Below are 55,168 nucleotides of genomic sequence, written 5' to 3'. Positions count from 1 at the left end.
TGGCCGACATGTCCTGCCCGATCGGCGGTTCATCGACGGAATGGCCCGCGATCAGCTGGTAGGCGCGCCAGGCGTTGTTGGCGCGGCGGTCTCCGGAGAAGGGCGTGCCCATGGTGACGACCAGCCGCACGGCTTCGGGGTGGGCCTTGGCCACTTCGCGCGCGAAGATGCCGCCGAGGCTCCAGCCGACCAGCACCAGCGGCTCGCCCTCCTTACGCGCCATAGTGACGACACGCTCGCACAGGCGCTCGAAGCGTTCCTCGGTCGGCCCGAAGTTGAAGCCCAGGCCCCAGTCGCTGACGCGGTGGCCTGCCGCTTCGAGCGCCAACCGCAACGGCTTCATCCGTACGGGGTGCGTGCCGAAGCCGGGGAGAAACATGACCGGGCGCGACTGGACGGCGGGTTCGTCTGAAACCTGTGCTTGGCGCGAGGCCTGCCAATGCTCGACCGGGGTGCGCAATTCGCCCAGCAGCGCCTGCCACTTCGGCCCGCGCACGTCTGCCGGACGCGGCTGGAATGCCAGCGCTCTGCGCCGCGCGATTGCCTCGCGCACTAGCGCGAATCGGCCGACTGCCTGCCCGAATGCGCCTTCAGACTGAGGTTGGTTGAGGATCATTGCCATTGCCTGCGCTCTATCGGCCTAACCCTGGATGAACGCCAGCATTTGGCAATTGTTTCAAATTCGCGTCAAGAAAGTGACTTGGAAGGCCCAATGTAACTTCGTCGCCCCGGACTTGATCTGGGGCCCCACTGCCTTCTTCTGCGCGGCGTCAGAAAAAGCGGAATCCCGGGTCGAGCCCGGGAGGACGAGGTGGGTGATGCGTGGGGGTATCTTTCACCCCTGCTCATCCCCCTTGCATTCACCCTTGTGCTGCGAGACCAGCCCCATCTGCATGACCATCGCCTTGCCGTTGGGGGCGGTGCCGACCATGTCCATGGTCATGTCGTAAGTATCCGGGCTGTAAGTGCCAGCCAGCGTCATCTTCGCCGAATTGCCCGCATCCTCACCCGTGCCCTTGCAGGTCATAGTCGCATCGATCTTGCCATTGCCCATGGTGAAGGTGTCGTACTTGCAGTCCTCGCCCTGCTGGCCGAAGAACTTGCCGTCCGGCTTTTCGGCCTCTTCCTTGGTCAGGCACGAGGCGAACGTGCGGCTTTGGCCGAGCATCTTTGCCATCGAGGCCTTGGCCTCGGGCGGCATGCCTTCGACGTCGAACTTCTTGAAGTTCATGGTCAATTCCCACCTGCCGGGATTGAGCTTCATGCCAGCATCGGCCACCGACTTGGCGACCTCTGCCGTGCTGGCGTTCTTCTTCTCGACCGTGCTGCCATCGTTGCAGGCAGCCAGCAGGGCCAGCGGGATAAGGGCAATTGCAGCGCGCATGGGCGTCTTCCTCTCTCGTTCCGCGCAGGAGGCTAACACCTCGGCCCAAAAGCGCCAGTGCGCCCCATCACTCAGGTTGCGCGGACGCGGTTTGTTCCCCATATCCGCGCCATGGCCGAACTCGTTATCCGCAGGGGACTCGAAGAGCCCGACACCTCCGGCACTTTCGTGCCCCACCGCCCCGCGCGCCCGGACAAGATCGAGGGCGGCAGGCCGTTCAAGGTCGTCTCGGAATACCAGCCCGCGGGCGATCAGCCGACCGCGATTGCCGATCTGGTGGCCGCCGCGCGCGAGGGCGAACAGACGCAGGTGCTGCTGGGCGTGACCGGTTCGGGCAAGACCTTCACCATGGCCAAGGTGATCGAGGAACTGCAGCGACCCGCGCTGATCCTTGCCCCCAACAAGATCCTTGCGGCACAGCTCTATGGCGAGATGAAGAGCTTCTTCCCCGAGAACGCGGTGGAGTACTTCGTTTCGTACTACGACTACTACCAGCCCGAAGCCTACGTGCCCCGGTCTGACACTTATATCGAGAAGGAGTCCTCGACCAACGAGGCGATCGACCGGATGCGCCACTCGGCCACGCGTTCATTGCTGGAGCGCGATGACGTGATCATCGTCGCCTCGGTATCGTGCATCTACGGCATCGGCTCGGTCGAGACCTATTCGGCGATGATCTTCGACCTCAAGGTCGGGCAGAGCGTGGACAGCGGTGAGATCATCCGCAAGCTGGTGGCGCTGCAGTACAAGCGCAACGATGCGGGCTTCGGACGCGGCAACTTCCGCGTGCGGGGCGATAATCTCGAAATTTTCCCCTCGCACTATGACGATACCGCATGGCGGATCAGCTTCTTCGGTGACGAGGTCGAGGAGATCGTCGAGTTCGATCCACTGACCGGCAAGAGCGGGACCAAGCTTTCCAACGTGCGCGTCTATGCCAACTCGCACTACGTCACGCCGGGGCCGACGATGCAGCAGGCGGCGCAGGCGATCCGCTTCGAGCTGACCGAACGGCTCAAGGAGCTGGTCGAGGAAGGCAAGCTGCTGGAGGCGCAGCGGCTGGAACAGCGCACCAACTTCGATCTGGAAATGATCGCCGCCACCGGATCTTGCGCGGGGATCGAGAACTACAGCCGCTTTCTTACGGGTCGCCTGCCGGGCGAGCCGCCGCCGACGCTGTTCGAGTACCTGCCCGACAACTGCCTGCTGTTCCTCGACGAAAGCCACCAGACCGTGCCGCAGATCGGCGCGATGGCGCGCGGAGACCATCGCCGCAAGATGACGCTGGCCGAATACGGCTTCCGCCTGCCCTCGTGCATCGACAACCGCCCCTTGCGCTTCAACGAATGGGACGCGATGCGCCCGCAGACCATCGCGGTTTCGGCAACGCCCGCCTCATGGGAAATGGAGCAGGCGGGCGGCGTATTCGCCGAACAGGTCATCCGCCCGACCGGCCTGATCGACCCGCCGGTGTTCATCCGCCCGGTCGAGGATCAGGTGCAGGACTGCATCAACGAGTGCAAGCTGACCGCCGCCAACGGTTATCGCACGCTCGTCACCACGCTGACCAAGCGCATGGCCGAGGACCTGACCGAGTTCATGCACGAGGCGGGGCTGCGCGTGCGCTACATGCACTCCGACGTCGAGACGCTGGAGCGCATCGAACTGATCCGCGACTTGCGGCTGGGCGTCTATGACGTGCTGGTGGGGATCAACCTGCTGCGCGAAGGCCTCGACATTCCCGAATGCGGGCTGGTGTGCATTCTGGACGCGGACAAGGAAGGCTTCCTACGCAGCGAGACCTCGCTGATCCAGACCATCGGCCGCGCCGCGCGCAACGTGGACGGCCGCGTGATCCTCTATGCCGATCGCATGACCGGAAGCATGGAGCGCGCCATCGCCGAAACCGACCGCCGCCGCGCCAAGCAGGAGGAATACAACGCCCTCCACGGCATTACCCCGCAGACGATCAAGCGCAACATCCACGACATCGTGGCCGACACCGCCAGCCGCGACGGCGTGCTGGTCGACATCGACGCGGATGGTGCCAACAACCTCGTCGGCCACAACCTGCGCGCTTACATCGAAGACCTCGAAAAGAAGATGCGCGCGGCGGCGGCGGACCTGGAGTTCGAGGAAGCGGGCCGGTTGCGCGACGAGATCCGGAAGCTTGAGGCGACCGAATTGGGCTTGCCGGACGGGGATCGCAAGGCGCCGATTGTCGGGCGGAGCAATGAGGGCAAGCCGGGGACAAGGAAGACGCGGTACGGGAAGAGCCAGAAGACGAAGTGGGGGAAGTGATGCAACGCCCCCTCAATGAACCCAAACTGGCAGCGCCTGCGCTGTATTGGCGGCATCCTCAGGCCTATTGAACTCTCCTGATGGAGAGGCTTCGTGGTCGATATTGACTCTGACAAGAATGTCCCTTATAAAGGACAAGTTCAGATCGTTCAAACTGCCCGCTTCCGTGACTGGATTGACGGTTTGCGTGATCGGCGGGCGCGGTTGCGGATCGATGATCGCCTTCTGCGTCTGGCCGAAGGAAATGCTGGGGACACGAAATCGGTTGGGGATGGCGTTCAGGAACTTCGCCTGCACTTCGGCCCCGGCTATCGGATCTACTACATCTGGCAAGGCGACGTTCTCGTCATCTTGCTGAACGGGGGCGACAAGGACACGCAATCGCGTGACATTGCATTGGCCCGGACACTGGCCAAGGAAGCTGACAATGGCATTGAAGGTTTACCCGTTTGATCCGGCCAGACATCTTGAGACAGAGGAGGACATCCTCTTTTACCTTGAGGCGGCGATGGAAGGGAATGATCCCAAGCATATTGCAGGGGCGCTCGGCGATATCGCACGTTCCAAGGGCATGAGTGAGATTGCGCGGAAGACGGGTCTGGGACGTCAGGCCCTCTACAAGTCACTGTCTGAAGACGGTAACCCCACGCTTGAAACGCTGGTCGCGGTCCTGTCGGTCCTCGGCCTTGAATTGACCGTCCAGAAGCGGGCTGCCTGATCCTGTCGTGAAACATCCATTAGTAGCCCTTTTGGCCCTCACCCTCGCCGCGTGCTCCAACTCCCCGGCCATGCCCACGCGCGAAGGGGCGCCGGACAATGCCGTGCGGCTGGCCATGCCTGAGGGCGAGGCGCTACCGGGGGTGCAGGATGGCAAGTCCCAGGCCTCGTGGGCATCCGGGGCCGATGGGCTTTCGGCGCGATACGGCTATCCGGGCGAGGCACCGTTGGTCTCCGTTGCCTGCCGCGAAGGCGTGCTCACTATCACCCGCCATGCTGCCGCTCCGGTGGGTGCGCAGGCGCTGTTTGCGCTGGTAGGGAGCGAAGGGATCATGCGCCTGCCGGTGGATGCCACACAGGTGCCGGGGCAGCGCGGCTATATCTGGCAGGGGACGATGTCAGCCGATGACAGCCGCACGAAGGTGCTCGGCGGCTCCTACACCGGCACACTGCCGGGCGCAGGCATGATCAAGGTTTCGGGCGGCGGCGCGGTGCGCGATGTGGTGGCGCGGTGCCGCCGATCAGCGCCGACGGCTGCGCCCGAGCCCATGGCCCCGGCAGCAAGCCCCGAATAACGCTCAGACTTTTCCGAACTTCGCTTCGTAGGCGGCGGTGTCGCCGGTGGCGAGGAGCTTGGCCTGCTCGACCCAGTTGTCGCGCTTGGCGCGGCCCGCAAAGGTGCCGAGCTGCGCGTCGATCTTCGCGATGTCCTCGTCGGTCCAGGCGGCGATCTGGGCGTAGCTGGTCACGCCCAGCGATGTGAGCAAGGCCTTCAGCTTCGGCCCCACGCCCTTGATCCGGCCAAGATCATCGCCTGCCGCGGCAGGCGCAGGTGCCGCCTCAAGCACTTCCTCGGCTGCTGCCGCTGCCACCACTTCGCCAACGCCCGCCATCGTGCCTACGCCCGGTGGCGGCGTTACCAGCGCGGCCGCGCTCGGCGCGTCGATCAGTGCAGTGTTGCGCGCAGCCTTCTCCGCACCTTCCGAGAGAACGTCGGTATATTCGCGCTTCTTGGGTGCAGGCTTGGGGCGGCCCCACACCCACCAGACCACGAACGCGACGAGAAGAACGATGCCAGCCAGCAGAATCTGATTGGCTTCGAACATTTCCAGCATCTGCAAACCCCTTCTGGCAGATCAGGCCGGTTGCTGCTTGCGGAACAGCACACGGTCCTCGGGCCCGAACGCGCGGACCCACAACATGTAGCAATAGATACCCAGGATCGCCGGGATGCCAATGGCAAGCTCGGCCCATTCGGGCAGCCAGGTCATCGCCGTGCCGATGGCAATCGCCGGAATGATCGCCCAGGCAAGGCCCCAGCGCCAGTTACTGATCGAATGGCCGAGAATACGCGTCAGCACCCGCGACTTGACCGCCGACGAGAGGCCCAGCGAAATCGCCAGAGCCAGTGCGGCGGCCGCCGCAACGTACATCGGCCCCATCTCCAGCCGCTTGGCAACCAGGATCAGCGCGAAAGTCAGCACCGCCTGCAAGGCGATCGTCGCAAGGCTGATCCACAGGTTGCGCATGCGGGCGAGGTAGACCAGCGCGGCCTCGCTCACCACCGCCTTCGATGCCACGACTTCTGCCACCAGCAGGAACACCAGCGCCGCCGTGCCCGCCACGAATGCCGGGCCGCCAAGACCCATCAAGCCCTCGCCCGGAATGCCGAGCGCCAGTGCGATGCCGATTTGCGCCGCGCCGATCCAGAAGCCGACCTGGCAGACCTGCTTGGCAATCGCGGCGTAGTCCTTGTCCTTGACGCTGCGGGTGATCACCGGGCCGAGCACCGGCTCGAAGCTGGTCTTGAGCTTCTGCGGCAGCGAGGCAATCTGCTGCGCGAAGTAGTAGATGCCGACTGGCGCCTCGCCCACGAAGAAGCGCAGGATGAACACGTCGAGCTTGCGCGTGCCCCACTCGACGGCGTCGGCGCCTGCCAGCGGGATGTTGCGCCGGGCGATCTGCCACAGTGGGCCGGGGCGAGGCTTCCACGCGTGTGGCAGGCCATACGTGCGCAGCAGCACGAAGACCGCAACGCCCGTCGCCGCCCAGACTGAGGCGAGATAGGCAAGGCTGAGGCCCGAACTCGGCCAGATGAAGTAGAACGCACCTGCCGCAATCGAGATCGTCCAGGGCTCGACCACCGAGCGAGCGCGCACCGTCGTCGCCACATCGAAGCGATAGGCGAGCGCGGCAAGCGCCAGATCGCCCAGCGCGATGCCGGGAATTGCCAGCACCAGCAGCGTATCGGCCCAGGTGAAGTTGCCGCTGGGGTACATCGATTCCGGGAAGAGCCAGATCAGCGCGCCCATGCCGAGCGCCAGCGACATGGCGAGCAGCACGGCATCGCCCACGACATTTGCCGGCGGTGCATCGTTCTCGGCCAGTCGCTGCGCAAGCCCGCGCTTCTGCCCGAGCGTTGCCAGCATTCCGGCGAACTCGACCATGACCAAGGCCGAGGCAAAGCGGCCCATCGCAGGCGCGCCATAGAGGCGGCTGGCGATGAACAGGAAAGGGATGCGCGCCAGCAGCCGGAGCAGGAAGCCGAGGAAATTGGTCCGCCCGCCCTTGGCGAGGGCAGCAATGTCCTGCTGCGGAGGCTTGGCTTCAGACAATGACGGCTTCCGCCTTCAATGGCCGCGACAACAGCCCGGCCACGACATCGCGCGCTGGAGCGCCGCCTTCGAGCAGGGTCACCACCGCCTCGACAATCGGCATAGAGATACCCCGGTTTCGCGCGATCTCCGCCAGAACCGGCGCGGTGAATGCGCCTTCTGCCACGGAATTCTTCGCTCCCAACGCGTCAGACGCACTCATCCCTTCGCCGAGCGCCTTGCCCAGCGAGAAATTGCGGCTGGAGGTGGACGAACAGGTCAGCACGAGGTCTCCCAGGCCCGAAAGCCCGGACAAGGTTTCCGGCCGCGCGCCCAGCGCGAAGCCAAAGCGCTGCATTTCGGCAAAGCCCCGGCTGATCAGCGCGGCGCGGGCATTCTGGCCAAGGCCCAGCCCCTCGACCACACCGCAGGCGATGGCGAGCACGTTCTTTACCGCGCCGCCGATTTCCGCGCCGGTCACGTCGTCGGAATAGTAAGGCCGGAAGGTGGGCCGCGCGATGGCTTGCGACAGACGCTGCCACTGCGCCTCGCCGCCTGCACAGGCCAGTGTCACCGCCGTAGGAAGGCCTGCTGCCACTTCATGTGCGAAAGTGGGCCCCGACAGCACCGCGATGCTTGCCCCCGGAACTGCAGCGCTGGCCACGTCGGCCATCAGCCGCCCGGTGCCAGCCTCGATGCCCTTGGAGCACAGCACAACATCGCCGCCATCGCGCCCGATGCCGGAAAGCACGCTCGCCAGAAACTGCGCGGGCGTGACCATCAAAAGCGCCGGAATGCGCGCCATCTCGGCAAGGTCGGTCGTCGCCCGGATCGAAGGGGAAAGCTTGGCCGAGGGCAGGAACAGGCTGTTGGTGCGCGCGGTATTGATCTCGTCGACCAGCTCGGCCTCGCGCGCCCAGAGCACGATCTCGCGTCCGTCGCTTGCCAGCATCTGGGCGAGCGCCGTTCCCCATGCGCCTGCGCCAACGACACCTACCCCAGCGGTCATGCCTTCACCCCTGCACCGCGCACCGGCGCGGCATTGTCATCGAGCGGCCAGCGCGGGCGCGCGGCCACATCGAGCGGGTCGGTATATCCCAAAGTGAAGCGCTCCGCGCCAGCCCAGCCGATCATCGCCGCGTTGTCTGTGCACAGTTTCGGCGGCGGCGCGACCAGTGGCAGGCCGTGATCTGCCGCCAGCGCTTCCAGAGCGCCACGCAACGCGGCGTTGGCGGCAACCCCGCCCGCCACGACCAGCGCGGTTATCCCCGGCTCTGCCACACCGAGCGCAATCCGCGTCCGATCCACCACGCAATCAAGCGCAGCCTGCTGGAATGAGGCGGCGATATCGGCATCTGCATGGACGCCCGCATCCTTCGCGCGCATCACCGCGCTCTTCAGCCCTGCGAACGAGAAATGCGGCTCCCCGCTCCCTACTAGCGGGCGCGGCAGCGGCACGGCCTTGGGATCACCCTCGCGCGCAAGCCGCTCCACCGCAGGTCCGCCAGGATAACCGAGGCCGAGAATCTTGGCGGTCTTGTCGAAAGCCTCGCCCAACGCATCGTCTATCGTCGTGGCAAGGCGGCGGTACTGGCCGACGCCTGCAACCTCCAGGATCTGGCAGTGGCCGCCTGAAACGAGCAGCAGCAGGTAGGGATAGTGCAGCGAGGGATCGGCCAAGCGCGGCGAAAGCGCATGGCCTTCTAGATGGTTGACCGCCACCAGCGGTTTGTCTGCGGCCATGGCCAGCGCCTTGGCGGTGACGAGGCCGACCATCACGCCGCCAATCAGCCCCGGGCCCGCCGTCGCGGCAATGGCGTCCATGTCGGCAAGGGTCATCCCTGCATCGGCGAGGACTGCCTCGACCATCGGCCCCAGCACTTCGACATGCGCGCGCGCCGCGATTTCGGGCACCACGCCGCCGAACGGGCGGTGCATTTCGTCTTGCGAGGCAATGCGTTGCGCGACAATCCGTGCGCTGAGCGTGGTGCCATTGCCGTCGATCACCGCGGCGGCGGTTTCATCGCAGCTGGATTCTATGCCAAGGATCAGGGCCATCTGGCGCTTTCCTCTAGAGATAATCACAGGTACGGCAAGCAAAGCATGAACACTGCAACGCCCCAGAAGCCGCTAAGGCTCGGAACCCGCCGCTCACCGCTTGCCATGGCGCAGGCCGAAGAGACTCGCGATCGCCTTTGCGCGGCCCATGGCTGGACGCACGACATGGTCGAGATCGTCCCCGTCACCGCCAGCGGCGACAAGATCCTCGACCGCCCGCTGGCCGAGATCGGTGGCAAGGCGCTGTGGACCAAGGAACTCGACGCCTGGCTGTTTGAAGGTGAGATCGACTTCGCGGTGCACTCGATGAAGGACGTCGAGACGATCCGGCCTGAACAATTCACCATCGCTGCCGTCCTACCGCGTGCCGACGTGCGTGACGTGCTGGTAGGCGCGCCCTCTATCCATGCCATCCTGCCCGGCGCGCGCGTCGGCACCAGTGCGCCGCGCCGCGCCGCGCAGATGCTCCACGCCCGGCCCGATCTCACCATCGTCGGCTTTCGCGGCAATGTCGCCACGCGCCTTGCCAAGCTACAGGCGGGCGAGGCAGACGTGACGCTGCTTGCCGCCGCTGGCCTGCAACGCCTTGGCGAAACCGGCGTCGGCACGCCGCTGTCGCAGTTCGAATGGCTCCCTGCGCCGGCACAAGGCGCCATCGGCATCGAATGCCTTGCCGCGAACGAGGCCGTGCGCGGCTGGCTTGCCGCCATCGATGACCGCGAGACGCACGATGCGGTCATGGCCGAACGCGCGCTGCTGGCGGCGCTGGGCGGCAATTGCCACAGCCCGATTGCGGTACTGACTACCACGCACGAAAGCTCGCTCACCCTGCGCGCGGCGATCTACAGCCCCGACGGGGCCGAGCGCGTGGAGGCGAGCGAGACGTTCGCTCCGGCTGACAGCGAAGGCCCCCGCCGCCTCGCCCACCGGCTGCTGGCAGAGGCACCCGAATCCGTGACGGTGCACTTCTCCGGCGAATGAGCACCTCCGGAGCGCCACTGCCGCTCGTCGTCATCCGCCCGGAACCGGGCAACGCCGCCACTTGCGCAGCGGCACGCGCGCTGGGGCTTGCACCTGCAGGCTTCCCGCTGTTCGACGTTGCCCCGCTGCCGTGGCAGGTGCCGGAAGGCGCGTTCGACGCGATCCTTGCGGGCAGCGCCAACGTGTTCCGCCATGGCGGGGACCAGCTTGAGGCGGTGCGCGCCGTCCCGGTCATCGCGGTGGGAGCCACAACCGCACAGGCCGCCTTGGACGCAGGCTTTGCCGTATCGCGCGTTGGCGAGGGGGGATTGCAGCCGGTGGTTGCCGATCTTCCGCCCGGAACCTACCTGCGAATCGCGGGCGAGGACCGGGTTGAACTGACACCGCCAGAGGGCGTGCGAATCGCCACTGCAGTGGCTTATTCGGCGCGCAGGTCACCCATTCCCGGTGCCCTGGCGCACATTCTGCGAGAAGGTGCAGTCGTCCTGCTCCACTCCGGCGAAGCTGCGCGGCATTTCGCCGATGAGTGCCAAAGGCTTGAAATTCCGCGAGAGTCACTCCACCTCGCCTGTCTGGCCCCGCGCATAGCAACCATGGCCGGAGCAGGTTGGGCGTCCATTGCCACCGCGCCGGACAGAACGGATGCCATGTTGCTGGAAACTGCCCGGCGAATGTGCCAGACAGTGTGACTTCGGGGCGACAGGACAAGCGAAAAAGGATGCAGGATCTCGGATATAATCCGCGTGGGAGTGCGCAGCGCAGCGGATTGGGCGCGCGCTCGGTTGCCGCCATCGTCGCCGGATGCCTGCTCGCAGGCGCAGCGGGCGCGGCATGGCTCGGCTGGCGCAACGGACTGATCGATGTGCAGATGGGCGATTCGGGGATCCCGCAACTCGTCACCTCGCCCACCACTCCGCCATCGCCCAGCGCCACTGCCGCCGAAGTCGCTGCCACGCAGGCCCAGATCGACGCACAGATTGACAGTACCGCCGCCAAGATCGCCGTGCTCGAACAGCGCCTTGCCGAACTGAACCAGCAGGCCATCGCCGCATCAGGCAATGCCACCCACGCCGAATCGCTACTGCTTGCCTTCGCCGCACGGCGTGCGCTTGAGCGCGGCCAGCCGCTCGGCTGGATCGAGGGGCAATTGCGCGCCCGCTTTGGCACGACGCAGGGCGCGGCGGTCGACAAGGTCATTGCTGCCGGGGCCATGCCGGTCACGCTCGGCCAGCTTGGCGAACAGTTCGAACTTCTCGCGCCCACGCTTGCCGGGGGCCGCGCCGATGAAGGCACGTGGGACTGGCTGAGCCGCGAAGTCTCCGACCTCTTCGTGATCCGCCACGACGATTCACCCTCCCCCGCGCCCGAACGCAGGCTCGAACGCGCCCGCGCTTTCCTTGCAGGCGGCAAGGTCGAAGCCGCCGTCGCCGAAGTCGAGAAGATGCCCGGCCACGACGCCGCCACAGACTGGCTGACCCGCGCCCGCGACTACATGACCGCCCAACGCGCGCTGGACCAGCTGGAAGCCGCGGCGCTGATGGGCGCGCAACCGGTTGCCGCGCCAGCGCAAACGGTGATGCCTGCGCCGACAGCCGGCGCCTCACCTGCGGTGCCGCCACTGCCACCGGCGGGGTCTACGCCTCAGATTTGAGGTTGGGTGGAGTTAGGGGCGGAAAGCACAGTCCGCTTTTCCGTTTTTCACTCCAGCAGCTGCCGTTCAGGACACGACGCCATCGTGGTCGTTGAGCAAATATTCGAACGATCCCGTAACCCGACGTTGACACGAGAGCTTTGAGCAGCATGTATTTCATCATGGCTGCCCACGCTGATGTCGCGTTTATCGCTCCATGGCGACCTCTTGAAAATGAGGTGGAACGGGACGGACTGCCGCGCCAACTGGCAAAGGAATTGGCTCCCGCCCACCCTCTTTACCGAGCCGGGTGTGAGGTGATTGGCCGCGCTGACACAAACGATGACATTTTAGCGATTTGCCGAGATGGCCGCTTTGCCATTATTCATCTCACATGGGCAACCGGTCCCGGTGGCGCCGAGTATCCGCACGCTGTAATTTATGAAAATGTTCAAGAGCTGAACGATGCGCTCTGGCGGGATGCTGTATGGCAGGGGCTCGTGTCGGATTTTGACCCTAACGATCAAAGGCTTTGGGCTGACCCTGAATAATACCAATAAAGATCTGCTTTTTTAGGGTTTGGCTCCAAAAGCCGCCATTCCGCAAACCACCCCATTCCTGCCATTCAGCCTTCAGCAGTGAGTTCCCAAAACCCGTCGTCCCGGACTTGACCCGGGCCCCCGCTTTTCTTCTTCAGCGCTGCGCTAAAAGAACAGCGGGATCCCGGGTCGAGCCCGGGATGACGATAATGGGGTGAGGGTTGATAGGGTTAGTCCCCCAATCACGCCGCGCGCAGCAGTTTCGGCAGATCCCCGCTCATCCCACGCGCCTCGTCCATGAACCAGCGTTTGAGCGGCGCGGCGCGCTGCACGCCGGCCATGCCGAGACGGCGCACTGCCGAGGGGAGCTTGCCGGGGATGCCGAACAGGCGGGTGAGCACGTCGGTTGCCGTCGCGACCATGAAGGTATCGGCCGCGCGCCAGCGTTCGTAGCGGGCGAGGAGTTGGGCATCGCCCACGTCCAGCCCCAGCCGCACGCCGTCCGACAGCACCTCGACCAGCGCGGCCACATCGCGCAGGCCGACGTTGAGGCCCTGCCCGGCGATCGGGTGCATGCCGTGCGCGGCATCGCCGACCAGCGCCAGCCGGTCCTCGACGATCCGCGCGGTGTGGTGGAAGTTGAGCGGATAGGACGAGCGCGGGCTGGCGAGTTCGATCTTGCCGAAGATGCCATGCATGCGGCTGGCGACTTCGTTCAGGAACATCGCCTCGGGCATGGCCAGCACGGCGGCTGCGTCCTGTTCCGCCACGGTCCAGACCAGCGCCGAGCGGTGCTTGCCATGTTCATCGAGCAGCGGCAGCAGCGCGAAGGGGCCTGCCGGATAGAACACCTCCCACGCCACGTTGCCGTGCGGCTTCTCGTGCGTCAGGCCAGCGATGATCGCGCGGTGGCCGTAGTCCCATTTGGCGGGCGTAAACCCGGCCTCGTCGCGCGTCGGGCTCTTGCGCCCTTCTGCCGCGACCAGCAGCCGCCCCTTGAGCACGCGGCCATCGGAGAGCGTCACAGCCACCCCATGCTCGCCGCGTTCACGGGCAACGACGTGGCTGTTCGGGTGGAAGGTGATCGCCTCTTCCCGCGCCGCTACGCCATACATCGCGATGCGCAGATCGCGGTTGGCGTACATGCGGCCCAAGGAGCCATCTGCCTCGCCCGGCTGGAAATCGATCCGCCCCGGCTTCATCCCGTCGGTCACCGCGATCGAGGCAATCGGGCAGCCCTTGGGCGCAAGGTCCTCGGCCATGCCGAGGTTGGTGTAGAGGTTCCAGCTGGCGGTCGAGATCGCCGAAGCGCGCCCGTCAAACCCTTCGGCGGTCTGCGCCGCAGGGTCGGAATTGTCGACGACGTGTGAGGTAATCCCCGCCTTGGCGAGGCCGATGGCGAGCGTCATACCCACCAGGCCACCGCCAAGAATCACGACATCGGCATTCAGTTCGTTCACTTGACCGCTCCACACGTATTGCCGGTGCCACCATCCAGATCGAGGCAGCGCCCGTCAAATGCACCTTGGGGGATCTTGAGTCCGATCAATGCCGCAAGTGAAGGCGCGATGTCCACCGTTTCGACGCCGCTGGGCTGTTCGAAGCCGGTCATGCCCTTGCGCCAGAACAGGATCGGCACGCGGCGGTCATAGTCCCACGGGCTGCCATGCGTGGCGACATAGCCCGCGCGCGGGGCCGGGATAGGCACCACGCCGCGCTTGAGAAACACGACGAAATCGCCCGAATGCAACGGATTGTACGAAGCCCGCGCGCGTTCGGCCAGAGTCCAGGTCTCGGGCGAAGTGCTCGGCATCGGCGTGGCGGCAATCTCGGCGGCGCTCAGCACCACTTCCACCTGCGGATCGGCTTCGAGCAGCGCCTTGGCATCGTCCACCAGCTTGCCCTTTGTGCCGGGGTCAAGATCGCGGCGCAGCCAGTAGTCGCCCGAAGGCCCGTCCGACAGGATCAGACCCTTGGCTTCAAGCCCGTACTTCTTGCCCAGCGTTGCCGAAAGCGCCTCGGGCGAGACCGTAGTGCTCACGCGGGCGGATTTCTCCAGCGCCTGTTCGTGCAGTCGCTCGGGCAGGTCGAAACCACCATGGTCGGCGGTCAGCACAACGGCATAGTCGATCCCGCGCTTGTCGAGGCTGGCGAAGAAATCGCCCAGCGCCAGATCGAGCTGGGTGAGCTGGATGCACATCTCCGCGCCCTCGGTGCCGGTGGCGTGGCCGACATAGTCTGTGGCCGAGAGGCTGACCGAGAGGATATCGGGCACCGCGCCCTTGCCCAGCTTCTGCTCGTCCACCAGCTTTGTCGCAAGGTCGAGAGTGGCGCGATCAAGGCGGGGCGAGATGCGGAACTGTTCCGCCTCGCCCGCCTTGAGCGCAAAGCGTCCGGTCCCGACCGTCGCCGTGCCTGCCTGAACAGCGCGGTCCTGCCGTCCGCACCATGCCGGCAGCGGAAACGCGGGCGCGCCCTTCTCGAGCAGCTTCGTCACTTCGGCATTCTGCGCCACCGCCGTGGCCCCTAGCTCGCGGCCCGCCAGCGTGACGAACTGCTTGCCCTTCCACCAATAGACCTGATCAATGTCATGCCCGCCCATCATCAGCGCGCCGCGATCCTTGCCCGATACGGCAATGTTGCGCGCGGCTGGATTGGCCTTCTTCATCCATTCACCCAGCGTCGGCACCAGCAGGTGGACGGGCGAGGCGACATAGTCCTTCGATCCCGCCGTGCGCTTCGAAACGTCCTCGGCGCAATAGACGAGCTTCGGTCCGGTGGTGACGGTCTGGTCGATCCACGAATTGGCGATGATCCCGGTGTGTGCGGGGCGGTTGCCGGTGAGGATCGTGGAGTGGCCGGGGCAGGTCTCGGTCGCCGCGTGGCTCTGGTAGCCTGCCGGGAACACCGCCCCTTGCGTCAGTCGCGCAAAGCCACCGGTGAAGCGCTGGCGATACTGCGCGAACAAGTCGGCCGAGAACTGGTCGATGGAAATCGCGACGATCAGCTTGGGCGCGGTGGCGGGCACCTGCTGGCTGACGGCAGGCGCGGCATCCTGCGCGGAAACGGACACGACGGGGGCAGCGCAAGCCAGCAGAACGGCGGCGTAACGGGAAAGGGTCTTCACGCGAAACATACTCCTGTGGGCACGTGCTATGGACTTGAAGGAAGGTCAGCCGTAGGACGCCCAAGAGCGCTACGCATGGCCCCGCCAGCGCTCCCGTTCAAGGGGCCATTTTGGACCGGTGACGCCCGAGATGCCGATACGCGAACTGGCCGGGATCAAGACCTTGCGCATCATAGCGATGTTTGTGACGGCCCAATTACTGGTAGCGTGGCTGTCCCTCGCCCCTGCACAGGCCGCGCCCAATCACATGCAGGCGAGTCTTGTTGCCGAAGGCCCCGCAGCGCCCGGCGGCACGGTCACGCTCGCCCTGCTGATGCAGCCCGAGAAAGGCTGGCACGGCTACTGGTCCAATCCGGGCGATGCCGGATATGGCCTCACCCTGAACTGGACCCTGCCCAAGGGTACCAGCACCGGGGCGATGCAGTTTCCGGTGCCGCAGACGCTGGTGATCCAGGGGCTGATGAACCATGTCTATGAGCACGATTATGCCGTGCTCGTCCCCCTGAAGATCCCCGCCGACGCCACTCCGGGCACGCTCCTTCCCGTCAGCGTCAAGGCGCAGTGGCTGGTCTGCACCAACGAGATCTGCGTGCCCGAGCGTGCGGAACTTCAGGGCACGATCACTGTCGGCAGCAGTGGCGCGAAGGATACGCGTTTCGAGGGCTGGCGCGCCGCGCTCCCCGCCCCGCTTGACCGCGCAGGCACCTTCGCGCTGGCGGGCAAGACCCTGCGCCTCGCCCTGCCCTTCCCCGCCTCGGCCCCGCTCGACGCGCCGCACCTGTTCCTGACGACTGAGCGCCTGATCGACTACGCCGCCCCGCAGCGCTTCTTCCGCAACGGCGATACGCTTGTCGTCGAAGTGCCACTGGCCAAGTCACCCGCTCAGTCTGACAAGGTCGAGGGCGTGCTCGCAATGGGCAAGGATGCGGGCGGCATCGCCTTTGCCTCGGCCCCCGGAGTGGTGCCGACCGGTGGCGATGAAGTCGGTGGCGCAGGCGCGTTCACCGCCGCCACGCTCGGCCTTGCCCTGCTCGGCGCGTTCGTTGGCGGGCTGATCCTCAACGTCATGCCCTGCGTCTTCCCGATCCTCAGCCTCAAGGCGCTGGCGCTGGCGCGCGGCAATTCGCACGACGCGAAGACCGAAGGCCTTGCCTATACCGCAGGCGTGGTCCTCGCCTGCCTGCTGCTCGGCGGCGTGATGCTCGCCCTGCGCGCGGGTGGGGAGCAGGTCGGCTGGGCATTCCAGTTGCAGGAACCCGGCGTCGTTGCCGTCCTGCTGCTGCTGGCCGTGGCGATCACCGCCAACTTCGCCGGGCTCTACGAACTCCCAGGCCTGTCGGTGGAGCGTGGCGCGGGCAAGTCCGGCGCGTTCGGCACCGGCCTGCTGGCCGCTTTCGTTGCCACGCCCTGCACCGGCCCGTTCATGGCCGCCGCGATGGGCGCGGCGCTGGTCCTGCCGACATGGGCGGCGCTGGGCGTCTTTGCAGCGCTGGGCCTTGGCCTTGCCCTGCCGTTCCTGCTGCTCGGCTTCATCCCCGCCTTGCGCCGCCTGCTGCCAAAGCCGGGCAAGTGGATGGAGCGCTTCCGTCGCTGGATGGCCCTGCCGATGGCGCTGACCGCGCTGGCGCTCGGCTGGCTGGCGTGGCGCGTGGGCGGGGCGACCTTCGCCGCCGCCTCTGCCGCGATAGCCGCCGCGCTCGTCGTGCTGCTCGCCTTTTCGGGGCAAGCACAGCGTCGCGGTCGGGGCGTGATGGCCTGGACCCTGCCCGCAACGCTGGCGCTCGGCACAGTCGCGTTTGCCGCCGCCCCGCACCTCGCCACGGCTACTGTCGGAGAATCCGGCGGCCTCCTCGCCGCCAAGCCCTTCTCCGAAGAGGCGCTGGCGCAGGCCCGCAAGTCCGGCAAGCCGGTCTTCGCCTACTTCACCGCCGACTGGTGCCTGTCGTGCAAGGTCAACGAAAGCGCCTCGATCGAGCGCGAGACCACCAGGGCCGCGTTCGAGAAAGCCGGCGTAATCGTGCTGGTGGGCGACTGGACCCGCCGCGACCCGGCGATCACCAGATTCCTCACCGCGCAGGGCGCAGCGGGGGTGCCGCTCTACCTGTGGTATCCCGCGGGCGGCGGCGAACCACGCCAGCTTCCGCAAGTGCTGACGCCCGATCTGCTGGCGGAGTTACCTACCAGCTAACGTTCAGAGGCTCTTCCTTAAAGCGATTGGGCCTTAAAGCGATTGGCCGTCATCCACCGAGATGAACGTCCCCGTCACCTGCCGCGATGCGTCCGAGGCGAAGAACAGCATCATGTCGTCGAGCGCCGAAATCTCGGTCAGGCGCTTGCGGGGCCACGAGGCGACCTGCGCCTTGCCGCCTTCACTGTCGAACCAGTCGCCGTCGATCTCGGTGCGGATATAGCCCGGCTGGATCACGTTGACGTTGATCCCCAGCCGCGCCCATTCGCGCGCGAACTGCCGCCCGAGGTGCTGCACCGCCAGCTTGGTCGCGGCATAGGCCGGGTCGCCGGTCGCGGTCATCTGCGCGGTGATCGAACCGGTCAGGATGATCCGCCCCTTTTCCGACTGCTTCGATCCCGCCGCGATCATCCGCCGCGCCCCTTCGCGCGCGGTCAGGTACACCCCGTTGAAATTGGTATCGACCACGCGGCGCATCGCCTCGGCAGGTATATCAATCGACCGCCCCGCCTCGACAATCCCGGCATTGGCCACCACCACATCCGGCACGCCGAGACTGGCCTCGGCCGCATCGAACGCCGCGATGATCGAAGCCTCGTCGGTCACGTCCAGCGCCACCGCCAGCGCCTTGCCGCCGCCAGCCACGATCTCGTCCGCCAGAGCCGCCACCCGCTCCACCCGCCGCGCACCGACGACCACCGCCGCCCCCGCCGCCGCATAAATCCGAGCAAACCGCGCCCCCAACCCGGACGACGCCCCGGTAATCAGCGCAACGCGGCCTGCGAGGGAATAGCGTGGGGTATCCATGAAGCGTCTCCTTTGGAGAGGCAGTGTTTAACCGATTGCTTAAGTGGTGCAAGGGGCAAGAAATGCGTCGCTGCTCTCTGCCCTTCAGGGGAGAGATACGAAGGCTTGCCAGCTTGTCTGGCTAGCCGAAGTTGAGAGGGGCAGGCGTCGCACAAAGCCCCAACCTCAAAACTTGTTATCCCGCGGAAACCCGTTCGGCGGCAGCCTGCCCGCTGCGCCACGCGCCACCTTCCAAGGCAGCAGGTCCTTTTCCACCCGCGTGCGCCCGGAATCGCCGCCCATGGCCCAGGAGAGCCCGTCCTCCAGCCGCAGCGTGATCACGTCGGCCATCTCGCCGTCCTTGTAGCGCTGCAGCGTCACGCCTTGCCCCTTGGCGAGCAGCGGCACTTCCGAAAGCGCGAAGATCACCAGCTTGCGGTTCTCGCCGATCACCGCGACGTGATCGTGCTCGGGCGCAATTTCACGCACCACGGCCAGCTTCACGCCGGGCTTGGTCGAAACCACGCCGCGCCCCTTTCGGGTCTCGGCAAGCAGCTCGTCCATCTCGGCGGCAAAGCCACGCCCGGTGTTGGCCGCCAGCAGCAGTTGCCCCTTGGGCTTGTGCACCACCAGGCTGATGATCTGCGCCTCGGGATCGATGTCGACCATCGTGCGGATCGGCTCGCCAAAACCGCGCGCGCCCGGCAGCTTGTCGGCACCCAGCGTGTAGAACCGCCCATTGTCCACCGCCACCAGCAGCTTGTCGGTGGTCTGGCAGTGCAGCGCGAAGGCGGGGCCATCGCCTTCCTTGAACTTGAAATCGCCATCAAGGGCCACGTGCCCCTTGGCCGCCCTGATCCAGCCCTTGGCTGAAAGGATCACCGTTACCGGCTCCTTCTCGATCATCGCGTCCATGTTGAACTCGCGGGTCGGCGCGGCTTCGGCAATCGTCGTGCGCCGCCGCCCGAGCGCGGTGTCCTCGGCATAGTCCTTGCGCAGCGCGTTAAGATCGCGCTTGAGCCGCGTGCGCTGGCGGGCCGGGCTGTCGAGCAGCTTCTGCAGCTCCTCCTGTTCGGCCAGCAGCGCATCGCGCTCCTTGCGCAGCTCCATTTCCTCAAGCTTGCGCAAGGACCGCAGCCGCATGTTGAGGATCGCTTCGGCCTGCCGGTCGGTCAGCTCGAACTCGGCCATCATCACCGGCTTGGGCTCGTCCTCGGTGCGGATGATTTCGATGATCCGGTCAAGGTTGAGGTAGGCGATGATATAGCCGCCCACCAGCTCCAGCCGGTTTAGGATCTTGTCGAGCCGGTGCTGCGAACGGCGCAGCAGGATGTCGATCTGGCTGATCACCCATTCCTGCAGCACCAGCTTCAGGCCAAGCACACCGGGCGTGCGGCGCGAATCCAGCACGTTGAGGTTGAGGCCGAACCGAGTTTCCAGATCGGTCAGCCGGTAAAGCGATTCCTTGAGCAGCTCAGGATCGACATTGCGGCTCTTGGGGATCAGCACCAGCCGGATCTGCTCGTCGGACTCGTCGCGGATGTCCTCGAGGATCGGCAGCTTCTTGTCGGCGATGAGCTGCGCGATCTGTTCGATCAGCTTGCTCTTCTGCACCATGTAGGGAATTTCGGAGACGACCAGCTGCCACTGCCCGGCGCCCAGCTTCTCGATGCCGCTCTCTTCCCAGTTGCCCGCATCGTCGCGGCCCGTAGAGAAGCGCCCGCGCACCCGGATCGATCCGCGTCCGGTTTCATAGGCGTTGGATATCACCGACGGACTATCGACCACGATGCCGCCTGTTGGCAGGTCCGGGCCGTGGAACACTTCCATCAGCTGGCTGTGCTCGACGCCCGGATTGTCGATCAGCAGCATCGTGGCGTCGATGATCTCGGCCACGTTGTGGCTCGGGATATTGGTCGCCATGCCCACGGCAATGCCGCTGGAACCGTTGGCCAGAAGGTTGGGGAACAGGCCGGGGAATATCTCCGGCTCCTCGTCCTCGCCGTTGTAGGTGGGATGATAGGTGACCGAGCCTTCATCAAGCCCCGCCATAAGCTGCATCGCGGTGCGCGTCAGGCGCGCTTCGGTATAGCGGTAGGCGGCGGCATTATCCCCGTCGATATTGCCGAAGTTGCCCTGCCCCTCGACCAGCGGATAGCGCAGCGACCAGTCCTGCGCGAGGCGGACCATCGCATCATAGACGCTGGAATCGCCATGCGGGTGATACTTGCCGATCACGTCGCCCACCACGCGCGCCGATTTCTTGAACGCATCGGTGGGGTTGAGCTTCAGCTGCCGCATTGCCCAGAGCAGGCGGCGGTGGACCGGCTTCAACCCGTCACGCAGATCGGGCAGCGAACGCGCCGTGATCGTGCTCAGCGCGTAGACGAGGTATCGTTCCGACAGCGCGGAATCGAACGGGGCATCGACGATTGCGTCGAAAGGATCGGGTTCTGTCGTATCGGTGACCATGGCCGGAACGTCGTAGCAACGCGATCACCGGAGCGAAAGTCATGGAACCGCAGCAGTCCCCGGCAATTCTAGCAGGGACGGGCCAATGCCAACCCGATTCCCCAAAAGGAGAACCCCATGACCAAGCGCGTGCTGATCGTCGCGACCGACGGATTCGAGCAGTCCGAACTCGAAGGCCCCAAGAAGGCGCTGGAAGACGCAGGTTTCGAAACCGTTGTCGCCAGCCTCGAACCAGGATCAATCACTGGCTGGAAGGACAAGAACTGGGGTGATGCGGTTGCGGTCAACATCACGCTCGATGAAGTGGACGCCAAGGAATATGCAGCGCTGCTGCTGCCGGGCGGGCAGATGAACCCCGACATCCTGCGCATGGACGACCGCGCGATCGACATCGTCAACGACTTCGACGATCTCGACAAACCCATCGCCGCGATCTGCCACGCGCCCTGGCTGCTGGCCGAGGCCGACATCGTCGATGGCCGCACGGTCACCTCCTGGCCCTCGATCCGCACCGATCTCGCCAATGCCGGCGCCGATGTGGTCGACGAAGAGGTCGTCGTCGACGGCAACCTCATCACCAGCCGCATGCCCGATGACATTCCCGCCTTCTCCAAGGCGCTGATCGATATGCTGACCGACGACTGATACGGCCAGTCGCGGTTTCCAGGGGTTCACCCGGCCCTCGGGAACCGCTACGGTCGTATCAGATGAAACAGCTTGACCATACAGAACACAAACTGATCGAGAGGATTGACGGGGCCGCAATGCTGGCCTCGGTCGAAGCCTGGTGCCCGCTCAACACCGGCACCGGCAACCTGCCGGGCCTCGCCGCGCAGTGGGACATGCTGGCCGATGCCTTCGCCGCGCTTCCGGGCGAAGTGCGCAAGGTCGATCCCGCCCCCGTCACCGCCATCGCAGCGGATGGTCGCGAGGTAGCAACCGCCAACGGCGCGCACTTCGTCCTTTCGGTCCGACCGCAAGCGCCCCGGCGCTACCTGCTCACCGGCCACATGGACACGGTCTTCGCGCCTACTCACCCATTCCAGTCGCTGCGCTGGCTCGATGCCGAAACGCTGAACGGCCCCGGCGTCGCCGACATGAAGGGCGGCATTGCGGTCATACTCGCCGCGCTGCAGTCTTTCGAGAACAGCCCCGCTGCCGCTGCGGTCGGCTATGATGTGCTGATCAATTCCGACGAGGAAACAGGCAGTCTCTCCTCCGCCCCGCTGATTGCCGAGATGGCGCAAGGCAAGGCCGCAGCACTCACCTACGAACCCTCCGCCCTGCCCGACGGTACGCTCGCCGGAGAGCGGCCGGGGAGCGGCAACTACAGCGCGGTGATCAAGGGGCGCTCGGCCCACGCCGGTCGCAATCCGCAGGACGGGCGCAACGCGATCATCGCGGCGGCGGACATGGCGCTGAAGCTCAAGAATCTGGAGCGGCCGGGGCTTTCCATCAACCCGGCGAAGATCGAGGGTGGGAGCGGGAACAACGTGGTGCCCGACCATGCCATTCTGCGCTTCAATGTTAGGCCCCGGCTGCCGAGAGTTGCCATAGAGTTCATGGAGAGTCTGCGAGAGTTGGAAAAAAGTCTCGAAGAGTTGCATGAGGTTGCGATCCACCTCCACGGCGGCGTCTCGCGGCCTCCCAAGCCTCTTACGGAGGAAGCCGAAAGACTGTTCGTGCTGGTCCGCGAGTGCGGGGAATCTCTTGGCCAGACAATACGTTGGCAGGCCTCTGGCGGGGTCTGCGACGGCAACAACATCGCAGCCTGCGGCGTGCCCGTAGTCGATACCATGGGCGTGCGCGGCGGGGCGATCCATTCGGATCAGGAGTTCCTGATCGTACCTTCTCTGGCCGAGCGCGCCGCCTTGTCCGCGCTCGTCCTGCATAGACTTTCCGGGGGAAATCCATGACATTCCGCATCCGCGCCGCCCGCGCGAGCGACCTGCAACCGCTCTACGAAATGGCCAAGCTGACAGGCGGCGGCTTCACCAACCTGCCCGCCGATCGCAAGGCCCTGACCGCAAAATTGTCACGCGCTTCAGAGGCTTATGGCAATTCCGAAGAGGGCGACCCGAAGAACCCAAAGGACGAACTGTTCGTTCTGGTGCTGGAAGATACGGCCACCGGAGACGTGCGCGGCACCGCGCAGATCTTCACCTCGGTCGGTCGCCAATGGCCCTTCTATTCCTACCGCATGGCAACACTCACCCAGCACTCCAAGGAACTGAACCGCACCTTCCGCGCCGAAATGCTCAACCTCGTTACCGACCTTGAGGGGTCGAGCGAGGTGGGCGGGCTGTTCCTGCATCCCTCGGAGCGCGCAGGCGGGCTTGGGATGCTGCTCGCGCGCAGCCGCTACCTGTTCATCGCGATGCACAGAAAACGCTTTGGCGACAAGATCTTGGCGGAACTTCGCGGGGTGATCGACGAGCGTGGAGGGTCGCCGTTCTGGGATGGCGTTGCGGGCCGTTTCTTCGGCATGAGCTTCCAGGAAGCGGACTATTTCAACGCGATCAACGGCAACCAGTTCATCGCCGATCTGATGCCCAAGCACCCGGTCTACATCGCCATGCTGCCCGAAACCGCGCGCTCCGCCATCGGCCTGCCCCATCCCTCGGGCCGCGCCGCGATGCGGATGCTGGAGGAGGAAGGCTTTGCCTACGAAGGCTATGTCGACATCTTCGACGGCGGCCCGACAATGACCGCGCGGACCGACCGGGTGCGGTCGATCTGCGAGGCGAAGGAGGTGCCGGTGGCGCATATCCGCGCGCCGGAAGGCGCTGGCAGCGTGACCAAGGCGCTGGTGGCGATGGGCAAACTTGCCGACTATCGCTGCACCTTTGCCGAGATTGCCGAGACGGATGAGGGACTTACTCTCGATCCGGTTGCCGCGGCAGCGCTTGGCGTGAACGTGGGCGACATGGTCTGGTTCGTGGGTCGGTAAGGATAGACAATGCCTCTCGTTGAAATCAACTTCGACGGCCTCGTCGGCCCGAGCCACAACTATGCCGGCCTCAGCCTCGGCAACCTTGCGTCGGCGAACAACGCGGGCGAGGTTTCCTACCCCCGCGCCGCCGCGCTGCAGGGGCTGGGCAAGATGCGGCACAACATCGCCCTTGGCCTGACGCAGGGCCTGTTCGCGCCCCTGCCCCGGCCCAATCCGGCGCTGCTGACGGCGTTGGGCCTTGAGAACATTGACGAAAGCGATGCGGCGCAGCGCCGGTTGCGCGCGGCGGCGTGGTCGGCCTCGTCGATGTGGACGGCCAATGCGGCCACTGTCAGCCCAACGCCAGACACGGCGGACGGGCGCTGTCATCTGACTGCGGCGAACCTCGTGACAATGCCGCACCGCTCGCAGGAATGGCCCGATACGGTGCGCCAGCTGCGCCTCGCCTTCGCCAACAGCACAGCGTTTGCCGTGCACGACGCCGTGCCCCCCTGCTTCGGTGACGAAGGCGCGGCGAACCACATGCGCATGTGTTCGAGCCACGACGCGCCGGGGCTGGAAATCTTCGTCTATGGCACGACCGGCGGAGCCTTCCCCGCACGCCAGCACGAACAGGCGAGCCGCGCCGTCGCCCGGCTCCATGGCCTGAACCCCGAACGCTGCCTCTTCATCGAGCAATCGCCCGATGCGATTGCCGCAGGCGCATTCCATAACGACGTGGTGGCGGTGGCCAACGAGCGGGTGCTGTTCACCCACGAACAGGCCTTTGCCGATCCCGAAGGCACATATGCCGCGATCCGCGAGCGTCTGCCCGAGGCCGAGATCGTGGTGGTTCCGGCAAGCGTCGTAAGCCTTGGCGATGCGATCCGCAGCTACCTGTTCAACGCGCAGTTGCTGACGCTGCCATCGGGCGAAATGGGCCTCGTGATCCCGCTCGAGGCGTGGGAAACACCTTCAGTGCGGGGCTGGCTCGAGGGGCATATCGCATCGAACGGGCCGATCCGCCGGGTGCTGCCGGTGGACGTGCGCCAGTCGATGGCCAATGGCGGAGGGCCTGCCTGCCTGCGCCTGCGGGTTGTCGCCGATCCTGCCACCGTCGATCCGCGCTTTCTGCTGAATGAGGCCAGGCTGGTGCTGGTCGAGAAAGTCGTGGCCGCACATTGGCCCGAGCAGATCGATCCCGCTGATCTGGGCCGCGAATCTCTGGCCCGCAGCGTGATCGCGGCGCGGGCGGCGCTGCTTGAGGCACTGGCATTACCGGAACTTGCCTGAGCCTTCAGGCGTTTCCTCGCGGACGGGTCCTTCACAGGTTGTCGCTTCGCTTTACAGTGAAGATTGGATTAACCAGACTGTTGCCAGCATTTCATGATCTGGCACGATCGTTGCGATGTGATTCTGCAAACAAGAGGAATTGAACCCGGATGCTTGGCAAGGTCGGTCGCCTGTTCGTCATCAAGACCCGTTTCGAGGCGTTCGCGGTGATCTATGCGCTGGCGCTGGGCGCGGTCGAGCGCGGGCATGCCTACCTCGGGCAATATCCGGGTTTTGCAGGCAAGATGCTGTTTGCGGCGGCAACCGGTGCGGTGTTCATCGGTGGAGCCAAGATCCTGGATTCGCTGCGCATGGAAAAGCGGTTGAAGGAGCTTGAGGCGAAAGCCGAGGGGTAGTGTCGGCGTCCTTCGACAGGCTCAGGACGAGCGGGGCGCTGGCTTGAGAGCGCATGGGCCCCGGCCTGCGCCGGGGTGACGATGAATTTAGGGTCATGTTGAGTTTAGGATTTCTGACGTCCGTCACCCCGGCGCAGGCCGGGGTCCAAGACGTATCATTTTCACCCCCGACGCCCGGCATAATCGCTCCCCTTGCGGCTCGGATGAGCGCAGACGGTGCGCGCGCCGCGACGTCATGGGCCCCGGCCTTCGCCGGGGTGACGGGTGTGGTGTGGGATGAAGAGAAATAGGGCGATTCTGTTGCTAGGCTCGCCCCCAGCCCCCGGTTTCCGATTCTGTTACCCGGTTCGGTCCGAACCGTGCTCTAACCTTATAACTTCAGGGCGTTAGCCCCTAGAATTATGCAGCGAGAGCAAGTGCTTCGTTGTCGTTGGCACTTGTGAGTTTTGAGCCTTGAACGGGTTACTCAGCCCGGGCAAAAACAGCGCTTTTCAACACACGTCGATCCTAGTTCGGCCCCATCAACACCCTTGCGACAACAAGGCCCGCCCCTTTGCAGGAAACGGTAGTGATGGTGGAGCCGCCGGGTACCGCCCCCGGGTCCGCTGTGCCTATTGCACGCCGCAGTTTATCACCATAGCCGGCCGAAACCGGCAGGGACCCATATAGGGGGCGCGGCGCAAATGAAAAGGGGCTGCGGGGATGATATGTCGTGGACTCGCGACAGCTAGTGGCCCCCGGCCTGCGCCGGGGCGACGATCAATTGGCGTAACAACGTTGCGTCACCCCGGCGCAGGCCGGGGTCCATTTCCTCGACGTTTGGCGTGCTGTCTTCAGCGATCAGGAAATCGTGATGGCATGGATTCCGGCCTTCGCCGGAATGACGGGAGTTTGTGCCGTTCCTTGGCTGGCTTGCCTCAGCCTTTCGCCTTCAGGGCATCGCGGATTTCGGCGAGGAGTTCGACCTCGCTCGGCCCTGCGGGAACTGCGGGCGCTTCCTCGGGCTTGGCGGTCAGCTTGTTGGCCTGGCGCACGATCAGGAAGATCACAAAGGCGAGGATCAGGAAATTGATGATCGCGGTGATGAACGAGCCCCAGCCGAGCATCGAAACGCCAGCAGCCTTGAGCGCAGCATAGGTCATTTCGCCCTTGTAGTCCGCGGGGATGGTCCCCAGCACCACGAACTTCTGGCTGAAATCGATGCCCCCGGTAATCAGGCTGATAAGCGGCATCAGAACGTCGTCGGTCAGCGATGACACAATCTTGCCGAAAGCCGCGCCAATGATCACGCCGACCGCGAGATCGAGCACGTTGCCGCGTGCGATGAATGCCTTGAATTCTCCGAACATGCCGACCAGTTCCCCCTTCAGTTCCTGATTAACCATAATCCCTTGTCCGCTGGTTGCCATTGTCCCCGGAACGCGACAAGCCTCAATCGGTTGCAATGCGGTCCTACTTGAACCGCAACACAAGCCCTCTATCTCTTGTGGCACCACATTAGGGGAACTCACGTCGATGGCCGCTACTCGCTTCACGCAGATCGCATTTGCCACCGTTGCCGCTGCCAGCCTTTCGGCCTGCGGGATCAATTCGGTCCCGGCTGCCGAGGAAGAAGCCAAGGCGCGCTGGGCCGATGTCGAAAGCTCGTACCAGCGCCGCGCCGACCTGATCCCGAACCTTGTCGCCACGGCCAAGGGCGCGGCAGCGTCGGAAACGCAGATCCTGACCAACGTGACCGACGCGCGGGCACGGGCAACCTCGATCAACATCACAACAGACGATCTTTCGAACCCGGAAGAGTTCGCCAAGTTCGAGAACGCGCAGAACCAGCTGACCCAGGCGATGGGCCAGCTGCGCACGGTGGTGGAGAACTATCCGCAGCTGCAGAGCCAGGCGCGTTTCTCGGACCTGATGGTGCAGCTGGAAGGCACGGAGAACCGCATCAACGTGGCGCGCACGCGCTATAACGAGGCGGTGCAGGCCTACAACACCACGATCCGCACCTTTCCCGATGCGATTGGCGCAAAGCTGATCCACGGGGCCAAGCCGATGATCCCGTTCAAGGCGGCAGCCGGTTCGGAAGTGGCGCCGACGGTGAACTTTGACATGAATGCTCCGGCGCCAGCGGCTTCGGGCAAGTAAGATGATCCGCCCCCCAGGGGCCATGGCGCGGGCTTTCTGGCAGACGGTTGCGCTGCTGCTCCTGCTGGTTGCAGGAGCGGCGCACGCGGCCATGCCTGCGCGGCCTGCAGGTCCGGTGCTCGATCAGGCGGGGATCATCCCCGATGCCGACGAGGCGGCACTGACGCAGAAGCTTGCTGCCTATAACGCGCAGACCGGGCGTGCGGTGATCGTGGCGACGGTGGCCTCGCTGGATGGGCAGGACGTCGAGAGCTACGCCAACACGCTGTACCGGACGTGGGGCGTGGGCGGTGCGAAGACCGATCAGGGCCTTTTGTTCCTGATCGCGCCCAATGACCGCAAGGTACGCATAGAGGTGGGCTACGGGCTCGAGGAGTTTCTGCCCGACGTGCTGGCGGGGCGGATCATTTCGCAAGAAGTGACGCCGCGCTTCAAGGCGGGCGACTATCCCGGCGGGATCAATGCCGGGGTCGACCAGATCCTGACCCAGCTAAACCGCAATCCCGCCGATGCCAAAGCTGTGGCGGAAGCGGCCAAGGCGGGCGCGCGTGAAGAAAGCTCTGGCGGGTCGACCATTGGCAGCGCGATCTTCTGGGTCGTGCTGATCGTGGTGTTGATTGCCGTGTTCGGGCGGCGCAAGCAGGGCTATGTCCAGCGGCGCAGCGGGATCGATCCGGGCATCGTGCTGTGGGGGTTGAGCGAGATCGCGCGGGCTGCTTCCGACAACCGCCATTCGGGCGGTGGCTGGGGTGGTGGCGGCGGCTCCGACTGGGGCGGCGGCGGCGGCTTCGGCGGATTTGGCGGCGGCGATTCCGGCGGCGGCGGGGCTTCAGGGGACTGGTGATGGCCAAGCTTGCACCGATGACCGAGGCGGATCGCCTGCTGGTTTCCGAGGCCGTGGCGGCGGCGGAAATGCTGAGCGCGGGCGAGATCGTGACGATCGTGACGCCGCGTTCGGATTCCTATCGCGACGTGGCGCTGGTCTGGAGCGCCATCGTGGCCTTTGTGGCGCTATGTGCGCTGGAGATCTTTCCCGGATTCTACCTTGGGTTGGTCGAGCGCGTGCTGGGCCTGTGGGCGTTCGAGTGGAGCCCGCGCGCAGTGCTGGGCCTTGCGTTGACGGTGGCGACGCTGAAGTTTTCGGGCACCTATCTGATCCTGCGCTACACGCCGCTGGGCCTTTGGCTGACGCCGCGGCGGGTGCGCAATGCGCGGGTGCGTGAGCGGGCGCTGACGTGCTTTCGCGTGGGCGCGGAGAGCCGGACTTCGGGGCGGACGGGCGTGTTGATCTATCTCAGCCTTGCCGAGCATCGCGCCGAGATCATTGCCGATGCTGCGATTGCCTCGAAGGTCTCGCCCGAGACGTGGGGCCATGCGATGAAGGCCATGCTGGATCCCCTGCGGCAAGGACAGATGGCGCAGGGGATGGCAGCGGCCGTGGGCGAAGTGGGCAAGGTCCTCAGCCAGCACTTCCCGCGCTCTGCCGACGACACCAACGAATTGCCGGACAGGTTGATCGAAGTATGAGTCTTGAAGAAGAGTTTCGCGACCATCCGGAGCAGGTCCATTGGCAGGGACGCTTCATCGTCGCCAAGACGCGGGGGCGCTGGGAGTATGTCAGCCGCAATCGCAACATCAAGGCGGCGGTGATCCTCGCCATCGATGATGGCCATGTGATGCTGGTCGAGCAGTTCCGCGTACCGCTGGGGCGTCCGTGCATCGAGCTTCCCGCCGGACTGATCGGTGACGAGGCCGGGGCCGAGAACGAGGACGCGGCCGATGCTGCCGCGCGCGAGTTGGAGGAGGAGACGGGCTACCGTCCCGGCCGGATCGAATCGCTGGGCGAGTTCCATTCCTCACCGGGCATGGTCACCGAGGCTTTCACGCTGTTTCGCGCGCATGATCTGGAAAAAGTTTCCGCAGGCGGCGGCGTGGAAGACGAAGGCATTACCGTGCACCGGGTTGCCCTTACGGAAATCGAGAGCTTCCTCGCCGCCAAGCGGGCGGAAGGCTATGCCATCGACGTGCGGATGCTGCTGCTTCTCGCGCCTGGGATCATCGGCTGACCTTTCCGGGACTTGCGTGATTGCTCCCAACTTGCTTCGTTGACGCAAACGGAAAGCAGGAGAGCGTCACGATGGGAAGGGTTCAGGGCAAGAAGGCGCTGGTTACAGGCGCGGCGCAGGGCCTTGGCGCGGCACATGCCTGGATGCTGGCGCGCGAGGGTGCGAAGGTGCTGCTGACCGACATCAACGGCGATGGCGCGGCCAGGCAGGCTGAGGCGATCGATGCCGAACTGGGTGCAGGCACCGCCTTTGCCATGCGCCATGACGTGACCAGTGCGGACGACTGGGACAAGGCCATGGCGCTGGCGGCAGAGAAGCTCGGCGGGCTGTCGGTGCTGGTCAACAATGCGGGCGTCGGCGTGCGCGGGAACATCGAGACCTGTACGCTGGAGGAATGGCATCGTGGCTTTGCCATCAACGTCGATTCCGTGTTCCTCGGCTGCCAGAAGGCCTTGCCCTTGCTGCGTGACAGCCAGCCAGCCTCGATCGTCAACATAAGCTCGATTGCAGGGCTGATCGCCTCGGACACGATGCCCGGCTACAACGCGAGCAAGGCGGCGGTGTGGATGCTGACCAAGTCGGTTGCCCTATACTGTGCCAAGCGCGGGTGGGACATTCGCTGCAATTCCGTCCACCCGACGTTCGTGGACACGCCGATCCTCGATGGCATCGCGACGAATGCGAATATCGACAAGGACGTGGTGATGGGCAAGCTCGCGCGCCAGATCCCGCTCGGCCGCGTGGGTGAGCCAGACGACATCGCGGCAGGCGTCCTCTACCTCGCCAGCGACGAGAGCCGGTTCATGACCGGAGCGGAGCTGAAGCTGGACGGCGGTATTTCGTCGATGTGATGCTTGCCGTTCGACGGCCAGTTACTTGCAGGCGACGTCGAATGACTGGAGATCAATCGCGAGTTCGACCGCGCCTGAATAGCTTCGGCTAATGCCTTCTCGCAGTCGGGCCTCGTAATGGGCAAGCGGTGCTGGCGGGATGGCGAAGTGCGTCAGAACAAGCCTCGACACCTTTGCCTTGGCGGCAAGACTGCCAAGATCGACCGGCGTGATGTGATGCGTCGAGAGGTGTTTGCTCATGGATTGAAACACGGCTTCGGGCATGTCGGGGCGCGTCTTGCGGATGGACGCGAGTATAGGGCCGAGATCGATCACTTCGCTGACGAGCAAGTCGGTGCCGGTTGCGAGCTTCTCGAACGCCGCGCTCGGGCCAGTGTCACCGGAATAGGTGATTGATCGCGAGCCTAGCTGAAACCGGTAGCTGAGCGAAATCGCCCGGTCGGCCTTTCCTGAGGCCGCTTCATCGTAATGGGAATTCTCGACGGCAGAGATATTCACGTTGCCCGCCGAGACCTGATCGCCCGACCGCATTTCCACGACCTTGACGGACTCCGACGGGGGGGTGCTCTTTTGCCCGAGCCCGAAGCCGACGCGCGACTGCGGGCCCATCGTGGCAATGATCCCGTCCACAATCTCGCGCGTTCCGGGCGGACCATAGATGGTCAACTGGCCGGGCATGTTGTTCATCCAGCGCAGGCCGATGACCGCAGGCAGACCGCCAGTATGATCCATGTGGTGATGACTGATGAAGACGGCATTGATGCGGGTCAGATCAAGGCCGCGACGCGCAAGTTGCACGACCGTACCGTCACCGACATCCACCAGTGCGGAAAAGTCATCGGCGGTGAGCAGGTTGGCGGGTTCTGATCGGTCCGGGGTCGGCACCGGCCCACCTGCGGTGCCCAGCGTCATCCATCGCAATGGCGGACACGTTTCAGCCGCAGCCGCCTGCTGTGCAGACAGGCAGGCCATCGCCGCAAACGCAGCGGAAACACATGCTCGGATGACCATCGCGGGAATCCTCTCACCGATTCGTTCTCAGGCCATTTGCATCCCGGGATTGCAGGCACTGCGCAATCCCGGGAGTTCAAAACGCATCAAATCAGATCAGAACACCACGACCGAGCGGATCGACTTTCCGGCGTGCATCAGGTCGAACGCAGTGTTGATCTCCTCGAGACCCATGACGTGGGTGATCATGGGGTCGATCTCGATCTTGCCGGTCATGTACATGTCGACGATCTTGGGCACGTCGGTGCGGCCCTTGGCGCCGCCGAAAGCCGTGCCGCGCCAGTTGCGGCCCGTCACCAGCTGGAACGGGCGGGTGCTGATTTCCTTGCCTGCCTCGGCCACGCCGATGATGATGCTGGTGCCCCAGCCGCGGTGGCAGGCTTCGAGGGCCGTGCGCATGACTTCGGTGTTGCCGGTGGCGTCGAAGGTGTAATCCGCGCCGCCGTCGGTCATATGGACGATCTTGGCCACTGTGTCTTCGCGGCTCATGCCCTTGGAGTTGAGGAAGTCGGTCATGCCGAACTTGCGGCCCCATTCCTCGCGATCGGGGTTGATGTCGACGCCGATGATCTTGTTGGCACCGGCAAGGCGCGCGCCCTGGATCACGTTGAGGCCGATGCCGCCGAGGCCGAAGACCACGACATTGTCACCCACCTGGACCTTGGCCGTGTTGACGACCGCGCCGACGCCCGTCGTCACGCCGCAACCGATGTAGCAGGCGGACTGGAACGGCGCGTCCTCGCGGATCTTTGCGACCGCAATCTCGGGCAGGACGGTGAAGTTCGAGAAGGTGGAGCAGCCCATGTAGTGGAAGATGGTCTGGCCCTTGTAGGAAAAGCGGCTGGTGCCGTCGGGCATCAGGCCCTGCCCCTGCGTGGCGCGGATGGCGGTGCACAGGTTGGTCTTGCCAGAGAGGCAGCTTTTGCACTGGCGGCATTCGGGCGTGTAGAGCGGGATCACGTGATCGCCGGGCTTCACCGACGTGACGCCGGGGCCGACTTCACGCACCACGCCTGCGCCTTCGTGACCCAGCACGCTGGGGAAGATACCTTCGCTGTCGAAGCCGTCGAGCGTGTAGGCATCGGTATGGCAGACGCCGGTGGCCATGATCTCGACAAGAACCTCGCCTGCCTTGGGGCCTTCGAGATCAAGCTCGACGATCTCGAGCGGCTGCTTGGGCGCGAACGCTACGGCGGCGCGGGTCTTCATGGCAATGCATCTCCCGTTTGGAATGGCAGGCCGTTAGCATAATTGCTAAGCCGGTGTTAAATCGCCCGATATGATAAACACTGTTGCAAGACGAGAACAATGAGCAATCGCTGGGATGGCATAGACGAAGTGGTGGCGGTTGCCGATACGGGCACGTTCGTGGCGGCGGCAAAGCGGCTCGGGACATCGACCTCGCACGTGAGCCGGGCCGTCGCGCGGCTGGAGCAGAGCCTTGGCGCGCAGTTCTTTCACCGCACCACGCGCGCGGTGAGCCTCACCGATACCGGGCGTACGCTGGTCGACCAGTTCCGCCGCCTGATTGCCGAGCGGGACGAGGCGATTGCCATGCTCGACCTGCAGGGCGAGCCGCAGGGCCACTTGCGCATCACCTGCCCGACTGCGCTGGGCGAGCGGTTCGTGGCACCGATCGTGCGCGCCTATGTGCAGGAGTATCCCAAGCTTTCGGTGGACCTTGATCTGTCCAACCGCGTGGTCGAGCTGGTATCGGAAGGGTACGATCTGGCGATCCGGACCGGCACGCTGCCCGACAGCCGCCTGATCCGCACGCAGATTGCAGCGCGCGGGATCGTGACCTGCGCCTCGCCGGCCTACCTGGCGACGCATGGCACGCCCGAGACCGTGGACGACCTTGAAGCTCACGATTGCATTCCTGCAACGCTCGAGATGTGGCGCTATCTTGTTGACGGTGAGGTTCGGACGGTTCGGCCACGCGGACGCTGGCGGTGCAGCAATGGAACGGCCGTGTTCGATGCGGCGATGGCAGGCATGGGCCTGTGCCAGTTGCCCGCATTCTATGTGAGCAGGGCGATTGCCGAGGGCTCGCTGGTCGAGGTACTGCAACAGTTCCGGCCCGAAGACGATCCCATCTGGGCGGTCTATCCGCAGCGGCGACACCTTTTGCCCAAGGTGCAACGCCTTATCGAAAAGCTGCGCCGGGAGCTTGGCGCAGCGATGGCTGCGGGTTGATATAAGATGCAATCTGTGAGAACGTTCACAGGAATAGCTATGCGACCGACATGACAAGGCTGTCAGTGAAGGCTAAAGCGAACCAATCGCCAAATATGGCAGGGTGAGGAGAGATACGTGTCAGGCAGCAATGCACATTCGGGATCACAGAAGGCCGCGTTCATCGCGGTTACCGTGCTGTTCTTTGCCTGGGGTTTCATCACCTCGCTGATCGACCCGCTGGTGGCCGCAGTGAAGGGCGTGTTCACGCTGACGACGCTGGAAGCGCAGCTTTCGGCCTTTGCGTTCTTCATCGCTTACGGTGTGATGAGCTTTCCCGCAGCCGCGATCATCGGACGGCTGCGCGCCGTTCCTGCGATCCTGCTCGCGCTGGCAACAATGGCGCTGGCCTGTGTCGTCATGCTTGCGGCGGCAAATCTGGCATCCTACCCGCTGGTTCTGGCCGGTCTGTTCATGCTCGCCACCGGGATCACGGTGCTGCAGGTTGCGGCAAATCCGCTGGCCGCAGCCTTGGGTAAGCCGGAAGGCAGCCACTTCCGCCTGACGCTATCGCAGACCTTCAACTCATTCGGCACGTTCCTCGGGCCGGCGCTGGGCGCATCGCTGTTCCTCAAGGGCGTGGAAGTTTCCGAAGGGACCGCGCTCACGCCCGAAGTGCGTGAAGCTGCACTGGCCGGTATCGATCGCGCCTATTTCTGGATTTGCGGGCTGCTGATCGCGCTGCTTGCGTTCTTCTGGTTCAACCGCAAGCGCATCGCGGCAGCCGCTCCTGCCTCCCGCCCGACTGGCGGCATCGGCGCACTGCTGGCCGAAGCCTTTGCATCGCGCTGGGCAGTGTTCGGTGCGGCGGCGATTTTCGTCTATGTGGGCGCGGAAGTGGTGATCGGCACGCAGATGGCGTTCTATCTCAACAATCCGGCCATCTGGAACGTCAGTCTGGAACAGGCTGGCAAGGCCGTGGCGTTCTACTGGGGCGGCGCAATGGTCGGCCGGGCCATCGGCACGGTTCTGCTCGCCCGCTTCCCCGCAACCCGGCTCATGACCCTGTTTGCGGCCATTGCTGCGGCCATGTGCGCTTACCTGTTCCTGGTCGGAGGCGTCTCGGCCGGGTACGTCGCGCTCGCCATCGGTCTGTTCAACTCGATCATGTTCCCGGTGATCTTCACGCTGACGCTCGAGCGGTCTTCGGCTGGCGAAGAGGCCACTTCCGGCCTGCTTTGCACCGGCATCATCGGTGGCGCACTGGTGCCGCTGCTCGCGGGTGCGGTGACCGACGCGGCGGGCATCTTCGCCTCGTTCCTCGTGCCCTTGGCCTGCTATGTGCTGCTGGTGCTGTTCGCCACCTCTGCCGCGCGCGCGCCGATCCTGCGCCAGGCGAGCGGAGAAAGCCTGCACTGACGTTCTTCCTTTGATGCAGGCGCATATCTGTCGGCCCCGGTACATCGCCGGGGCCGATTTTTTTGGGCACAATCCGGGTAGCTTGCCGTAGCGTCATAGGCGCGCGCCATCGAGAGCAGATGGTTTTGCTGCGCTGGGGGGACTTTCCCTTTACGTAAACTTCCACTAGCTCTGCTTCTGCAAGAGTCGTGACTCAAGCGACAGCGGGAGAGAGCCTTGGAACGCAATTGCCTGACGCCCACACAGGAAATCTTCGCATGACACAGGTCGTGCAGGACACCGTCGCCATCGGCCTGATCGCTGCCGAAATGAGCGGCACGGGGCCGGATTTCTCGGTGCGTGGCGTCGATGGCTGGCTTCAGGGCCGCACGATGTATGGCGGTGCTTCGTCGTTCCTTGCCTATGCCGCGGCGCGCAAGGCCCGGCCTGACCTTCCACCGCTGAGAGCCGGACAGATCGGTTTCATCGCGCCGGTCGGACCGGACGTGGACATCTCTGTTTCCACTCTGCGCGAAGGCAAGAACGTGGCCAATATCCAGACCGATCTGGTAAGCGGTGGTGCTCTGGCCCATCGCGCCGCATGGGTGTTTGGCAGCGCGAGACCGTCCAACGGAACGGTGGCAGCGCCGCGCGCCGAGAACTTCGTTCCCTACACCGAAATGGAAGAGCTGGGTTCGCCCGAAGGCCTGCATTTCGTCAACAACTTCGAACTGCGGCGGGGTGAGGCAAAGGACGATCGCCGCCCGGGCGTGGTGCGACGCTGGGTGCGGTTGAAGGATCGCGCCGGCCTTGACCCAACGGGCGAGTTGGTCCTGATCGGCGATACACTGCCGCCCGGATCCATGCGCGCGATGGAGCGGCGCGGGCCGATCAGTTCGATCAACTGGGCTTTCACGCTGCTGGGCGACGCCCCGGAAACCGATGACGGTTGGTGGCTGCTGGAAACCGCCTCGAATTACATGGCAGACGGCTTCAGCAGCGAGACCTTGCGCATGTGGAACGCGGACGGCGTGCAGGTGATGCATGGCCTGCAGAGCGTCGCGATTTTTGGCTGAGAGGACAATGATGGAACTGGCCGACGCACAATCGCTGGGGTTCGAACCTGATCGGCTTGACCGGATCGGCGCCTACCTTGATGAGCACTATATCGCCAGCGGTCGCCTGCCCGGGCTCGACGTGCTGGTCGCACGCGACGGCGAGGCGGTCTATCGCCACACCGCAGGCCGTGCCCGCGAAGATGGGACTCCGATGGGGGCGGACGCAATCTGCCGCATTGCCTCGATGACCAAGCCGCTGACTTCCGTCGCGTTCATGATGCTGGTCGAAGAGGGGAAGGTCGCGCTCGACGATCCTGTGAGCAAGGTGATCCCGGAGTTCGCGAACCTCGGCGTCTATACCGGCGGCGGGGGCGAGATGGACTTCTTCCCGGCACGCCCTGCCCCGGTCATGCGCATGGTCGACCTGATCACGCACCAGTCCGGCCTGACCTATGGCATCCAGAACCGCACCAACGTCGACGCGGCCTATCGCAAGGCTCGGCTTGATGGTCATGCGGGCCTTCCGGGAAATGATCACTTCATTGAGGAACTGGCGAAGCTTCCGCTGGAGTTCGAGCCGGGACAGGCGTGGAACTATTCGGTGGGGACCGACGTGCTGGGCGTGGTCATCGCGCGGGTTTCAGGGATGAGCCTTGGCGAGTTCCTGCGCACACGCATTTTCGAGCCGCTGGGCATGGTCGATACCGGCTTCCATTGCCCGGACGACAAGGCGCATCGGCTGGCCGATGCCTGGGCCTATCAGGCGGGGCAGCCGCCGCAGCTGTTTGATCCCGCCGAGAAATCGGGCACACGCCGGGTGCCGCGCTTCGAAAGCGGGGGCGGCGGTTTGCTCTCGACGACGGCAGACTACCACCGCTTCTGCCGAATGCTGGTGAACGGCGGCGCAGCAGATGGTGCGCGCATCCTCAGCCCCAAGACGCTGCAACTGATGACCGCCAACCACCTGCCCGGCGGCGCAGACCTTACGCAGGTTTCGAAGGCGCTGTTCAGCGAGGCCTACAACGCAGGTGCAGGCTTTGGCCTGGGCTTCGGCATGACCATCGATCCGGCGCGGGCTCTGGTGCCGGGCTCGGCAGGCGAGTTCTACTGGGGAGGGATCTTCTCGACCGCGTTCTTCGTGGACCCTGTTGAAAAGGTCCATGCGGTCTTCATGACCCAGCTCTACCCCTCTTTCATTTACCCCATCCGGCGTCAGTTGAAGACGCTGATCTACAGCGCGCTGGCCACCAGCCGCGCCTGACAAACCACTCGAGGAGAGAAGCGATGTCCGACCCCATTACCGGTGCCAAGGAGCACATCGACGCTGCCCGCAAGCTGGCGGCGACCATCGACGACATCCCGGCTGACACGCAGCTGCTCCCCATCAACCGCGTTGGCGTGATCGGCGCGGGCACGATGGGTGGCGGGATCACCATGAACTTCCTCACCGCAGGCATTCCGGTGACCATCGTGGAAATGACGCAGGAAGCGCTCGACCGCGGCGTGGCCACGATGGGCAAGAACTACGAGAACACCGTCAAGCGCGGAAAGATGGACGCAGCCGATGCACAGGCTGCGATGGCCCGTCTGACGCCGACGCTGGACTTTGGCGCGCTGGCCGAGGCGGACCTCGTGATCGAGGCGGTCTATGAGAGCATGGACGTGAAGAAGGACGTGTTCGGCAGGCTCGACAAGGTGGCCAAGGCGGGCGCGATCCTCGCTTCGAACACCAGCTATCTCGACATCGACGAAATCGCCGCCGTCACCTCGCGGCCGGAATCGGTGCTGGGCATGCACTTCTTCTCGCCCGCCAACGTGATGAAGCTGCTCGAAGTCGTACGCGGCAAGGCGACCGGCAAGGCACAGTTGGCGACGGTGATGGCGCTTTCGGTGAAGATCGGGAAAGTGCCGGTGGTCTCGGGCGTTTGCCACGGCTTCATCGGCAATCGCATGCTCTCACCCCGTCAGGCGCAGGCCCACGCGCTGATCATGGAAGGCGCGAACTACTGGGACGTGGACGAGGCTCTGCTGGAGTTCGGCTTCCCGATGGGACCGTGGCAGATGGCCGACCTTGCAGGCCTCGACATCGGTTGGCACCGCGACCCCACTCGCATCGAGTCCGTGCGCGACGCACTCTGCGCCAAGGGCCGTTGGGGCCAGAAGACCAAGAAGGGCTTCTACGACTACGACGAGAACCGCCAGCGCACGCCCTCGGATGAAGTGAAAGGGATCATCGCAGAGTTCGCTGCGAAGGAAGGTAAGCAGCAGCGTTCGATCGACAAGGACGAAATCCGCGAACGCCTGCTCTATCCCATGATCAGCGAAGGCGCGTTGATCCTTGAAGAAGGCATTTCGCAGCGGGCTAGCGACATCGATACCGTGTGGCTGAACGGCTATGGCTGGCCGGCATGGACCGGCGGGCCGATGTTCTGGGCCGACCATATCGGTCTCGATACCGTCGTCGCGGGCCTGAAGAAGCACGGGCTCCCGGTAGCGCCGCTGCTGGAGCGCAAGGCTGCTGCAGGCGAGAAGTTCAACGCCTGACGGGAGACGGGCGATGCGGATCGAGGATATCGTCGAGAGCGAGTTCACGCCGCTGAGCGACATTCTGCGCGCCCATGCCGCAAGGCGGGGCGATGCGGTGGCGCTGGCTGACGAATACCGCACCATCGGCTGGGCGGAAATGGACGCCCTGCTCGACCGCATCGCCACCGCCCTCCAGCGCAAGGGCGTGCAGAAGGACGAACCCGTCGCCATCGCGGCCATGAATGCGGTGACGACCGGACTCGCCTTCCTCGGCGCGATCCGGGCGGGCGCAGTCGCCGCGCCGCTGACTTCGACCGCGACGCCGGAAACGATCATTGCCATGCTCGAGGACAGCGGCAGTCGGGTGCTGCTGCTGGACAAGGATATCTCGGACAGGCTGGCCGGACTGGACCTGCCCGCCGGGGTCAAACGCATCGCGCTGGATGACAGCGACGCGGGCGAGCCGTTCAGCGCGTGGATGGCAGATACAGGCGCAAAGCCGGAAGAGCGCACCCCTGCCCCCGGCGATCCGTTCAACATCATCTATTCCTCGGGCACCACCGGCGCGCCCAAGGGCATCGTCCAGAGCCACAAGATGCGCCACGAATATGCCCGGCGCACCATCCCCGGCGGCTATGGCGACGATACGGCGGTCATCTGTTCGACCCCGCTCTATTCCAACACCACGCTGGTCAGCTTCCTTCCTGCGCTCACCGCAGGCGGCAAGGTCGTGCTGATGCGCAAGTTTGATGCGCGCACCTTCCTCGAACTGTCCGAGCGCGAGCGGGTGACGCATGCCATGCTGGTTCCGGTGCAATACCGCCGCATCATGGAAGTGCCGGACTTCGACCGCTTCGACCTGTCGTCCTACAAGCTCAAGTCCTGCACCTCGGCACCCTTCCCCGCGTGGCTCAAGGCAGATGTGCTGAAGCGCTGGCCGGGTGGGCTGACCGATGGCTATGGCATGACCGAGGGCGGGGCAACGTCGATCCTGCTGGCGCATCTCCACCCGGACAAGCTGCACACGGTTGGACAACCCTCCCCCGGCCACGTGATCAAGATCATCGACGAAGACGGCAACGAGCTGCCGCAAGGCGAAGTGGGCGAGATCGTCGGCCATTCGCCGATCATGATGAACGGCTACCACAACAAGGCCGACAAGACCCGCGAGGTCGAGTGGTACGACGCTGAAGGCCGCCGCTACATCCGCCACGGCGATGTCGGCAAGTTCGACGAGGACGGCTTCCTGATCCTGATGGACCGGGCCAAGGACATGATCATCTCGGGCGGGTTCAACATCTATCCAAGCGATCTCGAGGCTGAACTGACCCGGCAAAGCGCGGTCAAGGAAGCCGCCGTGGTAGGCGTGCCTTCTGACGCGTGGGGCGAAACGCCTTTGGCTGTGGTGGTACTGGCCGATCCATCTGCCGATCCCAAGGCGATCCTCACCGAAGCCAACAGCCGCCTTGGCAAGACGCAGCGGATTTCCGCGATCGAAGTGGTGGACGAATTGCCCCGCAGTCCGATCGGCAAGGTCCTCAAGCGCGAGTTGCGCGACAAGTTCGGCGGCAACCCCATCCTCGCCGCCGCATCCCTCGAAAAAACATCCTCAGCAGGAGCATGAGCCATGCGTGACGCCGTAATCGTATCGACCGCCCGCACCCCCATCGGGCGCGCTTACAAGGGTGCTTTCAACGCGACGCCGGGCGCGACGCTCGGTGCGCTCTCGCTACAGGCCGCCGTTGCCCGCGCCGGGATCGACCCCGCCGAGGTCGACGATGTGCTGTGGGGTGCAGCGCTGCAGCAGGGCGCGCAGGCCGGGAACATCGCACGACAGGTCGCCCTGCGTGCAGGCCTGCCGATCACCACGTCCGGCATGAGCATGGACCGCCAGTGCTCGTCGGGCCTGATGACCATCGCGACCGCCGCCAAGCAGGTTATCATCGACCGCATGGACGTGGTTGCCGCCGGCGGTCAGGAATCGATCAGCCTCGTCCAGACCAAGGACATGCGCGTCGCCCCGGACAAGAGCCTCATGGCTATGCACAAGGCGATCTACATGCCGATGCTGCAGACCGCCGAGATCGTCGGCCAGCGTTATGGCATCAGCCGTGAGGCTTGCGACGAATACGCGCTGCAATCGCAGCAGCGCACCGCCGCCGCGCAAGCCGCAGGCAAGTTCGATGACGAGATCGTGCCGACGGACAGCGCGATGGGCGTCCAGAACAAGGAAACCGGCGAGATCACTTTCCAGGACGTCCACCTGACCAAGGATGAAGGCAACCGCCCCTCGACCACGCTGGAAAGCCTGGCGGGCCTGAAGCCGGTGATCGAAGGCGGCATCGTGACCGCAGGCAACGCCAGCCAGCTTTCGGACGGTTCGGCAGCCGTGATCGTGATGGAAGCCGCCCTTGCCGCGCAAAAGGGCCTCACCCCGCTAGGCCGTTATGTCGGCATGGCGGTGGCTGGCACCGAGCCCGATGAAATGGGCATCGGCCCGGTCTTCGCCATCCCCAAGCTGCTGCAGCGCTTCGGCCTTAAGATGGGCGACATCGGCCTGTGGGAACTGAACGAGGCTTTCGCCGTGCAGGTGCTCTATTGCCGTGACAAGCTGGGCATTCCCAACGAACTGCTCAACGTCAACGGTGGTTCGATCTCCATCGGCCACCCCTATGGCATGACCGGCGCACGCTGCACCGGCCACGCCCTGATCGAAGGCAAGCGTCGGGGAGCGAAGTATGTCGTCGTCACGATGTGCGTAGGCGGCGGCATGGGTGCTGCGGGGCTGTTCGAGGTTCTGTAACTGAGGGGGCGGAAGGCCCACCCCCGACCCCTCCCGCTTGCGGGAGGGGGGAAGAAAAGGGCGGCTTCCAATTCTCCCCTCCCGCAGGCGGGAGGGGTTGGGGGTGGGCACCCGCGCAGCGGGTCAGCTTCCAACGCTTGCCCACAAACACCACCCCGCCTACCCTCACCCCATGAACGACAACGAGATGGAACGCCCCTGGCCGCAAGCCGGGCGCGAAAGGCTGATCTACCCTTCGCCGGTGGGCTGGAAGGGCACCGACTTCGTCGACAACGAAGCCGAACTGCTCAAGCTGCTGAACCCGAAAACGGTGTTCATGATGGGCGACAATCCCGCCCTGCCCCGCATGCCCGAGCGGCCACGCCTGCTCGATTTCTTCCGCCACCGCTTTGGCGACATCACCGTGCGCCACCTGCTGGTCAGCGCCAAGCGCGCGCTGGACGATGGACTGCCCGAGAAGGCCGTGCTCGCCTGCCTGCTCCACGACATTTCCAACGGCTGCCTGATCCGCTGCGATCACGGCTACTGGAGCGCGCAACTGATCGTACCCTATGTCGATCCGGAAGTGGCTTTCGCGGTGAAGTACCATCAGGCGCTGCGCTATGTGGCGGACGAAAGCGTCGGCTATGCCTATCCCGACAGCTACCACAAGTTCTTCGGGCCGGACTATCAGGTGCCCGAATACCTGCTGCGCGACGCCGAATACGCGCGCGGCCACGAATGGTACATGACCGCGCGGCAGGTAACGCTTTACGACACCTACTTCTTCGACGACTTCCCGGTGGTGGAGCCCGAGGAACTGGAAGGCGTGATCACAAGGAACTTCCGTGAGCCAGAGGAAGGGCTGGGCTTTGATGGCTCCCCCACGGCGCACATGTGGCGGACGATGATCTGGCCGAACAACTTTTTGTGAGGGGGCCTTTTGCTTTTGTGGAAGCGCTACTTAACTGCATCGGACGCCATTGCACTGGCCTCATTGATGCTTCAAAGAGGCACAATGCGAATTCAAAACGCAATTGCGGCTCTCGCGGCATTGTCCTTGTCAGGTTGCTCGTATATTTATGACCTGAAAGTAATAGTCCTTAATGGTAAGATCGCTTTCATCGTGGATCCAGATTCAAAGCGGCAAGCGAACTACATCACCAGTATTCATGTTCAGGCTACAACTGGCGAAACTGCGCGGGCTGCACTGGACCCCAGAGATGACGAAAAACTGGTTCGTAACGGTGTCTTTTGGTGGAAAGACTTCGACACACGCGATTGCCCGAATCGGTTTCCCATCCGGTATGGGCAACAACTGGAAGGGCGCCCATTTGTTTATTCCGACGGAAGTACGATAGGTGTCGAGGCAAAGCCCCTAATCGTTGGCGTGATCTATGATGTTGATACTGGCGGGAGCGGGTCAGGATATGGCGGGGGCAGATTCCGCATCCGGGAAGATCGTACCGTGGAAAACTTGTCTTTGGACATCTAGCCGGACGGCAGGTGGCGACAGCCGATAGGTAGTTCTTACACTACACCGTCACCCCGGACTTGATCCGGGGTCCCGCTTCTTCTGGCGGTGCGCTAACAGGGAAAAGCGGGACCCCGGGTCTTCGCCCGGGGTGACGATGGAATTAGTCAGGGTAGGAATTTGATCCTCCCTGTTTTTCCGAAGGACAAACGGGGGGCGGAACCGCCCGCAAAGCGGGTGGTGGAGGGGCCGCTACCCCTCCGTCAGCGCTTCGCGCTGCCACCTCCCCGTTTGCGCTTCGCGAAAACAGGGAGGATCAGGTAGTTGCATCCGCCTCAACCTTCCCAGCCCGCCCAGCAAAGCCCTGCAGCCCCAGCCACCATTGCAGCGCGATCACGCCGCCCTTGGCGGGTTGCAGTAGGCCAATCAGCAGCACCAGAGCCATCACCGCCACGATCAGCATCATCGTCCAGCCCGGCAGACCCGTGTGCAGGCCCAGTTCGATGATCACCGGGGCCATGATGTGGCCGGTCAGCAGGATCGAGATGTAGGGCGGAAAATCGTCGGCCGCGTGGAGCGTCCAGTTCTGGCCGCACAGGCGGCAGCGCTCGACAGGCTTGAGGAAGCGCGCGAACAGGTGGGTGCCGCCGCAGCGCGGGCACTTGCCCCGAATGCCGCGCCACAGCGCCGCGCCAAGCCCTTGGGGGAGCGTGGTGCGGTCGAGAGGCAGGGCTCCGGTGGGCATTGTCTTACCTTCGGGGGCTACTTCGCGAAGGGGTTCTTGGGGCTGCGCAGCGTCATGCGGATCGGCACGGCCTCGAAACCCAGTTCGCGGCGGATGCTATTGATCAGGTAGCGGCGGTAGCTTTCGGGCAACTGCTCAAGCCGGGTGCCGAACAGGATGAAGCCGGGCGGGCGCGTCTTGGCCTGTGTGATGTAGCGCAGCTTGATGCGGCGGCCGCCGGGTGCGGGCGGCGGGTTGGCAGCCAGCGCATCGTCGAACCAGCGGTTGAGCGCGGCGGTGGCCACGCGCTTGGACCAGGCGGCACGGATTTCGAACGCGGCCTTGAGCAGATCGTCGAGGCCCTTGCCGGTGCGACCCGAGATGGCGAGCAGCGGCACGCCGCGCACTTGCGCGAGGCCATCGTCCAGCGCCTTGCGCACGCCCTGGAACAGGCCCGAAGGGTCTTCGGCCACGTCCCACTTGTTGATCGCGATCATCAGCGCACGGCCCTCTTCGAGCACCATCGAGGCGATCTTGAGATCCTGATGTTCAAGCCCGCGCGTGGCATCGAGCATGAGCACGACGACTTCGGCGAAATCGATGGCGTGGCGCGCATCAGCGACCGACATCTTTTCCAGCTTCTCGGTCACGTTGGACTTCTTGCGCATCCCCGCCGTGTCGATCAGGCGGACGGGGCGATAGCCCTCGCGCTCGGGATCGAACCACTGCCAGTCGACGGCAATGGAATCGCGGGTGATGCCAGCTTCCGGGCCGGTGAGCAGGCGGTTTTCGCCCAGCAGGCGGTTGATCAGCGTGGACTTGCCCGCGTTCGGACGGCCAACGATGGCAAGCTTGAGGACGGATTCGGGATCGAACTCCTCCTCGTCGCCTTCAACTTCGGCGTCTTCGTCCACCTCAACCTGCTTGGGTTCGAGATGCGGGCGCAGGGCTTCGAACAGGTCGGCAAGGCCCTGCCCGTGTTCGGCGGAGAAGGCCACGGGTTCGCCAAAGCCTAGCGCGAAAGCGTCATAGATGCCCGGATCGCCTTGACGGCCCTCGGCCTTGTTGGCCATGAGCACGATCGGCACGCGGCTCGAACGCAAGTAGCGGGCGATTTCCTCGTCGAGCGGGGTGACGCCCGCGCGCGCATCGATCACGAACAGCGCGACATCTGCGCCGACGAGCGAGGCTTCGGTCTGCTGGCGCATGCGGCCCGGCAGCGTTTCGGGATCGAGATCTTCCCAGCCTGCGGTGTCGACGATGGTGAAATCAAGCCCGAGCAGCGTCGCATCGCCAAAGCGACGGTCACGCGTGACGCCGGGCTGATCATCCACCAATGCCAGCTTCTTGCCGACAAGGCGGTTGAACAGCGTCGATTTGCCGACGTTCGGGCGTCCGATAATGATGACCTGAGGGCGCATGGGCCTCCCGTGGCTGTTTGTGCGCCGAAAGGCAAGGGCGGGCGTGGCGTATAGCCTTTGTTTATCCTGCCGTTAACCAAATGCACCCATATGAAATTTACCTGAAATTTCTAATCGTAAGTGCGATGAGAGGGATCAGGATCATTGTGGCGCTGGTCGCCGCCCTGCCTTGCGGCACGGCCATGGCGGAAGCCGTGGACATGCCAGAAGCGCGCGGAGAGCGTGGTTTTTCGGCCAGTGCGCCGGATTTCGGCGGTACCGATGGCTCGCTCCCCTACCTCCAATGCGTGCCCTATGCACGCGAGGTCAGCGGCATCAACATTTATGGCGACGCGTTAACCTGGTGGGACCAGGCTGAAGGCCGCTATGCACGCGGCCACAGGCCGAAGGTTGGTGCGGTGATGAGCTTTGCACCGCACGGCCGGATGGAACTCGGCCATGTCGCCGCTGTCAGCCGGGTGATCGATTCGCGCACCGTCCTGCTGCGCCACGCCAACTGGTCCCCAATTGACGGACGGCGCGGTCAGATCGAGGACAACGTGCGCGCGGTCGATGTTTCGGAAGCGAACGACTGGTCCGAAGTTCGCGTCTGGTACGCACCGATCGGCAACCTCGGCACGACGGCATGGCCGGTGAACGGGTTCATCTATCCGGAAAAGCCCGGCAAGCGCGAGCGGCTGACCGTTCTGGCTTCGGCGAGCAAGCCCAAGGCCGTTGAAGCGCCGAGGTCAACGATTGGTGCGGACTTCCTCAAGGGGATCAGGCCCGAAGTGGCGGTGAAAGCGTCACCGGTGCGGCGGGAACTGGCCTACAAGTACGAGACGCCCAAGCCTGTCTCCACGCGTCCCGCACAAGCTGTGACCTCGCTTGTGAACGACCCCATAGGGCGGATCATCGCGGCAAAGACTCGCTGATTGTCGCGCTACTCGCGTCCCCGCGCAGGCGGGGACCCCAGTCGTTTTATGCTGCCGTTCTGTAACAAAACCGAGGCCCCCGCCTTCGCGGGGGCGCAGGGCTGTTTGCTTAAAGCGACTTGATGATCGCAGAGAAGTCGAGACCCGCATTGCCAGCATCGGCAAAGGCCGAATATAGCTCTTCGGCGCGCTGGCCCATCGGAACATCGGCACCGGCGTCCTTGGCGGCGGCCATGGCAAGCTTGAGGTCCTTGAGCATCAGCGCAGTGGCAAAGCCGCCTTGATAGCCATTGTCGGCCGGGCTCTGCGGGCCGACTCCGGGTACCGGGCAGTACGAGGTCATCGACCAGCACTGGCCAGAGGCCTTGGACGAGATGTCGTAGAAGGTCTGGAGGTCCAGCCCGAGCTTTTCGGCCATGGCGAAAGTCTCGCACGTGGCGACCATCGAGGCCCCAAGGAGCATGTTGTTGCAGATCTTGGCCGCCTGCCCTGCCCCGCTCGCGCCTGCATGGATCACCGCCTTGCCCATCGCGGCAAGGATCGGTTCGGCGCGGGCGAAAGCCTCGTCCGAACCGCCGACCATGAAGGTCAGCGTGCCGCCATTGGCCGCCGCGATCCCGCCCGAAACCGGTGCATCGACCATGGCATAACCCGCTGCGTCAGCCGCCGAAGCGACCTCACGCGCAGTGGCGACGTCGATGGTCGAACAATCTAGCAGCAGGGCCGAACTCGGCGCATGGCCGATCACATCAGCGGCATAGACCGACTTCACGATGGCTCCGTTTGGCAGCATCGAAACGACAGCATCAGCACCCTGCACCGCTTCCTTTACCGAAGTGTAGGTGGTGCAGCCGTTTTCCTTGGCGCGTTGGAGCGCCGCTTCGGCAAGGTCGAACGCGTGGACGTCGTGGCCCACCTTGACGAGGTTTGCGGCCATGCCGCCGCCCATATTGCCGAGGCCGATGAATGCGATCTTCATGGTCTTACCGCCCCTTCCACACGCCGGGGCGCTTTTCGATGAAGGCCTTCATGCCTTCGGCCTTGTCCTCGCTGGCGGTGAGGATCTGGAACACGCGGCGTTCGAACAGCAGGCCCTGGTCGAGCGTGGTCTCGAACGCGGCGTTGACCATTTCCTTGTTGGCGACAGCAGCCATCGGCGGCATCGCAGCAATGGCTTCTGCGGTCTTGAGCGCATCGGCAAGCAGGTCTGCCAGCGGCACGACACGGGTGACAAGGCCCGAACGCTCGGCTTCGGCCGCGTCCATCATGCGGCCGGTCAGGCACATGTCCATCGCCTTGGCCTTGCCCACGGCGCGGGTCAGGCGCTGCGAACCACCCATGCCAGGGGCAACGCCGAGCTTGATCTCCGGCTGGCCAAACTTGGCGTTGTCAGACGCAATGATGAAATCCGCCATCATCGCAAGTTCGCAACCGCCGCCAAGCGCAAAGCCGTTCACCGCAGCGATCCACGGCTTGCGTGTGGTCTTGACCAAGTGGCTGGTCCACTTCGAGAAGAAGTCCTCGTTGTAGAAATCGGCAGCTGGCTTGTCGGACATTTCCTTGATGTCGGCCCCTGCGGCAAAGGCCTTCTCGCCCGAACCGGTGAGCACGGCACAACGCTGCGAAGCGTCGGCTTCGAAAGCTGCGAAGGCTTCGATCAGCTCGGCCAGAACCTGAGAATTGAGCGCGTTCAAAGCCTGCGGGCGGTTAAGCGTGATGAGGGTGACGGCACCCTTCTGTTCGACGAGGATCGTTTCAAAGCTCATAGCGGTTTCCATTCGTCAGCAGCGCCCAGCGGCGCGAAGATGGCATCGAGAAGATCGTCGGTCACGCCCTCCGGCGTCGCGGGATTCCACTTCGGTGCGTGGTCCTTGTCCACGATCACCGCGCGAACGCCCTCGGCGAAATCCGGCAGGACCAGAACCTTGGCGCCCACACGATATTCCATCGCCATGTTGGCCGCAAAGTCCGGCAGAGTCAGGCTCGTGGCGAGCTGACGCAGGGCGACCTTGCAGGTCTGCGGGCTCTTGGTGTGCAGGGTCTTGAGCGTCTCGCGCGCAAAGTCCGAGCCGTCGGCCTCCAGCGCGGCGAGGATGTCCTCGTAGCGGTTGGAGGCGAACAGGCGCTCGATCTCGGCGGCATGGGCGGCGATTTTCGGCTCGGGCGGAACCGCCGAAAGTTCGCGCAGGATCGCCGGGATCGAAGCGGGATCGGCGGCGATGCGCGCCTTGGCCTCAGCCAGATTGGCAGCGGGCAGATAATGCGTCGCAAGCCCCGCCCAGAGGCATTCCGCACCATCCAGCCGCGCGCCGGTCAAGGCAAGGTACTGGCCGAGACGTCCCTTGAGGCGCGACAGGAACCAGCCACCGCCTACATCGGGAAACAGCCCGATGCCGGTTTCTGGCATGGCGAGCTTGGTGTTCTCGGTCGCGACCCGGTAGGAGGCCGGGCCTGCCAGACCCACGCCGCCGCCCATGGTAATGCCATCCATGAAAGCCACGACCGGCTTGCCGTAGGTCATCAGCAGATGGTTGAGCTGGTACTCGTCGTGGAAGAACTTGCGCCCCGACGTGCCGCCATCGTTCAGTGCCGAATTGCGCAGGAAGGCGATATCGCCGCCCGCACAGAAGCCTCGCGAAAGCTTGGGATCGCCATCGGCTGCGACCTGATGGTCCAGAATGACGATGTCCACGCCATCGTCCCCGCGCCATTCGAGCAGCGAAGCGGTCAGGGCGTGGACCATGTCGAGCGTCAGCGCATGGATGGCCTTGGGACGATTGAGCGAGAGGATGCCTGCAGCACCATTCCGCGTTGCGAGGACTTCGTCGGTCACTTGAGCAGGTCCCTTCCCACGATCATGCGCATGACTTCGTTGGTGCCCTCAAGAATGCGATGAACGCGAAGATCGCGCCAGAAACGCTCGATCGGATAGTCACGCAAGTAGCCGTAACCGCCGAACATCTGCAGCGCGCGGTCGACGATCGAGGAGCCGTTGTCGGTCGCCAGCTTCTTGGCCATAGCCGAGAAGCGGGTCTTGTCGGGCGCCCCCGACGTGACCTTGGCGGCTGCCATGTAAAGCAGGGCGCGGGCGGATTCCAGATCGGTCGCCATATCGGCCAGCACGAACTGGGTGTTCTGGAACTCGGCAATCGCCTTGCCGAACTGCTTGCGATCCTTGACGTACTGCACCGCTTCATCGAGGCAGCGCTGCGCACCGCCGAGCGAGCAGGCACCGATGTTGAGGCGACCGCCATCCAGCCCGGCCATCGCGAACTTGAAGCCATCGCCTTCGGCCCCGACCCGGTTGGCAACCGGCACGCGCACGTTGTCGAAGATCACCTGCGCGGTGGGCGAGGCGTTCCAGCCGAGCTTGCGCTCCGGCGCGCCGAAGCTGACGCCCTCCATGTCCTTGTCGATCACGAGGCACGAGATGCCCCGCGCGCCGTCGTCGCCGGTTCGGACCATGGTGACGTAGATGTCGTTCACGCCACCACCCGAGATGAACTGCTTGGTGCCGTTGACGACGTAATGGTCGCCATCGAGACGAGCCGTGGTCTTCAGCGCAGCCGCGTCCGAACCCGAGCCAGGCTCGGTCAGACAGTAGCTTGCAATCTTGTCCATGGTGACGAGATCGGGAAGGTAGCGGCCCTTGATCTCCTCACCACCGAATGTGTCGATCATCCACGCCGCCATGTTGTGGATCGAGATGAACGCGCTCGTCGCGGGGCAGCCATAGGCCATGGCTTCCATGATCAGCGCGGCTTCCAGACGGCCAAGGCCGATGCCGCCCGATTCCTCGCTGACGTAGATCGCGGCGAAACCTAGCTCTGCCGCCGCCTTGATCGTCTCGCGCGGGAAGGTGTGGTCCTCGTCCCATTGCGCGGCAAACGGCGTGATCGCATCAGCGGTGAAGCGTCGCGCCATGTCCTGGATGGCAATCTGGTCTTCGGTCAGTGAGAACTGGTCGGTCATCTTCTCTTCCCGTCACGCAGCGTTAACCGCGCCCTTAAATTCGACATGAGCGGCGGATATTGTCCACCGCCCATGCTGTCCAGACCTATCCGCAGGAAATGCGGACGATCGTGTAGTCATCGTCATAAGCCACAGTCAGCCGGTCGGCCCGATAGTCCATCGTCACGGCGCTGCGCGGCGGAACCCAACGCAAGGTGCGGGCTCCGCTAAGGCGCAGAAGTTCGGCACCGCTCGCTGCACTGGCCTTGTGGCCGACATGCGACTGGACTGCGTCGGCATTGCAGGAGCCTTCAGGCATGGCAGGCAGGTTCTCCGGTGGCGGGGTGCCTTGCGTGCAAGCGGAAGCACCGAGCAAGGCGACAATGGCAAGAGCCGGCAGTTTCATAGCCCGCTCCGTCACTTGCACCGGCTGTGGCGGCGCGGGCCTTCGGGGGCGTCGGCGCCATATTCGGTCAGCACCAGCGTCTTTCCGCCATCTTCGAGCTGGTAGCTCGCTTCGCGCTGCCACTTCATGCCCTCGCCTTCATAGTCGAAGACAGCGCGAACTTCGGTGGCCGTGGCGATCTTGGCCGTGCCCAGATCTGCGACCGATTCGTAGAACTTTACCGACTTCTCGCCAACGGTGATCGCACCCTTGTCGTCCCCGCGGGTCGGGTTGCAGTCAGCCGCGTTCATGCCCCACTTGCCGCGCATGGCAGGGGGGAACGCGGCACCTGCAACCAGCGCGGCTTCGCTTGCCTCCGAAGAGGCTGGCGGCGCCATGGCTTCGCTCGCACTCACCACCGGCGCAAGGCTCGGGGTCGCAGCTTCGCTCGGCTCGGGCGATGGCTTCGAGCAAGCGGCCAATGCCAGCGGCAGGGCAAGAAGGGGAAGGACGAGACGCTTCATCGGGAAAACTCCGGTGCTGTTGCAGATGGCATAACCAACGCGCACCGGAGCATTCCTTTCCTCAAGCGGACCGGGCCTCAGCCCATCGTCGGGATGACGAAGGCGTTGCCGCCATCAGGCGAGCCATCCGGCCAGCGCTGCGTGACAGTCTTGACCTTGGTCCAGAACTTCACGCCTTCCATGCCGTGCTGGTTGGTGTCACCAAAGGCCGAGCGCTTCCAGCCGCCGAAGGTGTGGTAGGCCACCGGCACCGGGATCGGCACGTTGATGCCGACCATGCCGACGTTGACGCGGGCGGCAAACTCACGCGCGGCATGGCCGTTGCGTGTGAAGATCGCCACGCCATTACCGTACTGGTGCTTGCTCGGCAGTTCGAGCGCCTGCTCGAAGTTCTCGGCACGCACGATCTGCAGCACGGGGCCGAAGATCTCGTTGTGATAGCTGTCCATGTCGGGCGTGACATGGTCGATCAGCGTCGGGCCGACGAAGAAGCCATTCTCGTGGCCCTGCAAGGTGAAGCCACGACCGTCGACAACGAGTTCGCCGCCTTCCTCGATGCACTTGCCGATCCAGCCTTCGACCTTCTCCTTGTGCGCCTGGGTCACGACAGGACCATAATGCGCTTCGGGATCGGTGGAGATGCCGACCTTGAGCGCATGGATCGCCGGGATCAGCTTGGCGCGCAGACGCTCTGCGGTGTCATGGCCGACGGGGACCACAACTGGCAGTGCCATGCAGCGTTCGCCAGCCGAGCCGAAGGCCGCGCCGCACAGATCGTTGACCACCTGATCGAGATCGGCGTCAGGCATGACCACACCGTGGTTCTTGGCTCCGCCCATCGCCTGCACGCGCTTACCGGCAGCAACGCCGCGGTTGTAGACGTAGTGCGCGATGTCAGACGAGCCGACGAAGCTGATCGCGCCGATGGCCGGGTGATCGAGGATCGCGTCGACCATTTCCTTGTCGCCATGGACGACCTGGCAGATGCCTTCGGGCAGGCCTGCTTCGATGAACAGTTCGGCCAGACGCACCGGTACCGAAGGATCACGCTCGGAAGGCTTGATGATGAAGGCATTGCCGGTGGCGATGGCAACTGCGCTCATCCACAGCGGGATCATGCCGGGGAAGTTGAAGGGCGTGATGCCCGCGCCGATGCCGATGGGCTGGCGGGTTGAATAGACGTCGATGCCCGGACCTGCGCCGTGGGTGTACTCGCCCTTCAGCACGTGCGGGATGCCGCAGGCGAACTCGACCACTTCAAGGCCGCGCTGGATGTCGCCCTTGGAGTCGGCAATCACCTTGCCGTGCTCGGACGAGAGCATGTGGGCGAGGCTGTCCATGTTGGCCTCGACCAGTTCCTTGAAGCGGAACATCACGCGGGCGCGGCGCTGCGGGTTGGTCGCAGCCCAGGCGGGCTGGGCCTTGAGCGCGGCCTGCACTGCACGCTCGAGCGTCTCTGCGGTGCCGAGAGCGACTTCGGCCTGCACGCCGCCGTTGTTCGGATCGAAGATCTGGCCCTTGCGGGCAGGCGCGCCGCCGGGGCCGCCGACGATGAAATGGTCTACGAGACGCATGGGGAATCCTCTTTCGCCAAAAACTTGGGTTGCGTGATGCGCCGATGACGGATTGCAGGCAACAAGTGAATATGCGACATGGGCCTGCATTTTTGCAGGTGATCTCATGCAATCGAGCGACTGGAACGACTTTCAGGCATTCCTCGCCGTGGCACGAGCCGGACAACTCGCCCGCGCCGCCGCCGCCATGGGCGTTGACGCGACGACGATTGGTCGCCGCCTGCGCCGTCTCGAGACTCGCGTTGGGGCGACCTTGTTCGAGCAGACGCGCGAGGGGCAGGTGCTGACCGAAGCTGGCGAGGAGATGCTGGCCGAGGTCGAGGCGATGGATCAGGCCGCCAGCCGCATCGCCGAGCATGCCCTGAGTGGGGGGGGAGTTGCGGGTAACTTGCGGGTGAGTCTGTCCGAAGGGTTCGGGAGTTGGATTGTTGCCCCCGCCCTGCGCGGCTTCGTCGAATCCAACCCGCGCCTGATGGTCGACCTCGTAGCATCGTCGGGATTTCTAAGCCCTTCCAAGCGCGAAGCCGACCTCGCGGTGACGCTTTCGCGCCCGCGTGCGGGTCCAGTGATTGCGGGCAAGCTCTCGGACTACTCGCTGCGCCTATACGCCACGCGCGGCTACCTTTCGCAGAAGGGCCTGCCGGAAAAACCTGCTGAACTCGCGCAGGGACACCGCCTCGTCGGTTACATCCCGGATCTACTCTATGCCCCGGAACTGCGCTATCTTGCTGAAATCGAACCGGATCTGACCGCCAACCTGCGCTCGTCGTCGATCATCGCGCAGCACCGCATGATCGCGGCAGGGGCAGGAATCGGCGTCCTGCCCTGCTTTATCGGTGATTCGGACAAGTGGCTGGTCCCGGTACTCCCGGATCAGCGCATCACCCGCTCATTCTGGCTGGTGACGCACAAGGACACGCACAACCTCGCGCGCGTACGGGCTTTCAAGGAGTGGCTGACCGCGCTGGTAGCTAGGGAGCGCGGGCGATTGTTGCCGCGATAATTCCACAAACGAAACAATGCGCCCCCGCGAAGGCGGGGGTCTCCGTCGATTTACACCAAAGCTCCGTAAGACCACCGAGGTCCCCGCCTTCGCGGGGACGCAGCAAATCGTCGGGTCAGATCTTCGCGACCGGCGCGTCTTCGCCGAGGTCTTCGTACCATGCCTCGACCGGGCCGTTGAGCTTGATCGTCAGCGGATTGCCCTTGCGGTCCATGCTCTTGCCGGCCTGAACGCGCACCCAGCCTTCGGAAATCGAGTATTCCTCGACGTTGTTGCGGACCACGCCCTTGAAGCGGATGCCGACGCCACGGCGCAGTTTGTCCGCATCGAAGTATGGGCTCCGCGGATTGATCGCGAGGCGATCAGGCGGCACGTCCGGACCCGAGGCGACAGGTGCGGTTTCGGGCGTGGCTTCTGGCGAGGTGGTTTCTTCGGTCATGGCCAGCGCAAATATCTTGATTGCCCCACTTGTCAATCGAAGCACGCCGTCGTAGAGGCGCGCCCCTGTCAAGCGGCCACATCGCTGGCCTTCTCTGACGGGCGCGTAGCTCAGCGGTAGAGCACACCCTTCACACGGGTGGGGTCACAGGTTCAATCCCTGTCGCGCCCACCAGAAACAGCCCGCGAACACTCGCGGGCTTTTCTGTATCCGGTTCAGTCGAGCACCGCCGGGTCCAGCCTGATCTCGCGCCGCGCCATGGCTTCCCACAGGAACGGCATTCCCAGCGGGTCGGACATGCGGGCGATGCGCAGGCTGTCGTCGTTGATGATCGGCTGCCCCGAACCCAGCACCTCGACGTGCCAGGCAAGGCGGCAACGGTGTTCCAGCGTGATGGCCCGCAAGTGCGCCTGCCGCACATCCTTTGCGACGACAAACACGCCGTGATTCTTGAGCAGCGCCCATTTGCCATCGCCCAGAGCCTCCGCAGCAGCCTGCGCTTCTTCCGCACCGTCAACCGTGCCCGCGTATTCGTCATAGAGGCGCGGGTCCTCGTCGACATGACCCGAAGTCTGGTCATAGACCGGCGGAATCCGGCCCGAAGCGGACCATACCGAGCCCCAGCGCGAATGGTTGTGGATCACCACCCGCAAATCGTGGCGGCGCTGGTGCACGGCCAGATGGAGACCGATGGCAGGGGTGACGTTCCATGCGCCTTCGACCACTTTGCCTTGTCCGTCGACGCGGATGATGTCCGATGCAGTCAGTTCGTCCCACGCCAGTTCCCACGGGTTGACGAGGAACGTGCCATCATCCTGCGCAAGTGTGATGTGCCCGGCGATATGGTCGTCATAGCCTTCGCGGTGCAGGGTGCGGCAGAGCAGCGCCAGCTCCTGCGGCGCGGAGAGTGGCGGCAGCAGCGGACGCCGTCCGGGGTTGGGAGCCAGTTCCGCCATGGTGGGAATGCGGTTCCTGTCGAATTCCATCTGTCTGTTCCTGCCTTTGCCTGCTTCCGGGAGTGGAGATAAACCCGTCATTGCCTCCACACTGTCACTTGCGTTACATTTGATCGATGAAATCCAACGACCGCGATAAAGCCCTGCGCGTGATCGGAAGCGCCAGTTGGCTGCAGCGCTACCCTGCGGGTCTTGCCGAGCGTCTGGTAGGCGAAGGCCGACTGGTTCCGCTCGCCACAGGCGAATGGGCGCAAGGCGAGGGTGACGAACGCGGCGGGCTTTTCGTGGTGATCAGTGGCCTGCTCCATTCCTACTGTGCTGCGCCCGGCGATCGCGAAGTGATGATCGGCCTTGTCACGCCGGGATCGGTGCTGGGCCACGCCACGCGCTTCAGCGG

The 55,168-nt window shown here is 64.5% G+C and carries 54 protein-coding genes, 1 tRNA gene, 1 other RNA gene and 1 pseudogene (2 of these 57 running past the window's edge); 32 read left to right on the top strand and 25 right to left on the bottom strand.

The genetic code is table 11. The features are described from left to right. Both ACZ1JW_RS10245 and ACZ1JW_RS10240 read right to left on the bottom strand, forming a co-directional pair. Positions 1–616: the 5' portion of an esterase/lipase family protein gene (locus ACZ1JW_RS10245; RefSeq protein WP_465140491.1), read on the bottom strand. It extends 179 nt beyond the left edge of the window; the window shows 616 of its 795 coding nt (coding positions 1–616); the start codon lies at positions 614–616; the stop codon falls past the left edge of the window. Positions 617–835: 219 nt separating this feature from the next. Continuing rightward, complete coding sequence (locus ACZ1JW_RS10240; RefSeq protein ID WP_465140490.1) at positions 836–1,384, bottom strand: DUF3617 domain-containing protein; 549 nt, start codon at positions 1,382–1,384, stop codon at positions 836–838. Positions 1,385–1,495: 111 nt separating this feature from the next. Here ACZ1JW_RS10240 and uvrB point away from each other — a divergent pair, with 111 nt between their 5' ends. The 4 genes from uvrB (at position 1,496) to ACZ1JW_RS10220 (ending at position 4,977) form a co-directional block, all read left to right on the top strand. Beyond that, on the top strand, positions 1,496–3,685 hold the full coding sequence (uvrB, locus tag ACZ1JW_RS10235) for an excinuclease ABC subunit UvrB (RefSeq protein WP_465140489.1): 2,190 nt from the start codon (positions 1,496–1,498) through the stop codon (positions 3,683–3,685). A 93-nt stretch (positions 3,686–3,778) separates the two neighbouring features. Beyond that, positions 3,779–4,138, top strand: a complete 360-nt coding sequence (locus ACZ1JW_RS10230) for a type II toxin-antitoxin system RelE/ParE family toxin (protein ID WP_465123672.1) — start codon at positions 3,779–3,781, stop codon at positions 4,136–4,138. Next, a complete protein-coding gene (locus ACZ1JW_RS10225; protein ID WP_465123673.1) occupies positions 4,113–4,403 on the top strand; it encodes an addiction module antidote protein in 291 nt (96 codons plus the stop codon). Before ACZ1JW_RS10230 ends, ACZ1JW_RS10225 begins: the two co-directional genes overlap by 26 nt. 70 nt (positions 4,404–4,473) lie before the next feature. Then, positions 4,474–4,977 (top strand): hypothetical protein, encoded by a 504-nt coding sequence (locus tag ACZ1JW_RS10220; RefSeq protein ID WP_465140488.1) that lies wholly within the window; start codon positions 4,474–4,476, stop codon positions 4,975–4,977. A 3-nt stretch (positions 4,978–4,980) separates the two neighbouring features. Here the strand turns inward: ACZ1JW_RS10220 and ACZ1JW_RS10215 are convergent, their stop codons facing one another. From ACZ1JW_RS10215 to tsaD, 4 genes are read right to left on the bottom strand one after another with little or no spacing between them, the layout of a single operon-like run. Further along, positions 4,981–5,517 (bottom strand): hypothetical protein, encoded by a 537-nt coding sequence (locus ACZ1JW_RS10215; RefSeq protein WP_465140487.1) that lies wholly within the window; start codon positions 5,515–5,517, stop codon positions 4,981–4,983. A gap of 21 nt (positions 5,518–5,538) precedes the next feature. Next, complete coding sequence (locus ACZ1JW_RS10210; protein ID WP_465123676.1) at positions 5,539–7,017, bottom strand: lipopolysaccharide biosynthesis protein; 1,479 nt, start codon at positions 7,015–7,017, stop codon at positions 5,539–5,541. Then, positions 7,010–8,005 carry an NAD(P)H-dependent glycerol-3-phosphate dehydrogenase gene (locus ACZ1JW_RS10205; protein ID WP_465123677.1) on the bottom strand — a complete coding sequence of 332 codons (996 nt, stop codon included), beginning with the start codon at positions 8,003–8,005 and terminating at the stop codon, positions 7,010–7,012. The genes ACZ1JW_RS10210 and ACZ1JW_RS10205 overlap by 8 nt, the downstream gene beginning before the upstream one ends. Then, entirely contained in the window at positions 8,002–9,054 is a 1,053-nt protein-coding gene (gene tsaD / locus ACZ1JW_RS10200; RefSeq protein ID WP_465123679.1) for a tRNA (adenosine(37)-N6)-threonylcarbamoyltransferase complex transferase subunit TsaD, read from the bottom strand. Before tsaD ends, ACZ1JW_RS10205 begins: the two co-directional genes overlap by 4 nt. Before the next feature lie 45 nt (positions 9,055–9,099). Between tsaD and hemC the strand changes: the two genes are divergently transcribed. The 4 genes from hemC (at position 9,100) to ACZ1JW_RS10180 (ending at position 12,216) form a co-directional block, all read left to right on the top strand. After that, positions 9,100–10,035 carry a hydroxymethylbilane synthase gene (gene hemC, locus ACZ1JW_RS10195; RefSeq protein ID WP_465123680.1) on the top strand — a complete coding sequence of 312 codons (936 nt, stop codon included), beginning with the start codon at positions 9,100–9,102 and terminating at the stop codon, positions 10,033–10,035. Continuing rightward, positions 10,032–10,724 (top strand): uroporphyrinogen-III synthase, encoded by a 693-nt coding sequence (locus tag ACZ1JW_RS10190; protein WP_465140486.1) that lies wholly within the window; start codon positions 10,032–10,034, stop codon positions 10,722–10,724. Before hemC ends, ACZ1JW_RS10190 begins: the two co-directional genes overlap by 4 nt. A 29-nt stretch (positions 10,725–10,753) precedes the next feature. Continuing rightward, positions 10,754–11,686 (top strand): hypothetical protein, encoded by a 933-nt coding sequence (locus tag ACZ1JW_RS10185; protein WP_465140485.1) that lies wholly within the window; start codon positions 10,754–10,756, stop codon positions 11,684–11,686. Positions 11,687–11,835: 149 nt separating this feature from the next. Continuing rightward, positions 11,836–12,216: a hypothetical protein gene (locus tag ACZ1JW_RS10180; RefSeq protein ID WP_465140484.1), complete on the top strand. Its 381-nt coding sequence runs from the start codon at positions 11,836–11,838 to the stop codon at positions 12,214–12,216. A gap of 230 nt (positions 12,217–12,446) precedes the next feature. Here the strand turns inward: ACZ1JW_RS10180 and ACZ1JW_RS10175 are convergent, their stop codons facing one another. Both ACZ1JW_RS10175 and ACZ1JW_RS10170 read right to left on the bottom strand, forming a co-directional pair. Further along, positions 12,447–13,613 (bottom strand): FAD-dependent monooxygenase, encoded by a 1,167-nt coding sequence (locus tag ACZ1JW_RS10175; protein ID WP_465142759.1) that lies wholly within the window; start codon positions 13,611–13,613, stop codon positions 12,447–12,449. Positions 13,614–13,660: 47 nt separating this feature from the next. Beyond that, a complete protein-coding gene (locus ACZ1JW_RS10170) occupies positions 13,661–15,340 on the bottom strand; it encodes an alkaline phosphatase family protein (RefSeq protein WP_465140483.1) in 1,680 nt (559 codons plus the stop codon). Positions 15,341–15,461: 121 nt separating this feature from the next. On the opposite strand from ACZ1JW_RS10170, the gene ACZ1JW_RS10165 reads away from it, so the two are divergent. Then, positions 15,462–17,519, top strand: coding sequence for a protein-disulfide reductase DsbD family protein (locus ACZ1JW_RS10165; protein ID WP_465140482.1), 2,058 nt, complete (start codon positions 15,462–15,464; stop codon positions 17,517–17,519). 33 nt (positions 17,520–17,552) lie between these two features. Here the strand turns inward: ACZ1JW_RS10165 and ACZ1JW_RS10160 are convergent, their stop codons facing one another. Next, on the bottom strand, positions 17,553–18,326 hold the full coding sequence (locus tag ACZ1JW_RS10160; protein ID WP_465140481.1) for an SDR family NAD(P)-dependent oxidoreductase: 774 nt from the start codon (positions 18,324–18,326) through the stop codon (positions 17,553–17,555). A gap of 165 nt (positions 18,327–18,491) precedes the next feature. Next, positions 18,492–20,777, bottom strand: a complete 2,286-nt coding sequence (parC, locus tag ACZ1JW_RS10155) for a DNA topoisomerase IV subunit A (protein WP_465140480.1) — start codon at positions 20,775–20,777, stop codon at positions 18,492–18,494. Positions 20,778–20,894: 117 nt separating this feature from the next. Between parC and ACZ1JW_RS10150 the strand changes: the two genes are divergently transcribed. From ACZ1JW_RS10150 to ACZ1JW_RS10130, 5 genes are all read left to right on the top strand, one after another. Further along, positions 20,895–21,422 (top strand): type 1 glutamine amidotransferase domain-containing protein, encoded by a 528-nt coding sequence (locus ACZ1JW_RS10150; RefSeq protein WP_465123690.1) that lies wholly within the window; start codon positions 20,895–20,897, stop codon positions 21,420–21,422. Between the two features lie 62 nt (positions 21,423–21,484). Further along, on the top strand, positions 21,485–22,693 hold the full coding sequence (locus tag ACZ1JW_RS10145) for a hydrolase (RefSeq protein WP_465140479.1): 1,209 nt from the start codon (positions 21,485–21,487) through the stop codon (positions 22,691–22,693). Beyond that, positions 22,690–23,727, top strand: coding sequence for an arginine N-succinyltransferase (locus tag ACZ1JW_RS10140; RefSeq protein WP_465123692.1), 1,038 nt, complete (start codon positions 22,690–22,692; stop codon positions 23,725–23,727). The genes ACZ1JW_RS10145 and ACZ1JW_RS10140 overlap by 4 nt, the downstream gene beginning before the upstream one ends. Before the next feature lie 9 nt (positions 23,728–23,736). Then, entirely contained in the window at positions 23,737–25,002 is a 1,266-nt protein-coding gene (locus ACZ1JW_RS10135; RefSeq protein WP_465123693.1) for an N-succinylarginine dihydrolase, read from the top strand. Positions 25,003–25,151: 149 nt separating this feature from the next. Continuing rightward, positions 25,152–25,397 carry a hypothetical protein gene (locus ACZ1JW_RS10130; protein WP_465140478.1) on the top strand — a complete coding sequence of 82 codons (246 nt, stop codon included), beginning with the start codon at positions 25,152–25,154 and terminating at the stop codon, positions 25,395–25,397. Positions 25,398–25,721: 324 nt separating this feature from the next. Here ACZ1JW_RS10130 and ssrA read toward each other — a convergent pair. Together ssrA and mscL are read right to left on the bottom strand one after the other, a co-directional pair. Continuing rightward, positions 25,722–26,091: a transfer-messenger RNA gene (gene ssrA / locus ACZ1JW_RS10125) on the bottom strand. 223 nt (positions 26,092–26,314) lie between these two features. Next, a complete protein-coding gene (mscL, locus tag ACZ1JW_RS10120; RefSeq protein WP_465126404.1) occupies positions 26,315–26,746 on the bottom strand; it encodes a large conductance mechanosensitive channel protein MscL in 432 nt (143 codons plus the stop codon). 166 nt (positions 26,747–26,912) lie between these two features. On the opposite strand from mscL, the gene ACZ1JW_RS10115 reads away from it, so the two are divergent. The 5 genes from ACZ1JW_RS10115 to ACZ1JW_RS10095 all read left to right on the top strand — a co-directional run bounded on the left by ACZ1JW_RS10115 (position 26,913) and on the right by ACZ1JW_RS10095 (position 30,456). Further along, positions 26,913–27,539, top strand: a complete 627-nt coding sequence (locus ACZ1JW_RS10115; protein ID WP_465123695.1) for a LemA family protein — start codon at positions 26,913–26,915, stop codon at positions 27,537–27,539. A gap of 22 nt (positions 27,540–27,561) precedes the next feature. Next, a complete protein-coding gene (locus ACZ1JW_RS10110) occupies positions 27,562–28,383 on the top strand; it encodes a TPM domain-containing protein (protein ID WP_465140477.1) in 822 nt (273 codons plus the stop codon). Next, positions 28,383–29,066: a TPM domain-containing protein gene (locus ACZ1JW_RS10105; RefSeq protein WP_465140476.1), complete on the top strand. Its 684-nt coding sequence runs from the start codon at positions 28,383–28,385 to the stop codon at positions 29,064–29,066. Before ACZ1JW_RS10110 ends, ACZ1JW_RS10105 begins: the two co-directional genes overlap by 1 nt. Further along, positions 29,063–29,605: an NUDIX hydrolase gene (locus ACZ1JW_RS10100; protein WP_465140475.1), complete on the top strand. Its 543-nt coding sequence runs from the start codon at positions 29,063–29,065 to the stop codon at positions 29,603–29,605. Before ACZ1JW_RS10105 ends, ACZ1JW_RS10100 begins: the two co-directional genes overlap by 4 nt. A 71-nt stretch (positions 29,606–29,676) precedes the next feature. Next, positions 29,677–30,456 carry an SDR family oxidoreductase gene (locus ACZ1JW_RS10095; RefSeq protein WP_465140474.1) on the top strand — a complete coding sequence of 260 codons (780 nt, stop codon included), beginning with the start codon at positions 29,677–29,679 and terminating at the stop codon, positions 30,454–30,456. Positions 30,457–30,477: 21 nt separating this feature from the next. On the opposite strand, the gene ACZ1JW_RS10090 is transcribed toward ACZ1JW_RS10095, so the two are convergent. Then, positions 30,478–31,467 (bottom strand): MBL fold metallo-hydrolase, encoded by a 990-nt coding sequence (locus ACZ1JW_RS10090; RefSeq protein ID WP_465140473.1) that lies wholly within the window; start codon positions 31,465–31,467, stop codon positions 30,478–30,480. A gap of 96 nt (positions 31,468–31,563) precedes the next feature. Continuing rightward, entirely contained in the window at positions 31,564–32,676 is a 1,113-nt protein-coding gene (locus ACZ1JW_RS10085; RefSeq protein ID WP_465140472.1) for an S-(hydroxymethyl)glutathione dehydrogenase/class III alcohol dehydrogenase, read from the bottom strand. Between the two features lie 99 nt (positions 32,677–32,775). Here ACZ1JW_RS10085 and ACZ1JW_RS10080 point away from each other — a divergent pair, with 99 nt between their 5' ends. The 9 genes and pseudogenes from ACZ1JW_RS10080 to ACZ1JW_RS10040 all read left to right on the top strand — a co-directional run bounded on the left by ACZ1JW_RS10080 (position 32,776) and on the right by ACZ1JW_RS10040 (position 42,901). Next, entirely contained in the window at positions 32,776–33,663 is an 888-nt protein-coding gene (locus ACZ1JW_RS10080; protein WP_465140471.1) for a LysR family transcriptional regulator, read from the top strand. Positions 33,664–33,780: 117 nt separating this feature from the next. After that, the gene (locus ACZ1JW_RS10075; protein WP_465140470.1) at positions 33,781–35,061 is read left to right on the top strand and encodes an MFS transporter; all 1,281 of its coding nucleotides are present in this window, start codon (positions 33,781–33,783) and stop codon (positions 35,059–35,061) included. 257 nt (positions 35,062–35,318) lie between these two features. Next, entirely contained in the window at positions 35,319–36,116 is a 798-nt protein-coding gene (locus ACZ1JW_RS10070; RefSeq protein ID WP_465123703.1) for a thioesterase family protein, read from the top strand. Between the two features lie 10 nt (positions 36,117–36,126). Further along, positions 36,127–37,359 (top strand): serine hydrolase domain-containing protein, encoded by a 1,233-nt coding sequence (locus ACZ1JW_RS10065; protein ID WP_465142758.1) that lies wholly within the window; start codon positions 36,127–36,129, stop codon positions 37,357–37,359. 38 nt (positions 37,360–37,397) lie between these two features. Further along, a pseudogene (locus ACZ1JW_RS10060) lies at positions 37,398–38,642 on the top strand (3-hydroxyacyl-CoA dehydrogenase); the annotation flags it as partial. A 13-nt stretch (positions 38,643–38,655) separates the two neighbouring features. Further along, positions 38,656–40,248, top strand: a complete 1,593-nt coding sequence (locus ACZ1JW_RS10055; protein WP_465140469.1) for a class I adenylate-forming enzyme family protein — start codon at positions 38,656–38,658, stop codon at positions 40,246–40,248. 3 nt (positions 40,249–40,251) lie between these two features. Next, complete coding sequence (locus ACZ1JW_RS10050) at positions 40,252–41,427, top strand: acetyl-CoA C-acyltransferase (RefSeq protein WP_465140468.1); 1,176 nt, start codon at positions 40,252–40,254, stop codon at positions 41,425–41,427. A gap of 172 nt (positions 41,428–41,599) precedes the next feature. After that, on the top strand, positions 41,600–42,340 hold the full coding sequence (locus ACZ1JW_RS10045) for a hypothetical protein (protein WP_465140467.1): 741 nt from the start codon (positions 41,600–41,602) through the stop codon (positions 42,338–42,340). A gap of 84 nt (positions 42,341–42,424) precedes the next feature. Next, the gene (locus tag ACZ1JW_RS10040; protein ID WP_465140466.1) at positions 42,425–42,901 is read left to right on the top strand and encodes a hypothetical protein; all 477 of its coding nucleotides are present in this window, start codon (positions 42,425–42,427) and stop codon (positions 42,899–42,901) included. 295 nt (positions 42,902–43,196) lie between these two features. Here ACZ1JW_RS10040 and ACZ1JW_RS10035 read toward each other — a convergent pair whose 3' ends face one another. Together ACZ1JW_RS10035 and der are read right to left on the bottom strand one after the other, a co-directional pair. After that, positions 43,197–43,625 (bottom strand): DUF983 domain-containing protein, encoded by a 429-nt coding sequence (locus ACZ1JW_RS10035; RefSeq protein ID WP_465140465.1) that lies wholly within the window; start codon positions 43,623–43,625, stop codon positions 43,197–43,199. Positions 43,626–43,642: 17 nt separating this feature from the next. Continuing rightward, positions 43,643–45,025 (bottom strand): ribosome biogenesis GTPase Der, encoded by a 1,383-nt coding sequence (gene der / locus ACZ1JW_RS10030; protein ID WP_465140464.1) that lies wholly within the window; start codon positions 45,023–45,025, stop codon positions 43,643–43,645. Positions 45,026–45,150: 125 nt separating this feature from the next. Here der and ACZ1JW_RS10025 point away from each other — a divergent pair, with 125 nt between their 5' ends. Continuing rightward, entirely contained in the window at positions 45,151–45,939 is a 789-nt protein-coding gene (locus ACZ1JW_RS10025) for a CHAP domain-containing protein (protein WP_465140463.1), read from the top strand. 109 nt (positions 45,940–46,048) lie between these two features. Here ACZ1JW_RS10025 and mmsB read toward each other — a convergent pair whose 3' ends face one another. From mmsB to ACZ1JW_RS09990, 7 genes are all read right to left on the bottom strand, one after another. Further along, complete coding sequence (gene mmsB / locus ACZ1JW_RS10020; protein WP_465140462.1) at positions 46,049–46,918, bottom strand: 3-hydroxyisobutyrate dehydrogenase; 870 nt, start codon at positions 46,916–46,918, stop codon at positions 46,049–46,051. A 4-nt stretch (positions 46,919–46,922) separates the two neighbouring features. Beyond that, a complete protein-coding gene (locus tag ACZ1JW_RS10015) occupies positions 46,923–47,705 on the bottom strand; it encodes an enoyl-CoA hydratase-related protein (RefSeq protein WP_465140461.1) in 783 nt (260 codons plus the stop codon). Then, positions 47,702–48,772, bottom strand: a complete 1,071-nt coding sequence (locus ACZ1JW_RS10010) for an enoyl-CoA hydratase/isomerase family protein (RefSeq protein ID WP_465140460.1) — start codon at positions 48,770–48,772, stop codon at positions 47,702–47,704. The genes ACZ1JW_RS10015 and ACZ1JW_RS10010 overlap by 4 nt, the downstream gene beginning before the upstream one ends. Then, positions 48,769–49,911: an acyl-CoA dehydrogenase family protein gene (locus ACZ1JW_RS10005; protein ID WP_465140459.1), complete on the bottom strand. Its 1,143-nt coding sequence runs from the start codon at positions 49,909–49,911 to the stop codon at positions 48,769–48,771. Before ACZ1JW_RS10005 ends, ACZ1JW_RS10010 begins: the two co-directional genes overlap by 4 nt. A gap of 85 nt (positions 49,912–49,996) precedes the next feature. Next, the gene (locus tag ACZ1JW_RS10000) at positions 49,997–50,296 is read right to left on the bottom strand and encodes an I78 family peptidase inhibitor (protein WP_465140458.1); all 300 of its coding nucleotides are present in this window, start codon (positions 50,294–50,296) and stop codon (positions 49,997–49,999) included. Between the two features lie 11 nt (positions 50,297–50,307). Beyond that, the gene (locus ACZ1JW_RS09995) at positions 50,308–50,799 is read right to left on the bottom strand and encodes a hypothetical protein (RefSeq protein ID WP_465140457.1); all 492 of its coding nucleotides are present in this window, start codon (positions 50,797–50,799) and stop codon (positions 50,308–50,310) included. A gap of 77 nt (positions 50,800–50,876) precedes the next feature. Further along, a complete protein-coding gene (locus tag ACZ1JW_RS09990) occupies positions 50,877–52,373 on the bottom strand; it encodes a CoA-acylating methylmalonate-semialdehyde dehydrogenase (RefSeq protein WP_465140456.1) in 1,497 nt (498 codons plus the stop codon). A gap of 106 nt (positions 52,374–52,479) precedes the next feature. Here ACZ1JW_RS09990 and ACZ1JW_RS09985 point away from each other — a divergent pair, with 106 nt between their 5' ends. Then, entirely contained in the window at positions 52,480–53,376 is an 897-nt protein-coding gene (locus ACZ1JW_RS09985; protein ID WP_465140455.1) for a LysR family transcriptional regulator, read from the top strand. Positions 53,377–53,491: 115 nt separating this feature from the next. On the opposite strand, the gene ACZ1JW_RS09980 is transcribed toward ACZ1JW_RS09985, so the two are convergent. Continuing rightward, positions 53,492–53,815: a DUF3297 family protein gene (locus ACZ1JW_RS09980; protein WP_465140454.1), complete on the bottom strand. Its 324-nt coding sequence runs from the start codon at positions 53,813–53,815 to the stop codon at positions 53,492–53,494. Positions 53,816–53,914: 99 nt separating this feature from the next. On the opposite strand from ACZ1JW_RS09980, the gene ACZ1JW_RS09975 reads away from it, so the two are divergent. Next, positions 53,915–53,989, top strand: a tRNA-Val gene (locus ACZ1JW_RS09975). A 41-nt stretch (positions 53,990–54,030) separates the two neighbouring features. On the opposite strand, the gene ACZ1JW_RS09970 is transcribed toward ACZ1JW_RS09975, so the two are convergent. Continuing rightward, complete coding sequence (locus ACZ1JW_RS09970) at positions 54,031–54,801, bottom strand: class II aldolase/adducin family protein (protein WP_465140453.1); 771 nt, start codon at positions 54,799–54,801, stop codon at positions 54,031–54,033. 86 nt (positions 54,802–54,887) lie between these two features. Between ACZ1JW_RS09970 and ACZ1JW_RS09965 the strand changes: the two genes are divergently transcribed. After that, on the top strand, positions 54,888–55,168 hold the start of the coding sequence (locus ACZ1JW_RS09965; protein ID WP_465140452.1) for a Crp/Fnr family transcriptional regulator. It continues 415 nt past the right edge of the window; 281 of the gene's 696 nt are visible here — the first part of the coding sequence; the start codon lies at positions 54,888–54,890; the stop codon falls past the right edge of the window.

This window comes from Novosphingobium sp. BL-A-28-Hi1-0D (assembly GCF_055521755.1).
This window is presented reverse-complemented; position numbering and strand designations above follow the sequence as displayed.

Coding starts and splice junctions, on each gene's coding strand:
- ACZ1JW_RS09995 (WP_465140457.1), bottom strand. CDS start 50,799: ATGAAGCGTCTCGTCCTTCCCCTTCTTGCCCTGCCGCTGGCATTGGCC.
- mmsB (WP_465140462.1), bottom strand. CDS start 46,918: ATGAAGATCGCATTCATCGGCCTCGGCAATATGGGCGGCGGCATGGCC.
- ACZ1JW_RS10205 (WP_465123677.1), bottom strand. CDS start 8,005: ATGACCGCTGGGGTAGGTGTCGTTGGCGCAGGCGCATGGGGAACGGCG.
- hemC (WP_465123680.1), top strand. CDS start 9,100: ATGAACACTGCAACGCCCCAGAAGCCGCTAAGGCTCGGAACCCGCCGC.
- ACZ1JW_RS10070 (WP_465123703.1), top strand. CDS start 35,319: ATGACACAGGTCGTGCAGGACACCGTCGCCATCGGCCTGATCGCTGCC.
- ACZ1JW_RS10130 (WP_465140478.1), top strand. CDS start 25,152: ATGCTTGGCAAGGTCGGTCGCCTGTTCGTCATCAAGACCCGTTTCGAG.
- ACZ1JW_RS10240 (WP_465140490.1), bottom strand. CDS start 1,384: ATGCGCGCTGCAATTGCCCTTATCCCGCTGGCCCTGCTGGCTGCCTGC.
- ACZ1JW_RS10080 (WP_465140471.1), top strand. CDS start 32,776: ATGAGCAATCGCTGGGATGGCATAGACGAAGTGGTGGCGGTTGCCGAT.
- ACZ1JW_RS10035 (WP_465140465.1), bottom strand. CDS start 43,625: ATGCCCACCGGAGCCCTGCCTCTCGACCGCACCACGCTCCCCCAAGGG.
- ACZ1JW_RS10135 (WP_465123693.1), top strand. CDS start 23,737: ATGCCTCTCGTTGAAATCAACTTCGACGGCCTCGTCGGCCCGAGCCAC.
- ACZ1JW_RS10215 (WP_465140487.1), bottom strand. CDS start 5,517: ATGCTGGAAATGTTCGAAGCCAATCAGATTCTGCTGGCTGGCATCGTT.
- ACZ1JW_RS10065 (WP_465142758.1), top strand. CDS start 36,127: ATGGAACTGGCCGACGCACAATCGCTGGGGTTCGAACCTGATCGGCTT.
- ACZ1JW_RS10100 (WP_465140475.1), top strand. CDS start 29,063: ATGAGTCTTGAAGAAGAGTTTCGCGACCATCCGGAGCAGGTCCATTGG.
- ACZ1JW_RS10095 (WP_465140474.1), top strand. CDS start 29,677: ATGGGAAGGGTTCAGGGCAAGAAGGCGCTGGTTACAGGCGCGGCGCAG.
- ACZ1JW_RS10115 (WP_465123695.1), top strand. CDS start 26,913: ATGGCCGCTACTCGCTTCACGCAGATCGCATTTGCCACCGTTGCCGCT.
- der (WP_465140464.1), bottom strand. CDS start 45,025: ATGCGCCCTCAGGTCATCATTATCGGACGCCCGAACGTCGGCAAATCG.
- ACZ1JW_RS10175 (WP_465142759.1), bottom strand. CDS start 13,613: ATGACGCTCGCCATCGGCCTCGCCAAGGCGGGGATTACCTCACACGTC.
- ACZ1JW_RS10225 (WP_465123673.1), top strand. CDS start 4,113: ATGGCATTGAAGGTTTACCCGTTTGATCCGGCCAGACATCTTGAGACA.
- ACZ1JW_RS10220 (WP_465140488.1), top strand. CDS start 4,474: ATGCCCACGCGCGAAGGGGCGCCGGACAATGCCGTGCGGCTGGCCATG.
- tsaD (WP_465123679.1), bottom strand. CDS start 9,054: ATGGCCCTGATCCTTGGCATAGAATCCAGCTGCGATGAAACCGCCGCC.
- ACZ1JW_RS10050 (WP_465140468.1), top strand. CDS start 40,252: ATGCGTGACGCCGTAATCGTATCGACCGCCCGCACCCCCATCGGGCGC.
- ACZ1JW_RS09970 (WP_465140453.1), bottom strand. CDS start 54,801: ATGGAATTCGACAGGAACCGCATTCCCACCATGGCGGAACTGGCTCCC.
- ACZ1JW_RS10190 (WP_465140486.1), top strand. CDS start 10,032: ATGAGCACCTCCGGAGCGCCACTGCCGCTCGTCGTCATCCGCCCGGAA.
- ACZ1JW_RS10045 (WP_465140467.1), top strand. CDS start 41,600: ATGAACGACAACGAGATGGAACGCCCCTGGCCGCAAGCCGGGCGCGAA.
- ACZ1JW_RS10105 (WP_465140476.1), top strand. CDS start 28,383: ATGGCCAAGCTTGCACCGATGACCGAGGCGGATCGCCTGCTGGTTTCC.
- ACZ1JW_RS10005 (WP_465140459.1), bottom strand. CDS start 49,911: ATGACCGACCAGTTCTCACTGACCGAAGACCAGATTGCCATCCAGGAC.
- ACZ1JW_RS10025 (WP_465140463.1), top strand. CDS start 45,151: ATGAGAGGGATCAGGATCATTGTGGCGCTGGTCGCCGCCCTGCCTTGC.
- ACZ1JW_RS10040 (WP_465140466.1), top strand. CDS start 42,425: ATGCGAATTCAAAACGCAATTGCGGCTCTCGCGGCATTGTCCTTGTCA.
- ACZ1JW_RS10000 (WP_465140458.1), bottom strand. CDS start 50,296: ATGAAACTGCCGGCTCTTGCCATTGTCGCCTTGCTCGGTGCTTCCGCT.
- parC (WP_465140480.1), bottom strand. CDS start 20,777: ATGGTCACCGATACGACAGAACCCGATCCTTTCGACGCAATCGTCGAT.
- ACZ1JW_RS10110 (WP_465140477.1), top strand. CDS start 27,562: ATGGCGCGGGCTTTCTGGCAGACGGTTGCGCTGCTGCTCCTGCTGGTT.
- ACZ1JW_RS09985 (WP_465140455.1), top strand. CDS start 52,480: ATGCAATCGAGCGACTGGAACGACTTTCAGGCATTCCTCGCCGTGGCA.
- ACZ1JW_RS10160 (WP_465140481.1), bottom strand. CDS start 18,326: ATGGATACCCCACGCTATTCCCTCGCAGGCCGCGTTGCGCTGATTACC.
- ACZ1JW_RS10085 (WP_465140472.1), bottom strand. CDS start 32,676: ATGAAGACCCGCGCCGCCGTAGCGTTCGCGCCCAAGCAGCCGCTCGAG.
- ACZ1JW_RS10185 (WP_465140485.1), top strand. CDS start 10,754: ATGCAGGATCTCGGATATAATCCGCGTGGGAGTGCGCAGCGCAGCGGA.
- ACZ1JW_RS09990 (WP_465140456.1), bottom strand. CDS start 52,373: ATGCGTCTCGTAGACCATTTCATCGTCGGCGGCCCCGGCGGCGCGCCT.
- ACZ1JW_RS10145 (WP_465140479.1), top strand. CDS start 21,485: ATGAAACAGCTTGACCATACAGAACACAAACTGATCGAGAGGATTGAC.
- ACZ1JW_RS09980 (WP_465140454.1), bottom strand. CDS start 53,815: ATGACCGAAGAAACCACCTCGCCAGAAGCCACGCCCGAAACCGCACCT.
- ACZ1JW_RS10090 (WP_465140473.1), bottom strand. CDS start 31,467: ATGGTCATCCGAGCATGTGTTTCCGCTGCGTTTGCGGCGATGGCCTGC.
- ACZ1JW_RS10055 (WP_465140469.1), top strand. CDS start 38,656: ATGCGGATCGAGGATATCGTCGAGAGCGAGTTCACGCCGCTGAGCGAC.
- ACZ1JW_RS10170 (WP_465140483.1), bottom strand. CDS start 15,340: ATGTTTCGCGTGAAGACCCTTTCCCGTTACGCCGCCGTTCTGCTGGCT.
- ACZ1JW_RS10015 (WP_465140461.1), bottom strand. CDS start 47,705: ATGAGCTTTGAAACGATCCTCGTCGAACAGAAGGGTGCCGTCACCCTC.
- mscL (WP_465126404.1), bottom strand. CDS start 26,746: ATGTTCGGAGAATTCAAGGCATTCATCGCACGCGGCAACGTGCTCGAT.
- ACZ1JW_RS10150 (WP_465123690.1), top strand. CDS start 20,895: ATGACCAAGCGCGTGCTGATCGTCGCGACCGACGGATTCGAGCAGTCC.
- ACZ1JW_RS10140 (WP_465123692.1), top strand. CDS start 22,690: ATGACATTCCGCATCCGCGCCGCCCGCGCGAGCGACCTGCAACCGCTC.
- uvrB (WP_465140489.1), top strand. CDS start 1,496: ATGGCCGAACTCGTTATCCGCAGGGGACTCGAAGAGCCCGACACCTCC.
- ACZ1JW_RS10165 (WP_465140482.1), top strand. CDS start 15,462: ATGCCGATACGCGAACTGGCCGGGATCAAGACCTTGCGCATCATAGCG.
- ACZ1JW_RS10180 (WP_465140484.1), top strand. CDS start 11,836: ATGTATTTCATCATGGCTGCCCACGCTGATGTCGCGTTTATCGCTCCA.